The sequence below is a fragment of the Streptomyces sp. NPDC020884 genome (assembly GCF_044333935.1).
Taxonomy (GTDB): Bacteria; Actinomycetota; Actinomycetes; order Streptomycetales; family Streptomycetaceae; genus Streptomyces.
In genome coordinates this window covers 490,219-547,889 of sequence record NZ_JBIRRY010000002.1, presented here as the reverse complement: position 1 = coordinate 547,889, position 57,671 = coordinate 490,219, and the positions used below count along the sequence as shown (strand labels likewise).

The following is a 57,671-nucleotide window of genomic DNA, read 5'->3' as shown; positions in this document are numbered from 1 at the left end:
CTGGCCGCCGCAGGGCCCGCAGCCGCCGCGCAGGAAGCGGACCGGGCTGATCGTCGGGATCACGGTCGGCGCGGTGGTGGCGGCGGGCGCGATCGCCTTCGGCGTCACCCAGCTCGCCGACAAGGGCACCGACCTGGTGTATCCGAAGGCGGAGTACGAGCTCCTCGTGCAGCAGAAGCTCCTGGACGGGGAGTTCAGCCTGGGCCAGGACCTCTCGGACACCGAGGGCAAGGAGATCGAGGACACCCCCGACCCCAGCATCCGGGACGCCGAGGCGGTCGTCGCGCACTACACCTCGGCCAAGGGCGGCGCCCTGGTGCTCTCGGGGATGTACGGGCGGCTGGCCAGCCCCGACTTCATGCGCCGCACGATCATGGAGGGCGCGGCGGACGCCGACGGCGCGAAGCTCGTCGTGCCCGCCAAGAAGTTCAGGCCCGAGGGGTACGGGGTCACGATCGAGTGCCAGGTCGTGCAGTCGAAGGAGGCCGGCGGCGTCGTGAACATCCCCATGTGCGCCTGGGGCGACGACAACACCGCCGCGATGATCGCGCTGATCCGTCCGGAGTCCGTGCTGAAGGACGCCAAGTCCATCGACCTGGCGGGGGCCGCGGCGGAGACGGCCAAGGTCCGCCAGGAAGCCCGCAAGCCCATCGGCTGACCGGCGTCCCCGCCCGTCATCGCCTCCCGGCGGCGGCGGGCGGCGTCCGCGGGGCGGGCAGGGCGTCCTCCATCGCGCGTGCCGCGGCCAGGAGCCGGACGTCCGCGCCGCGCGCCGCCACCACCTGGAGCCCCACCGGGCAGCCGTCCCCGGTCCAGCCGGCGGGCAGGCTCGCCGCCGGATGCCCGCTCAGGTTGAACGCCCAGGTCAACGCCGTGGAGTAGAGGTCACCTGGGCCCTCGTGACCGTGCGGGCGGTTCGGTGTGGCCGGGGTCAGCAGCAGGGCCCCGCCGGCGAGGAGCGCGTCCAGGCGCTCGTCGTTCGTCCGCCGCACCCGCACCGCCTCCGGGGCGTCCGGCGACCCGCCCCGTACCGCGGTCCACGCCGCCACCGGGTCGAGCAGCCCGGCGTCGCGCTCCACCAGGCGTACGGTCCCCGCCGCGACGAGCCGGTCCACCGCCGCCCGCACGACGCCCGCCACCTCCGGGTCCACCTCCGCGTAGCCGAGCCCCTCGCTGTACACGGCCGGCAGCGGCAGGACGGGGGCGGCGGGCGGCTCGTAGGTGTCCAGTACCCGGCGCAGGTACGTCTCCGCGCCCGCGGCCGACCGGCTGAGCACCCCGGCGGACGCCAGACCGGACCGGTCGGGGGAGGGCAGCAGCCCGTTCGTCGTCTTCAGCCCGAACACCCCGCACCAGGCTGCCGGGATCCGGACCGATCCGGCCCCGTCGCTGCCCGTCGCCAGCCCCACCATCCCCGCCGCCACCGCGACCGCCGACCCGGCCGAGGAACCGCCCGGAGTACGGTCGGCCCGCCACGGGTTGACCGTACGGCCGTGCGCGCCCCGGCCCCAGGTCTGCCAGTGGGTGCCGGGGCCGGGCACCGACGTCGCGCCGACCGGGACCCCGCCCGCCGCGATCAGCCGGCGGGCCGCGAAGGACCGGATGCCGGAGGGGCCCTTCACCGCGAACGGCAGCCCGCCCAGCGGGAGTCGCCGTGCCACGGCCTCCCGTTCCCGGGCGAGCGCCACCTCCGGCCAGACCTCGATGAACGCGTGCAGCGCCGGGTCCAGCCGCTCGATCCGCTCCAGGGCCCGTGCCACCGCGGAGGTCGTCCGTGTCATGGACCCAGTCTGCCGGTGCGCCCCTGCCCGCGCCCCGGGCTACTCCTCCAAGGCCGCCTCCATCACCGCCCGCGCGATCGGGGCCGCGCTGCCGCCGCCGCTGATGTCGGCCCGGTCGGCCGATGCGTCCTCCACGACCACGGCGACCGCGACGGCCGGGCGGCCGGAGTCGGGGGCCTGGGCCCAGGAGATGAACCAGGCGTACGGCAGACCGGAGTTGTCGACCCCGTGCTGGGCGGTACCGGTCTTGCCGCCGACCCGCACCCCGTCGATCGCCGCGTTCGACCCGGTGCCGTTCTCCACCACGTCGACCATCATCCGCTGGAGCTGCACGGCCGTCGCCGGGTTCATCGGCCGCTCGTACGCCTCGGACCCCTCCTGCCGGGCCGTGTCCCCGTCGGCGGTGGTCACCCGGTCCACCAGATGCGGACGGCGCAGATCGCCGCCGTTGGCCACCGCCGAGGCGACCATCGCCATCTGGAGCGGGGTCGCCGTCGTGTTGAACTGTCCGATCGAGGACAGCGCCAGCTGGTCGTCGCTCATGTCCGTGTCGAAGTTGCTCGTCGCCACCCCGGACGGGATGCGCAGCCCGGTGTCGTTGAAGCCGAACTTCTCCGCCGCCTCCACCATCCCCTCCAGACCGACCTCCACCCCCAGGTGCGCCATCACCGTGTTACAGGAGACCCGGATCGCGTCCGCCAGGGACGCCTGCTCGCAGCCCCTCGCCTCGTTGGGCAGGGTCGTCCTCGTCCCCGGCAGGACGTACGGGGAGGGCGTGTCCGTGGCCGCGTCGGCGTCCGTCACCACCCGCGCGTCCAGGGCCGCCGCCGCCGTCACGATCTTGAAGGTGGAGCCCGGCGGATAGGTCTGCCGGATGGCCCGGTTGAGCATCGGCAGACTCTTGGAGGCGTTCAGCCGGGACCAGGCGTCGGTCACCGCGGAACCGGTCCCCGACAGCCGCTCGGGATCGTAGGACGGGGTCGAGACCAGGGCCAGGATCGCGCCCGTCGCCGGATCCAGGGCCGCGACCGCCCCCCGCCGCCCGCTCAGCCCGTCGTACGCGGCCTGCTGCACCGACGCCTTGACGGTGGTGACGACATCGCCGCCCGGCTGCCGGCCCCGGGTGAACTCGTTCCAGAAGGGCAGCGGAGCAAGCACAGAGTCCGTGCCGGACAGGACGGAGTCCTCGGCGTTCTCGATGAGCGTGGTGCCGTACGTCTGCGAGGCGTATCCGGTCACCGGGGCGTACAGCGGGCCGTGCAGATAGGTCCGTTCGAAGCTGAGCTGCTCGCCGGTCTCCTTGTTGCCGGTCACGGGCCGGTCGCCGACCAGGATGTTGCCCCGCGGCTGGTCGTAACGGGCGATGCTGTCGCGGCGGTTGGCCGGGTTGTCGTCCAGTTCGTCGGCCTCGAAGAGCTGGACGCGGGCCGCGTTGACGAGCAGCGCCACGAGCAGCAGCAGGCAGAAGGCGGCGGCCCGCCGGATGTAGCGGATCACCGGTCCTCCTCCACGGCCGCCGCGATGACCCCGGTCTCCGGCTGTTCCGGGTGAGGTCTGCGCGAGACGTCGCTGACCCGGATCAGCAGCGCCACGATGATCCAGTTGGTGACGACGGACGAGCCGCCCTGCGCGAGGAACGGCATCGCCATCCCGGTCAGCGGGATCAGCCCCATCACCCCGCCCGCGATCACGAACACCTGGAGCGCCAGGATCGACGCCAGACCGATGGCGAGCAGCCGCCCGAACGGGTCGCGCAGGGCGAGCCCGGCACGGTAGCCGCGCGCCACGAGCAGCGCGTAGAGGAGGAAGATCGCGGTCAGCCCGCTCAGCCCCAGCTCCTCGCCCGCCGTCGCCAGGATGAAGTCGGACTTCGCGGCGAAGCCGATCAGGATCGAGTGGCCCGCTCCGAGGCCGGTGCCGAGCATCCCGCCCGCCGCGAAGGCGAACAGCGACTGGGCGAGCTGGCCCGGCCCCCGCCCCGCGTCGATCGAGGCGAACGGGTCCAGCCAGTCCTGCACCCGGCCGTGGACGTGCGGTTCGAAGGAGCCGACGACGAAGGCCCCGACGGCGGCCAGGAGCAGACCGACCGCGATCCAGCCGGTCCGGCCGGTCGCCACGTACAGCATGATGACGAAGAGCCCGAAGAACAGCAGCGAGGTGCCGAGATCGCGCTCCAGCACCAGCACGCCGACGCTCAGCAGCCAGATCGCCACGATCGGCCCGAGCACCCGGCCGGCGGGCAGTTGCAGCTTCCACACCGTGCGGCCGGTGTAGGCCAGCGCGTTGCGGTTGGCCGCCAGATAGGCGGCGAAGAACACCGCGAGCAGGATCTTGGCGAACTCGCCCGGCTGGAAGGAGAGTCCGCCGATCCGGATCCAGATCTTCGCCCCGTTCACCGCCGGGAAGAAGATCGGCACGATCAGCAGCGCGAGGGCGGAGGCCACCGAGAGATACGCGTACCGCTGGAGCACCCGGTGGTCGCGCAGCAGCACCACCACGGCGGTGAACAGCGCGACGCCGAGCGTGGACCAGACGAGCTGGGTGGGCGCGGCCTGGTCCCTCGGGGTCTCCAGGTCCAGCCGGAAGATCAGCACCAGGCCAAGACCGTTGAGCAGGACGGCGATCGGCAGCAGCAGCGGATCGGCGTACGGGGCCCGGAAGCGGACGGCGACATGGGCGAGCAGCGCGAGCGCACCGAGCCCGGCGCCGTACCCGGCGACGTCCGGAGGCACCGCGCCGTCGTGGGCGAGGCCGACCGCCGCGTAGCCGAAGACGGAGATCAGGACGCCCCCGAGGAGGAGGGCGAGCTCCATCCCGCGCCGCTTGGGCAGGCGGAGCTCGGGCGGGGGAGCGTCCGCCGTCGTTGCGGTCATGCCCCGCAACGTAGCAAGAGGTGCGAGGTATTTCCCTTATGTCACACCTTTGCTCATGTCAGCGCCCACCCGAGCACGCGTCCGCCCGCGGAGCTCACGGCCACGGGCCGGGCTCCACGGGCGGACGGGTGTGTGCGGGTGTGGAGAGGTCAGCACCAGCGCGGCGCGGCGCCGATGTTCTCGATGTAGCGGGCCGAACCCCAGGCCCAGGTGCCGTCGGTCAGCAGGTACCAGCGGTTGTTGCCGTCGACGTTGTCGCCCTTGGTCTTGCAGAAGATGTGCACGACCTTGCCGTGCTTGACCGAGCCGACGATGCGGCTGCTGCGGGTCGGCTTGTCACGGAGCAGCAGGTAGGGCTTGGCGATGACCCGGCCCTTGTAGGTCCGCTTGGGCGCCTGGGGGCGTGCCTGCCCCTGCGCCTGCCCCTGCTCCTGGGCCTGGGCCTCCTGGCGGGCCTCGTGCTCCCGCTGCAGCGCCGAGGCGGAGAGCTCGTCGGACGTCGGGTCCGGAGCGGTGGCCTCCGCGCGCTGTCCGACGGGCTGGGGGTCGGCCGCCAGGGCGGCGGGGGCGGCGGCGGTGAGCGCCGCGAGCGCGCCGGTGGCGACGCAGAGACCGAGCCGGCGGAACCGTGCGGGGCGGGACAGGGGGGACATGCTGCCTCCATGCGAAAGGGAAGGGGACCGTGGGGGACACGAGCTGGGCTCGTGCTGGTCACGCTAAATTCGCCACACACGGCCTGCAACGCGTCACGGTGCGTGAGGGGGGTCCTCGGTTGAGCCGTCCGGGGTGTCCGTCCCCTCCGGGGCCCCGCTCTGGCCCGGATTTCCGCCGGAATCCCCGTCGTCGAGGTGGACGTACTCCGGCAGGGTCATCCGGGCCAGCGCCCCGCCGTCCGGCGGATTGCCGAAGTCCAGCCGGGCGCCGATGACCTGGGCCTGGCCGAGGGCGATGGTCAGCCCCAGCCCGTGGCCCTTGCCCGCGCCGTCCGTGCGGAACCGCTGGGGCCCGCCGTCCAGGAGATACGCCGGGAATCCCGGGCCGTGATCGCGTACGGAGACCACCGCGCCGTCCACGCTCAGCACCACCGGAGGAGCCCCGTGCCGGTGGGCGTTGGCCACCAGATTGCCGATCACCCGCTCCAGGCGCCGCCGGTCGGTCTCCACCCGGGCCGCGCCGCTCACCCGTACCTCGGTGTCCGTGCCCGACGCCCGGACGACCCGCTCCGCCACCGGCGCGAGATCGTGCACGGCGAGGTCCACCTGCTCGGTACGGGCGTCGAGACGGGAGATCTCCAGCAGGTCCTCGGTCAGCGCCCGCATGGCCCGCACCCGGTCGCGCACCAGCTCCGCCGGGCGGCCCGGCGGCAGCAGCTCGGCGGCGGCCGACAGGCCGGTCAGCGGGGTGCGCAGCTCGTGCGCCACATCGGCGGTGAACCGCTGTTCGGTCTGGAGCTTGCGCTGGAGGGTGGAGGCCATGGTGTCGAGCGCGCCCGCCACGATCGCCACCTCGTCCTGGGCGCGGACCGGGCGCGCGGTGCGCGGGTCGTTCACCCGGGCGTCGAGATCGCCCGCGCTGATCCGGCGGGCCACCCGGGCGCTCTGATGGAGCCTGCGGGTCACCCGGCCGACGGCGAACAGTCCGACGAACAGGGTGGCGGCGATGGCCAGCAGCGAGGAGCCGATGATCGCCCGGTCGAGCCCGCCGATGGTGCGGGCGCTGTGGCTGTAGTCCGTCCAGGTGGCCAGCGCCCGCCCGTCCGCCGGGCCCGCCGCCCACATGGCGGGGCCGCCCTGCCCGTCCGGGTCGCCCGGCCGGTGCGGTCCGTCCGCGACGGCGGTGCCCCGCTCGCCGCCCGCGGCCAGGGCGGCGAGCGAGGCGGGCAGGCCCGGCGGGTCGATGCCGGACCCCCGGGGCAGCGGCTCCCCGGCCTCGTACGCGTCGGTGACCACCTCCAGCCGGGCCAGCGCCTTCTCGCGGGCGTGCTCGACCGTCTGCCGGGTGACCGCGGTGTGCACCAGGATGCCGAGGAGGGCGGCCAGGGTGCAGCACATGACGGTCAGGAAGACGGCGGACTTCCAGGTGAGGCTCGCGGTCCAGGAGGGCGAGCGGAATCGGCGTCGACGCCTCATCGCGTCTCCGCCGACGGCCCCGGAGGCGTCCGTCCCGGCTTCGGGGCTCTGCGGTGCTCGGGCGTCCGCAGGATCTCGTCGCGGGTGGGCAGCATGGCGTGCTGCCGGTCGTCCCAGGACCACGCGGTGCGGTATTCGTATCCCGGGATCACCGAGGGGGCCCGCATGATCACGTCCCGGCCCGCCAGCTCCACGCTGATGACGGCGTCGTAGGTCGACATGATCCGGATCAGCCGGCCCCCGTCCGGCATGTAGACGCGCACGGCGAGCTGCCGGTCGGCCATCCGGACGCCGAGCACCAGTTCGTCCCTGCCGTCGCCGGTCAGATCGCGGTAGTAGGGGCTGAGGACGGGACAGTCCTCCGGAGCGGTGCGGCACCGCTCGATCTGCCGGACCGTCCTGTCCGGCAGCTCGTCAAGACCGCTGTCCCGGTCCGTCTTCGCCTTCAGACCGGCCTGCGCCACCGCCACCGGGTCCAGCCGCCGCACATCGCCGCCGGTCACCCGGATCCCCGGGATGCGCGCGGTCTCGCCCTCGCCGTAGTCGTACGGGGCGGAGGAGGCGGGCGGCAGATCCGGCCAGAGGTGCCGGGGCTCGACGGCCGACGGCGCGTCCCCCGCGCTCTTCAGCCCGCCGGCCGCGCCGCAGCCGGACAGCAGCACGAGCGCGGCGACGGCGGACACGGCGGTACGGGCACGGGCCGCCGCCGGGGCGCGGTGCGGGCGCACGGCTCGCCTCCTCTACGACGACAGGGGGGCTCACGCCCCGAACCGGGGCCTCACACCCTAATCGGACAGCCGTGCGCCCTGCCGACTTCGTGCCCCTGCGTGGCGTCACGCGGCCCCAGGAGAGCCCCGGGCCGCCGCCGGGTCAGCGCTGGTAGGGGTTCTGTCCGGGCGGGGTGAAGCCGGGCTGCTGCGGGGCCTGGCCCTGGGCGCTGCCGTCCTGCCCGGCCGCGGCCTGGGCGAGCAGCTGGTCCGCCTGCTCCTTGGGTATCTGCTGCTCCCCGCCGCAGAAGGTGCACTGCGTGGCGAACTTCGTCGAGAACGGGAACAGCGGCACGAAGAACAACGTGAACTTCGTGACCCGCTTGCGCAGGGTGTGCGCCGCCGGATTGCCGCACCAGCCGCACACCATCGTCAGGATGGCCAGCTGGTAGAGGTAGCCCTTGGTGCCGAAAATGATCATGCCGTGGTCCCTTTCCCCGTCCCCCGGAGTGCCCGTCGGCACAGCGCCAGGAGCTTCTCGTCCTCGTGGATGTCATGACTGCCGTACCCGCCGTCCATCGCGTTGTGACGGCGTACGGAGACGAGTTCGCTCCGCAGGATGTGCGCCGCGGCCGACCCTTCGTGGACCGGACCCATCCGTGCCACGCATTCTGCCACCCGGACCCGCACATGACGGCTGCGCTCCCAGCCGGCGAGCAGCACCTCGGTGGTCTCCCGCGACCGGCCCGACACCTCCCACAGGGCGATGGCCGCGTCCACCCGCAGCCACAGCTCCTCGTGGGCCAGCAGCCCGCGCAGCCGGGGCGCGACCACCGCGGCGCGCGGTCCGAGGGCGCCCAGCGCCATCGCCGCCGCCCGCCGGTCGTGCACCTGGTCCGACTGGAGCCCCTCGATCAGCACCGGCAGCACGGCCTCGGTGTCCCCGGAGATCGCCCACAGCGCCTCGGCGGCCTCGGTCGCCGCGGCCGTCCCCGGGCGGCGGATCAGCGCCCGCAGCTCCGGCACGGCCTCCCGCGCCGCGGGCCCGAACGAACCCAGCGCCCGCAGCGCCGCCGTACGCAGCCACTCGCCTCGGTACTCCGGCGCCCCGCGCAGCACGCGCAGCACCTCGGGGGCCGCCTCGCCCGCCCGCAGCCCGGTCAGCCCGGCCAGCAGCGGGCTCGCCCGGTCGTAGGCGCCCTCGTCCAGCTCCACCTCCGCGAGCCTGCGCCGCAGCGCCCCGGCGAGCGGCCGGGCCGCCGCCCCCAGGTGGCCCACCGCGAACCCCACGTCGTGCGCCACCTGCGGCAGCTTCAGCGCCGCCGCCAGCGCGGGCAGCGCACGGGCGTCGCCGAGGCGGGCCAGGGCCTTCACGGTGGAGCCGAGACCGGGCGGACCGCTGGCCCAGGTCTTCACCCAGTCACCGGGATCGGCGGCCAGCCGGGCGGCGAGGGCGTCCGCGGCGGGCGCGGCGAGGGAGAACAGCTCCTCCAGCACATGGGACGCGGCCTCGGCGAGCCGGGGCTCGGGGTCGGACAGCTGATCGCCGACGAGCGCCACCAGCTCCTCGTAGGGGCCGCGCCAGGCCCGTATCAGCCCGCCGCTCATCCGTACGGCGTCGATGCGCTGCCGGGGGTCGGGGCTGCGCAACTGGTCGGCGAGCAGCGCCGTGCGGTCGCCCACCCGGTCGTCGAGCCCGACGTGCAGGGTGCGCAGCAGATCCGCGGCCCAGGGGGTGCCGCGCCCGACGTTCTCCTGGGCGGACAGGGCCCGCAGCTGCCCCACGAGCGTCGGCGTCGCGACCTGCTCGCCCCGGCAGGTCTCGGCCGCGGCGACCGGCTCCGCGTCCACCGGCTCGGCGTCCGGGTCCCGGTCGGGGTCCGGCTCGGTCCCCTCCCGCCCGGCGTCCCCCTCCGGCGCGGCGTGCTCCTCAGGCGCCGAACGCATCTCGCGCAGCAGCCCCGAGACCATCGGCACGACATCGCCGGGCAGCCCGTCGGGCGAACAGCGCGCCAGCTGGGCCAGGGCCGCGAGCCGCAGCCCCGGGGCGTGCGCCCGCCCGGCCAGCCGGCCCAGCCACTCCGCGACCCGCCCCGCCAGCGGCCGGTGCCGCAGCGCGACCCGGCCGGCCGCCTCCACCAGGGCGAGCCGCACCTCCTCGTCGGGCTCCACCGGCAGCCGCTCCCGCAGCAGCGCGAGCACCCGCACGGGGTGCCGGTGCAGGGTGGCGAGCGCCAGCGGGGCCGCGAGCCGCACCCCGGGGTCCTCGTCGGCGATCAGCTCGAAGAACACCCCCGCCCCGGCGGTGACCGCCGCCGCGGCCATCGCGTAGTTCGCGGCGCCCTCGATCTCGTCCTCGTCGATCTCCGCCTCGTCGTCCTCGTCGAGGTCGAAGCCGCCGATGCTGGTGAGCAGTTCGACCACGCTGCCCCGGTCCTGTACCGCCGGATCCACGACCAGCTCGAACAGGAACGGGATGCACGCGAGCGTGCACGCGTACACATCGCCCTGGTGGTGCACCGCGCCGTACATCCCGTCGAGCGCCGCCTCGCGCTCCGCCGGATCCTCCGACGCGAGCCCTCTCAGGAGCTCCGGCACATCGTCGGCAGGCCCGTAGGCATGCTCCATCGAGGCCCAGTCGACCTCGTCGATCCCCGAGAACACGCCATCCCCTCCCCACGATCACGACAGCGCCCGGACCGGCGGGCCCCCGTGCCGCGCCCTGTCCGTCACACCCCTCCCGGCGCGCTCCGTAGAAAGCGCCTGCGCAGAGTGTGCACCACGGCTCGGACAATCCACCCGCCACTTGTGGCCTTTCCTCGCGCCGTAACGAGGTCATGACCCGGTCAAGACGATTCGGCTGTGGGTTCCCTGTGCACCACGGGTGCGGGCCACGGGCCCGGGGGCGTCCCGGCCACCGTCCGGAGGGGGCGCACCGGCCGGCCGAGGGCCTCAGGCCGGCAGCGGACGAGCCTGCTCCGGATCGTTCAGCGGGGCGAGCAGATCGCCGTGCCGGTCCAGCCGGGCGGCCATGTCCCGGGCGAGGAACACCAGGGCGCCGGCCTCCCGGCACCCCTCGATCTCGCCCCAGGTGACCGGCGCGGACACGGTCGGCTCGGGCCTGGCGCGCAGGGTGTAGGGCGTGGCGGTCGTCTTCGAGGCGGCGTTCTGGCTGAAGTCGACGAAGACCTTCCCCGGCCGCAGGGCCCGCTTCATCCGGTGCAGGGCCAGCTCCGGAAGGGCCTCCTCCGCCTCCACGGCGAGCCGCTTCGCGTACGCGGACGCCGCGCCGGAGGGGGTGGGCTCCAGCGGGACCAGCAGATGCAGCCCTTTGGCCCCGGACGTCTTGCCGTACGCGAGCAGCCCGTCGGCCGCGAGCCGCTCCCGCAGCCAGAGCGCCACCGCGCAGCACTCGACGACGGTCGCGGGGGAGCCGGGGTCCAGGTCGAGGACCATCCGGTCGGCGATCTCCGGGGCGCCCGTGCGCCACTGCGGGGTGTGGAACTCCACCATCAGGTTGGCCGCCCACATCAGCGAGGCCAGATCCTGCACGACCACCTGCCGGGCGCCCTGGTCCTCGCTCCGGGGGACGGCGGCGGTGGCCACCCAGGCGGGCGTACCGGGCGGCGGATTCTTGGTGAAGAAGAGCTGGCCGCCCGGCCCGTCCGGGTACCGCAGGAAGGACACGGGGCGGTCGCGCAGATGGGGCAGGATCACGCGGCCCGCGGTGGCCGCGTAGTAGTGCAGCACCTCGCCCTTGGTCGTCCCGGTGGCCGGATACAGGACCTTGTCGAGGTTGCTGAGCGAGACCCGTCGCCCCTCCACCTCGGTGATCGGCGTCATACGATAAGAGTCACACGAAATCAGACCAAAGCGTCTTTAACCGCTAAAGAGTCTTTAACGGTCGACAAGGGGTGAACGGTGAGGTCCATATGGAACGGCGCGATCTCCTTCGGGCTGGTCAGCATCCCGATCAAGCTGGTCAACGCCACCGAGAACCACTCGATCAGCTTCCGGCAGATCCACCTCGCCGACGGTGGCCGGATCCGGTACCGCAAGGTCTGTGAACTGGACGAGGAAGAGGTCGCCGGCGGCGAGATCGGCAAGGCCTACGAGGACGCCGACGGCACGATGATCCCGATCACCGACGAGGATCTCGCCCAGCTTCCGCTGCCCACGGCGAAGACCATCGAGATCGTCGCCTTCGTGCCCGCGGACCAGATCGACCCGCTCCAGATGGACGCGGCGTACTACCTCTCCGCCAACGGCGTCCCGGCCGCCAAGCCGTACACCCTGCTCCGCGAGGCCCTCAAGCGCAGCAACAAGGTCGCCGTCGCCAAGTACGCCCTGCGCGGCCGCGAACGGCTCGGCATGCTCCGCGTCGTCGACGACGTGATCGCCATGCACGGCCTCCTGTGGCCGGACGAGATCCGCGCCCCCGAGGGCGTCGCCCCGGACGGCGACGTCACGGTCCGCGACGCCGAACTCGACCTGGCGGACGCCCTGATGGACACCCTCGGCGAGGTCGACATGGACAGCCTCCACGACGACTACCGGGAAGCGGTGGAGGAACTCATCGCCGCCAAGGCCTCCGGCGAGACCGTGCGCCCGGCCGCGTCCGAGGACTCCGGCGGCGGCAAGGTTATCGACCTGATCGCGGCCCTGGAGAACAGCGTGCAGGCGGCGAAGAAGTCCCGGGGGGAGGAGGGGGCCGAGGCGGCGAGCGAGGGCGAGGGCGATATGGCCGACGTCCACCCCATCAAGAAGACGTCCGGAAAGGCCGCCGCGAAGACGACGGGGAAGTCGTCCGGGGGGACCGCCAGGAAGACCACGCACCGCACCCCGACCGGCAAGACGGTGACCCGTTCCGGGAGCTCCACGGCCACGAAGAAGGCCGCCCCCAAGTCCACCGGCGCGAAGAAGTCCACGTCGACGGCGAAGAAGTCCGCCGGAAGCGGCGGAGGCCGTACGGCCACGAAGAAGACCACGACGAAGAAGCAGACGTCGTCGAGCGGCGGCGGCGCGGCGAAGAAGACGACATCCTCCCGCAAACGCGCGTCGGCCTGACACGACGAGCCCGCCCGCCCGCGCCCCGACCGAGGCGCGGGCGGGCGGGCGGCCGACCGGCACCCGGCCCGCGCCGCACGGCGGCCAACCGCCCGAGTCCGTACGGCCGTTGCGTCGGGCGGACGGTTGCCGCCACCCTCGCTCCCCGCTGTCGCACGCCCCCCGTACGCTACGGCCCATGAGCGAAGAGGCCCCCTCGGGACGGGTGATCGACGGCCGTTTCAGGCTGATGGACCGGCTCGGCAGCGGTGGCATGGGCATGGTCTGGCGGGCCCACGACATGGCGCTGCACCGCGACGTCGCGCTGAAGGAGGTCCGGCCCCCGGACCCGGCGCTCGCGGAGTACGACCCCGAGGGGGCCCGCACGCTGCGGGCCCGGGTGATGCGCGAGGCCCGCGCCCTGGCCCGGGTCGACCACCCCAACGTGGTCACCGTCCACCACATCGTCGACCCCGGCGAGGACGGCTACCCGTGGATCGTGATGGAGCTGGTGGCCGGCTCCTCCCTGCACGAACGGCTCGCCGCCGGGCCCATGGAGCCGGCCGAGGCCGCCGAGCTGGGACGCGGCATCCTCTCCGCCCTCCGCGCCGCCCACGCCTGCGACATCCAGCACCGCGACGTCAAGCCCGCCAACGTGCTCCTGCGCACCGACGGCCGCCCCGTCCTCACCGACTTCGGGATCGCCGCGATCCGGGAGTCGACCAGCCTCACCGCCACCGGCGCCCTCATCGGCTCGCCCGACTACATAGCCCCCGAGCGGATCCGGGGCACCGAGGGCGACCCGTCCTCCGACCTCTGGTCGCTCGGCATGATGCTCTACGTCGCCGTCGAAGGCCGCCACCCGCTGCGCCGGGCCACCACCCTGGCCACCCTGGCCGCCGTGCTCGACGAGGAGATCCCGCCGCCGGTACGGGCCGGGGCCCTCACCCCGGTGCTCGGCGCGCTCCTCACCCGGGACATCCCGGCCCGCCCGGACGCCGAGGCCCTCGACCGGATGCTGGCCGAGGCCGCGCGCACCGGCGGGAGTCCGGCCCCGACGCCCACGGAGCCCGTACGGGAGCGGCCCGCGACCGTGCAGCCCCGGTCCGTGCCCGCGACGCCCACCCGGACGGCCTCCGTGCGCGACCGGGTCCCCACGGGCCACGGCTTCCCACCGGCCGCGCCCGGCAGTCCCCACGGGCAGCAGGCCGCCGCCGACCCTTCCCCCACCGCGCAAGAGCGCCAACGCCGCATGCGGCGCGACGTCCAGATCTTCAGCATCGCCTCGTCCGTCGTCTCGGCCGCGGTCGTCGTCGGCGTCATCCTCTGGATGACCGACCCGTTCTCCTTCCGGGGGTCCGACAGCGACGACCGCCCCCGCGACTCGGCGAGCGCGCCCGCGGGCGACGGCAGGGCGACGCCCCCGGCCTCAGCCCCGGCCCCGGACCCGATCGCCGACGAGGAGGACGTTCCGAAGGCCGAGAAGCTGCTGACCCCGGACGGGGCGCGGGCGGCGATCGCGGCCCTGAAGCCGCTCATGGGCGGAACGAAGGTCACCGACTTCACTCTCTACGACGAGCACGCCTCCGCCGAGGCCCCGCTGAAGTCCAACTCCGCGCTGTACGACCGCTTCAGCTACCGCGACGGCCGGGCGAAGAACGACGAGATGGGCGGCACGCTGATGTCCGGGGACACCACGGTCGACCTGAACTCCGTGGACTGGGACGCGCTGCCCGCCCTGCTGGGCACGGCGGAGAAGACGCTCAACATCCCGGAGCCGGAGAGCCGTTATGTGATCGTGGACCCCTCGTCGCCCTTCCACGGCGACCGCCCGGTGCTGCGCGTCTACGTCTCCGACACCCATGGCGGCGCCTTCCTCACCGCGCACCTGGACGGACGGGTCATCGAGAAGAACCCCCGGCCCAAGGGCTGAGCACGGGCTTGACCGGATCGGGGAGCAGCGGCAGGTCCAGCCCGAGCGGGTTCCGCTCGATGACGTAGGTGCAGCTCGTGTACGTGTAGCCCGGCTGGACCTTCGATCCCGAGGAATAGCTGTCCACACCGGCGGACGCGCCCGTGCCGTGCTTGTAGAGGAAGTGGTACTCCCCGGCGGGAAGCCGCAGCCGGGCCTTCGGGTAGTTCTTCCCGCTCGCCTTGCAGGCCCGCTGCGATCCGGTGGCCGCGCTGTACCGCTCGCAGCCCGCGCAGGCCCTCAGGGTCACGGTGCCGGTGACCGGGCCGGTGTAGAGCACCTCGACCGCGTTCGGCGCGTCATTGCTGATGACCAGCTCCATCCGGGACCCGCCGGGCCGCTTCGCCGGCGGCAGCCGCTTGCCCGCGCGTGGCCGGTCGTCGGCTATCTCCGCGGCGATGGCGATGTTCCGGGCCTGCCGTGCCCGCCCGTCGCTCTTGTAGGTCCGCGCGAAATCGGTCAGCGTCGTGCGCGCGTCGGTGTACTTCCCGTCCTTGAACTGGTCGACCCCGCAGGCGTACACCCCGTTCACGACGCCCTTGTCCGCGTCGGCGCGCAGCGCCTTCACGCTCTCGGCCGGGAGTGCGGACGCGGTGGCGCCGAGACTGCGCAGCACCTTGGTCGCGGCACACGGCTCGGCCCCCTTCGACGCCGCCACCTGCGCCTTGATCCGCTCACTGATCGCGGGCCCCACCTGCTGCGCGGACGGGGAATCGGGGAAGGTGCGCAGCAACTCGGCCAGCTCCGTGCCGCCTCCGCCGACACCGCCCAGGCGCGACACCCCGCATCCGTACAGCGACGCGGCGAGCGGCTCGTCGGGCCAGGCGGCGAGCTTGCCCAGCAGCTTCTCGTCCACCGATTCCGGCAGCGTCCGCAGATAGGTCAGCGGGGCGATGGACTCACAGTGCCGCTTCTTCGCGTACGGGGCGGAGACGGCCTCGTAGTACGCCTTCAGCCGGTCCGGGACCAGCTTCGCGGCCCGCGAGCCGGCATGATCCTCGCCGAGCGCGCGATAGACGTCGAGCGCTCCCTCGTACTCGCCCTTCGCCGCGGCGAACGGCTGTCGCGAGGCCGCCGCGACCCGCTCGTCCCCGGCCACCAGCCGGTCCAGCAGCATCTGCTCCCGCGCCTCGTCCCGTGCGGAGCCGTACACCACCGCCCCGCCCGCCGGCACGGCCAGCAGCACCACCCCGAGACCGACCGCCACAACGGGCCGCCACGCCCCGCCCAGCGCCGAACGCCGAGCGATCCGGGCCCCGTCGGCGGCGGCGAGCACCAGCACCAGCAGATACCCGACGAGGACGCCCCCGGGCACCCCGTCCGGATCGGCCGGCAACGCCACCCACAACAGCACCGCCGTGGCCGCCCAGCACACCGCGGCCCGCACCCAGCGCCCCAACAGGGCGTACCCGAGCCCGAGCCCGGTCAGATTGAGCAGGGCGGCGCCCGCCGAGCGCAGGGGCGCACCGGGTGGCGGCGGCCCGACGGAGGGCGCACGGGAGGGTGGCGGCGGCACGGGTCCACCCCATGCGGCCCCGCCCGCTCCCTGTCCCGCTGCCCCGTACTGATTACCGGACTCCATAACGGTCCCCCCACCGTCGAGCCGTAAAAGTCACCCTGAACCTGCCCGGGAGCGGCACGTCCCACGCGCACCGGGCCGCGCATTCTGCCGCCGTGCGCCGGGTCGTTCGGCGGCCTATGTGGCGAAATGCCATAGCAGTTGCGGGAGTTGGCAGATGAGTTCCATGGAATTGCACCCGAACGAGTGAACTTGTTCGGATCTTCAGGTCGCTGTTCTATGCCATGATCGCTGAGCCGGAAGTTCGGCGTCCCACCCCTCAACCCGCACGGTTCAGAAGGAAGTTGTCACGCGCATGTGGAAAATTCTTCAGTGGATGTGGTGACCCCGCGCGGCCCCGGAGGCCGTGTCACCAGCGGTTGATCCGCACCGCCGACGTACGGTCCGGCGCCCGAGCGAACCTCAGGCGCCGGTTCCTCTCGTCCGCTCCAGCAGCAGCCGCCGCATCTTCTCCGCCTCGGCCTCGCAGCCCAGGCTCCGATACACCTCCTCGGCCCGCCTCGCGTACTCCTGGATCGCTTCGTCGCGCTGCTCGGCCAGTGCCGTACGCGCGAGCCCTTCCAGCGCCCGCGCCGCCGCCGGACGGGAGCCCGTGCGGTCGGACAGCAGTAGCGCCTGCCGGTAGGCCTCCGTGGCCGGTGCCGTCCGGGCCGCCGCCCGGTGCACATCGGCCACCCCGAGCAGGGCCCGAGTGCGCTCGTAGGGGCTGTCGATCCGCCGCGCGACCTCCTCCGCCAGCGTGAAGTGCAGCAGCGCCCCCTCGCCGTCGCCGTTCGCGGCCTGGGCCGCGCCGAGGCTGATCAGGGCGTTCGCCTCGCCCAGCGCGTCCCCCCGGGCGCGGTGACTCTCCAGCGACCGCCGGAACCCCGCCAGCGCCCGCGAAGTGTCCCCCATGGCCTGGTAAACCGTGCCCATGTTCGTCTCTAATATGGCGATTTCTCTTGCTCCGCTGTGCAGGCCGGCCAGCACCTTCGACCGTTCGAGGTGGTCGCGGGCGTGCTCGATGCGCCCCTGGATCTGGTGGATCTCCCCGATGTTGTTGTGCGCGCGGATCTGCCCCAGCAGGTCGCCCGTGCCCTCGTGGATGTGCAGCGTCCGGCGCGCCCGTCCCAGTGCCTCGTCGTACCGGCCCTCGTAGTACAGCGCCGCCCCCTCGACGTTGAGGCAGTCCGCCTCGCCGTGCGGATCGCCCAGGTCCCGGTAGAGCGCCAGGGCCCGCGCCACCATGCGCAGCGCCGGGCCGGTGTGTCCCGCGGCCAGATGCGCTCGGCTCGCCTGGAGCGAGCTGTCGGCGCACCCCGCGGGGTCCTTCAGGTCCTGGAACAGGGTCAGCGCCTCGCCCGCGCAGCTCAACGCCTCCCCGGGCCCTGTCTGCGCCAGCACCTCCGCCGCCTCCACCAGCGTCTGCGCCAGGAGTGCCGGGTCGCTCCGCGAGCGCAGCGCCTCCACCGCCGCGCCGTACAGCTCGTTGGTGATGTCCCAGCTGCCCCAGATCCTGAGCGAGGGGGCCAGCGCGTGCGGGAAGGACGCCGCGTACTCCGGGGCCTCCGCTGCCGCGGTGCGGGCGGCGGCCAGCAGGTTGGCCCGCTCGGCGCCCAGCCAGGCCGCCGCCTCCTGGGCGTCGCCGAACGAGACCGCGTACGCCGACGCCTGCACGGGCTCGATGGCCCTGCGGCGCGGATGGGTGAGGCGGTGGGCCCGGAACGCGGAGACGAGGCCGTACCCGAGGAGCCGGCCGACGGCCTCGCCGCGCGCTTCCTCCGGCTCCTCGGCGATGCCCATGCGCAGCGCGAACGCCCGCGTCAGATCGTGCAGTTGGTAGCGTCCGAGCGCCGGCTCGGTCAGCAGATGGCAGTCCAGCAGCTCCTCGATGCCGCGTTGCACGCCCCCGTCCCCGACGGGCCCGGGGGCGCTCCCCGACAGGGCGGCCGCGGCCGCCGCCGTGATGTCGGCCCCGGGGTGCAGCGCGAGCAGCCGCAGCAGGCGGCGCGTGCCGGGCGACAGCTCGGCGTACGAGAAGCGGAACGCCGAGACGAACACCTCCTCATCGGGTCCGTCCAGGGGACCGCCCGACTGCGCGAGGCGCTCCAGCAGATGGCGCAGGTCCCAGATCTCCCGGTGCCGGAAGCGGCCCGCGAGCAGCGTCGTGGCCAGCGGATGGCGGTCGCAGGCCTCCACCAGCAGCTCCAGCGCCGCCGGGTCGCGGGAGGTCCGGGCGGTCCCCGCGATCCGGGTGAACAGGGTTGCCGCCTCCCGGGCCGACAGCGCGTCCACCCGGACGGAGACGGCCCCGTCCAGCGCGGAGAGCCGGTTGCGGCTCGTCACGATCGCCAGGCAACCGGGCGACCCGGGCAGCAGCGGACCCACCTGGGCGGCGTCCCGGGCGTTGTCGAGCACGACCAGCACCCGGTGGTGCGCGGTCCACTCCCGCCACGCGGCCGCCCGCCCGTCGAGGGTGTCCGGCAGCGCCTCGCCGGTCCCGGCGGCCTGTAACAGGAAGGCCAGCGCCTCCGCCGGGTCGACGGGCCGCCGTCCGCTGAACCCGTGCAGATCGACGTACAGCTGACCGGCCGGGTAGTGCTCGGCCAACCGGTGCGACGCGTGCACGGCCAGAGCGGTCTTGCCGATACCGGGCATGCCGTGCAGCACGGCGAGCGGCAGCGCGTACCCGTCGGAGCCGGCGATCCCCTCGCGCAACAGCGCCAACTCGGCCGCCCGGCCGGTGAAGTCCCGGGTGTCGCGGGGCAGGTTGTTGCGGCCCGGGTGGCCGGAGGGGGGCTGCGCGGCCGGGGCGGCGCTGGGCGTCGGGGGAGTGGGCGCGGCGGGGACGGCGCCGGACGTCGGGGGAGTGGGCGTGGCCGGGGCGGGGGCCGGGGACCGGACGGTGGCGGCCTCCGTGCGGGGCCCCGTCAGACCCCGGTCCTGCTCCAGGATCCGCTGGTGGAGCGCCCGCAGGCCGGGCCCCGGCGCCATGCCCAGATCGTCCCGCAGACGGGCGTGCGTCATGCGGTACAGCTCCAGCGCCTCGCTGTGCCGGCCGCTGCGGTGGAGCGCCAGCATCAGGGAGCCGACCACCCCCTCCGACAGCGGGCTCTCCGCCGCCAGCTCCCGCAGCTCGCCGATGAGATCGGCGTGCCGCCCCAGCTTCAGCTCCAGCCGGATGCGTTCCTCCCGGACATGGCGGTGGTCCTCCACCAGCCGGGCGCGCACCGACGCCGCCCACTCGCCGGAGCTCTCCGTCAGCGGTTCGCCCCGCCACATGCTCTCGGCGGTCCGCAGCAGCCCGATCGCCCAGTCCGTACGCCCCTGTTCCGCCGCGACCGCCGCCTCGGAACGGAAGCGCTGGAAGCGGTTCAGGTCCAGATCGTTCTGATCGCGCATGCGCAGGCGGTACAGCCGGGGCTGCACGAGGTCCACCCGTACGAGCGGGCCCACGGCGTCGTCCAGATGGCGCCGCAGCTTGGAGAGGTAACTCTGGAGCGTGGTCGGCCCCTTGGGCGGGGGCTCGTCGCCCCAGACCCGCTCCATCAACGTGTCCACGGCGACCGGCTCCCCGCGCGCGTGCACCAGAACCGCGAGCACGCAGCGGTGTTTCACCGAACCGAGCGTGTGCTGCTGGTCTCCGTGCCATAGTTCCAGAGGTCCCAGAGCAAGAAGATTCATCGCGTCCCCCGACAGGTGCCCCACTTCCTGCCGCCACCGGCAGCCTCCGCACGTCTGTGCGGAACAGTCCACTGTTCCCTGAGCCATCGGTCAGGACCAGAGCGCACAGGGGGCGTGAGCAGGGCGCACAGCGCGGCGCACGGCCGCCCGCAGCCGGAAGGCAGGATTCCTGCAACCCCCCTGTCCACCTCGGGGGGCAGAAGCGTCCCGGGCCGCCGTCGACAGCGGCCCCCGCGGGCCCTCCGGTCCACGGCGACGGAATCGGGGACTGATTCGGATGAGCCTGACCATGCCGGACGCGCACCGGCTTCTTGTGCCGGTGCGCCTGGACGTCGAACGCTGGACCACCCGCCGCACCCGCAGGAAGGTCCTGGTCGTGGTGCACACCGTCACGGCGGGGCAGCGGCTGCTCGAAGCCGTGCGGCTGCTGGAGGGCGACACCCGGGTGCAGGTGTTCTTCACCCAGGCGCCCGATGTGTTCAGCCACGGGGTGGACCACTTCCTGGAACGGCTGGGCGGACTGGTGCTGCCCTGGCACCAGGCGATCCAGATGCCCTTCGACCTGGCCCTCGCGGCCGCCCACGGCGGACTCCCGGAACTGCACGCCCCGGTGATCGTGCTGCCGCACGGCGCCGGGCACAACAAGCTGGTCCCCGCCGGGCAGCGCGGCCGCCGGGTCGCCGCCCGCGGGACCTACGGACTCGACCGGCAATGGCTGGTCCAGGACGGCCGGTTGGTCCCCGAGTCGATCGTGCTGGCCCACCACGAGGACCTGACCCGCCTCGGCCGCGAATGCCCCGAGGCGCTGCCCGCCGCCGAGGTGGTCGGCGACCCCTGCTTCGACCGGATCATGGCAAGCCTTCCGCAGCGGGCCCTCTACCGCGCCGCCCTGGGCGTCGGGCCGCGGCAGCGACTGGTGACCGCCTGCTCCACCTGGGGACCGGGCTCCTTCCTGAGCCGGCAGTGGGAGCTGCTGGAACGGCTGGTCGACGAACTGCCCAGAGAGGACTTCCGGGTGGCCCTCCTGCTCCACCCGCACGTCTGGAACGCCCACGGCGAATGGCAGGTCCGCAGCTGGCTCGCGCGCCTCGCACGCTCCGGGCTCCAGGTGATCGGCCAGCACGCCGACTGGGTGGGGGCGCTGGTCGCCGCCGACCACATCGCGGGGGACCACGGCTCCGTCTCGCTGTACGGGGCGATGACCGGAGCCCCGGTCTTCCTGGGCGACGTCCCCGAAGGGGAGCTGGACCCCGGCTCACCCGCCGCGGAACTGGCCTCCTTCGCGCCGCGCCTGCACACCGACCGCCCTCTGGTGCGCCAACTCGCCCGTGCCGCCGCGGCCTATCCCGCGCGACGCTACGAACAGGTGGCGGCCCGGATCACCTCGGAGCCGGGGAGGTTCGCCGTCCGGATGCAGGCCCTGATCTACCGCAAGCTGCGGCTGCGCGCCCCCGCCGCGAGGCCGCGCACCGACCACGCGCCACTGCCGGTGACGGCACGTCACGACGAACGGGGAGCCGGCTGATGAACGCGACGACCGTACGGCTCACCGAGGACGTCCCGCAGCGCGGAGTCCGCCGGGCCCGCGCCGCCCTGTCGCACCCGGACCGCCCGCTGCCGGTCGTCGACGAGCACCTGCGCGTCCGGCTCCCGGCGCCGCACCCGATGCCGCTCCTGGCGGACGCCCTGGTGTCGGAGGCCGCGGCTCTCCCGCCGTACGAGGACCCCGCCCGGTACGCCGCCGAACTCGCCGACTGCCACCCCGGGGCCCTGGTGGTGGCCGTGTACCGAGGGCCGCGCTGCTGGCTGCGGCTCGGCTCCCGGCCCCGGCTGCTGGTCCGCGAACCGGGGTGGCCGGTGCAGCCCTGGGCCGTCTGGGCCTCGGTCGCGCACGTCTGGCTGGTGGCGGGTCTGGACCCGGCCGCGTTCGATCCGGCCGCCGTACGGGTCGTCAGGGCAGTGCGCGGCTACGCACCGGACCCGCCGGGGTCCTCCGCGTTCGATCCGGCCTCGGTACGGGTCGTCAGGGCAGTGCGCGGCTACGCACCGGACCCGCCGGGGTCCTCCCCGGACGAGCCCGCCCCTGGGGACGGGGCAGGCGGGGACTCCGCTCCCGACGGCTCCAGCGCGTCGAGCCGGGCCGCCGCCACGACCGCCTCCGCCGCCCCCGACCGGCCCAGCGACGCGTACCGGGACAGCGCCTCCCGGTAGTACTGCCGGGCCTGTCGTGGCTGCCCGCGCCGCTCGGAGAGCTGGGCCAGTCCTCCGAGCACGTGGGCCGCCTCGAACCCGGCCGCCTGGGCCCGCAGCGCGGACAGCGCCGCCGACAGCTCCGCCTCCGCCCGGTCGAGCCTGCCCAGCCCCACACAGGCCCGCCCGGTCAGGCCGGCCGCCCGCGCCGCGTTGTACGTGTCGCCCGCCGCCTCCAGGGCGAGGCGGGCGGCTTCGGCGTCGACGGCGGCGTCCGCGTACCGCCCCCGGGCCAGGGCGACGTCCGCCAGATTGAACCGGGCCAGCGCACCGGCCCGGAGGTCGCCGAGACCGGGCAGCTCGTCGGCCGCGCGGGCGAACAACTCGGCCGCGCTGTCCAGCCGCCCGAGCCGCCGGTGGGCCAGACCCCGGTAGTTCAGCGTCCGCGCGTGCCCGAGGGCGTCACCGCGCTCGGCGAAGGAGACGGCGGCCCGCTCGAACATGGCCAGTCCCTCGGCGGCTTCGCCCGTCTCCAGCCTTCCCAGGGCGCCGGAGGTCAGCATCCTGCGGAGCGCCTCACCGTTCCCCTCCTCCTCGGCGGCCCGCAGGCCCTCCTGGTGTGCCTCGATCCACTCGCGATACAGCCCGCGCCGCGGGAACAGCGGCCACAACGCGTCGGTCAGCTGCCAGGCCAGCTCCGGAGCGCCCATCGCGCGCGCGTGACGGACCACCGCCATCAGGTTGGGCAGCTCCCGCTCCAGCCAGTCCAGCGCCGCGTCGGCCGCCGTCTGCCCGGCGACCGGTTCCACGTCCTCCGCCACGACGGACTCCGGCTCGACCCCCCGGCCGAAGTCCCGCTCCAGGGAGGCGCGTCCGGGCTCGATGAGCTGCTCGGCCCGGCAGGCGCCGGCGAGGTAGTGATAGCCGATGCGCAGCAGCGCGTCGGCCCGCTCCTCGCCGCTGCCGTCCTGTGCGGCCCGCTCGGCGGCGTGCAGCCGCACCAGATCGTGGAACCGGTAGCGCTCGCCGCCCGACGCCTCGGCGACATCGACGAGGAGATTCGCGTCGTGCAGCGCGTCGAGCGCTTCGACCGCGTCCCCGCCCAGCAGCGTCCGCGCCAGCGGGACCCCGAACTCCCGGCCGGGGTGGAGCCCCAGCAGCCGGTAGAGGCGGGCCGCCGCAGGGGGCAGGCCCTGGTAGGAGAGGTCCAGCGCCGCCCGCACGTCGTGGTCCCCCTCTATCGCCAGTGCCTCCAGCCGCTCGCGCTCCTCGGACAGGGCCCGGACCATCGTGGTGATGCCCTGCCGAGGGCGGGCCGCCAGGCGCGCACCGGCGATGCGCACCGCGAGCGGCAGCCCCGCGCAGAGCACGACGAGCGCCCGCGCCTCCTCGGGCTGGGCGGTGACGCGGCCGTCGGCGAGGGTCGCGTCGAGCAGCTCGACCGCCGCGTCGGTGGACAGGGGCTCCAGGTGGATCACATGGCCCCCGTCGAGGCTCAGCCCCGGCATCCGCCGTCGACTGGTCACCGCCGTCACACACAGCCCGGCCGGTAACAGCGGCCGCACCTGGGCCGCGGTCGCCGCGTCGTCCAGCAGCACCACGAGCTGCCGGTCGGAGGTCAACGACCGGTAGAGCGCAACCCGTTCGCCCAACGCCGACGGCACCTGGCCGGCGGGGACGCCCAACGCCCGCAGGAACCGGGCCACCACCTCGCCGGGGTCGGCAGGACCGTCCGGAGCCTGCGCGCCCAGGTCGGCGTACAGCTGACCGCCGGGAAAGTGCGGGCGCAGCGTGTGCAGCCAGGCCAGCGCGACCGCGGTCTTCCCCACCCCGCCCAGCCCGCTCACCATGGCCAGCGTGGGATGCCCGTCCTCCCCGGCCCGGTGCCGGTGCGTCTCCAGGGCGTCGATCTCCTTCGTGCGGTCGGTGATCCGGACCGCGGGCGGTAACTGCCAGGGCGGCGGCATCTCCTCGCGCGCCGCGGGCCCGGAGACATGGATGCCGCCCTGCACGCTCCCCGCCTGCACCACGAAGCCGTGCACCGTTCCGCTCAGGTCGTTGGCGTTGGTGCTGTGCTCGTGCCCCCGCATGCGTCCCCCTCCGGACAGCCGAGTACCGGCTTTCACCAGACATCCTTTCCGTACAGGCGCTCGATACCCGGGCCCACGGCGACGGGCTGCGGACGGACCGGATCCCTTCCGACCGGATCCGTTCCTGGCATATGCCTGAGGTATAGACGCGCCTCTCGAAGCGACGGTACGTGGCCCCTACGCCGCCACGGCCCCTTCGCGCGTTCTTCGCCCGCCCAACCACCCCTTGTGTGGCCGCAGTTCGACCGGCGGTCCGCGTGTTCGGGCGGCCATGCGGGGAGAACTTCACGCGTCGGGCCACCGCTGCCCCCGGCCACCCCCTAAACTGCCGAACGCCGCGACTGGCGCGTGCCCCGGCAGGGGCGCTCCGTGGAACCGACCACGAGGAAGCGGCACACCCCGGGCCCGCCCGGGGCGTCATCTCCGGAGGGCCGTCCGCCTGGGCATCCGGGTCCACGCCGCGTAGCGGCCGACCCGGAAGGACTTCTTCCATGACCACCCGGCCCGTAACCGACACCGCCGCCACCCCCGCCACCACGCCGCGCCATCCGGCCCTCACCGCCTCCGACCCGGAGCTGGCCGCCCTGATCGGCGCGGAGGAACGGCTCCAGGCCGACACCCTGCGCCTGATCCCCAGCGAGAACTACGTCTCCGCCGCCGTGCTCGAGGCCTCCGGCACCGTGCTCCAGAACAAGTACTCCGAGGGCTACCCCGGCAAGCGGTACTACGAGGGCCAGCAGGTCATCGACCAGGTCGAGACGCTCGCCGTCCGCCGCGCCGAGGCCCTCTTCGGAATGGACCACGCCAACGTCCAGCCGTACTCCGGTTCCCCGGCCAACCTCGCCGCCTACCTGGCCTTCCTCCAGCCCGGGGACGCCGTCCTCGGCATGTCCCTCCCGATGGGCGGCCACCTCACGCACGGCTGGGACGTCTCGGCCACCGGCCGCTGGTTCCGCGGAGTCCGGTACGGGGTCCGCCGCGACACCGGCCGGATCGACCTGGACGAGGTCCGCGACCTGGCCCTCGCCGAGCGGCCCAAGCTCATCTTCTGCGGCGGCACGGCCGTGCCGCGCACGATCGACTTCGCCGGCTTCGCGGAGATCGCCGCGGAGACGGGCGCCGTCCTGGTCGCGGACATCGCCCACATCGCCGGCCTGATCGCGGGCGGCGCGCACCCTTCGCCGGCCGGACACGCGGACGTCGTCTCCACCACCACCCACAAGACCCTGCGCGGCCCGCGCGGCGCGATGCTGCTCAGCACGGCCGAGCACGCCCGTGCCATCGACCGCGCGGTCTTCCCCGGCCTCCAGGGCGGCCCGCACAACCAGACCACGGCCGCCATCGCGGTCGCGCTCGGCGAAGCGGCCACCGCCGGGTTCTGCTCGTACGCCCATCAGGTCGTGGCCAACGCCCGCATTCTGGGGGAGGAGTTGGCCGCCCGTGGCTTCGACCTGGTCTCCGGCGGCACCGACAACCACCTCCTGCTGATCGACCTCACGAACAAGGACATCCCCGGCAGGACCGCGGCCAAGGCCCTCGACCGTGCGGGCATCGTCGTCAACCACAACGCCGTCCCCTACGACCCCCGCAAGCCCTTCGACCCCTCCGGCATCCGCATCGGCACCCCCGCCCTCACCTCACGCGGCCTTCCCGCCTCCGCCATGGCCACGGTCGCCGCATGGATCGACGCGGCCGTCGAAGCGGCCCGCACGGGCGATGAACCCGCGCTCAAGAAGGTCCGGGGAGAGGTGAAGGACCTGATGGACGGGTATCCGGCACCGGGGTTGCCGGTGTTCTGACCCGCGGAAGCAGGAAGGGCCCGCCGGCCGTCCCGTCGGCGCCCCTTCGCCCGCGCCCGTCGACCCGTGAAGGGGGCTCCGCGGCCAGGTTCTTCCTCACGTCTCCCCGTACCCGAAGGTTCAGTCGACCCGATTCGTGAGCCTTACGGGTTCGCCGAGAGCCGAGGCCGCCCCGTCCAGATCCGCCATCCGGGCCGAGAGCGTGGCCTCAGCCAACCGAGGAGGGAGAGCCGCGTTGAACTTCAGCCCAAGGAGAGCACGGGGGTCCACTACCGGGAGGCACAGGCGCTCCCCTGCGTCGGACTTCGCCCGATGCCATTCCTGCGGCGTGAGATCTCCGCGGAGCCGTACATACATGTCGGTGGGCCGCTGAAGAGGGTCGGATACCGATGCGAGCGTGGCTGCCAGCGTCGCGTTCGCCTTGTATCCGGCCCAGGTCCACCAGCGAACGTTCGTGTCGCGGCCACCACGCAGCAGCAACGTGCCGGCGGGGTCCACCAGTTCCTCCCCCTTGGCGCGCAGCTGCCGCAGAGCGCCGTCCGCGCGGCGCGTGAACGCAACCCGTGGTGTCGCGCCGAGCATGACCTCTCGTGCCGCTCGGGTCAGCGCGTAGGACGACGTACGGGAGAGGCCCACGCCGCCCCAGCGTGCCTTTCCACCGCCGTCGGTCGGTTCGACGAAGCAGCGGCGGCGCGACCAGTCGATGTAGGTCACCTGCCAACTGCGCCCGGCGAGCAGGAGGCGACGTGGGCCCGCGACCCGCTCCGTCAGCAGGACAGGGTCCGTCGTACCGATCTCCGTGCGTCCGGTCAAGACGGTGAACTCCGGGGCGGCGGTGAAGACAGCGGTCAGGTCCATGAAGTGCCGATATCCGAAGCGCTGTTCCGCTTCGGGCCCGATGAACAACAGACCGGTGTCACGGTTCAGGAAACCGGCCTCCACCAGATGCCGTACAAGGGGCTCGGACGCGGGACCGAACAGGCCGAGCCCGCCCCACCACTCCTGCCACAGGCGGTCTCCCACCCGCTGTTCCTGAAGACAGAGCGCGAGGATCTGCTGGGCGACGATGTGCCGGGGTTCCGGCGGAGGGACAATGGGCTCGACCCAGCCGCGTGTCCACAGCAGCAGAAGGGCGGCCGCGGACAACAGTGCCGCCTCGTCGAGGGTCAGGAAGAGGCAGTTGCGCTGGGATCCGGGCCTGCGACCGGTACGACCGAGGCGTTGCAGGAAGGACGCCACCGTGCTCGGTGAGTCGATCTGGACGACGCGGTCGAGGTCTCCGACGTCGATCCCGAGTTCGAGTGTGCTCGTGGAGACGATCACGCAGTCGCGGGCGTCGCTGAAGGCCTCCTCCGCACGTCTGCGCTCGTCAGCGGAGAGCGAGGCGTGTGACAGAAAGGTGATGACACCCTTGGCGCGCAGACTCTGCCCGAGCTCTTCGACCTGTTTGCGCGACTCGCAGAACACCAGACGCTTCTCGCCCCGGTGCAACGCGGCGATCACCGTGGCCGCGTTGGCCAGGGAACCCACGTAGTCCAGTTGGACATCGCCGGCGGGGGCGGTCTCCGAAGGAGCGGATGAGGGTGTCACCGCGGAGGGTGCCTGGGGAGCGATCACCCGTGCACCCTGATCGTCCAGCTCGTCACGACCGCGTGCTCCTCGCAGCCACGTCAGCAACTGCTCCGGGTTTCCCACGGTCGCCGAAAGCCCCACGCGCTGGACAGGCCGGCCCGCTACGCGTTCCAGCCGTTCCAGCAGGGCGAGCAGGTGCCACCCCCTGTCGTCGCCGGCGAAGGCGTGCACCTCGTCCACCACGATGCCGCGCAGACCGGAGAAGAACGCAGTGTGGTCGACGTTGACACTGACCAGCATCGCCTCAAGTGACTCCGGGGTGGTCAGCAGCACGTCAGGACGTTCGCGAAGGATGCGCTTCCTGCGGGTCTGGGCCACGTCTCCGTGCCAGAGGGCCGCGGTGCGTCCCAGCCAAGAGGTGTAGGTCTCCAGTCGGGGCAGCAGGTTGTTCAAGAGGGCTTTGAGCGGACAGACGTAGAGAAGGGATGTGCCGGTCCACCTCTCCCGTTCCATGCGGGACAGCAGGGGAAAGCACGCCGCTTCGGTCTTGCCTCCGGCGGTGGGTGCGAGCAGCAGGGCGTCCGCGCCGCCGGTCAGCGGCCCGATGGCCTCCTCCTGGAGGGGCCGCAGCCCGGCCCAGCCAAGGGTGTTCACGATGTGATGGACGAGCCCGGGGTGAAGCAGATCGAGAGGATCGGTGGACTCGGCAGGTCCGGACGGCTCGCTCATGGAAGGTCCAGCTCGATCTCGTCGGCGTCGGCGGCCGCCGCGTTGCGCTCGATGTCGCTCATCTCGTTGGAACTCATGGTCAGCGCGTAGTGCTGACGCGGATCGAAGTCGTCGAACTGGTCGACCCGGTCCAGGACGTCACCGACGAGCTTCTTGAGGAACAGCCGGGGCGCGACGCCGACCCGGCCTCCGAGAGCCCCGCCCACCGCGGCGGCCAGCTCCGAGATGTACGCGTCGTCCACGACGGCCTTGACCCGTCCGGAATCGCCGGCGCCGTCCGCGTACAGGTCACGGATCGTGGTGCCGAGGCCCACCAGGGACGCGTGGGTGAAGCCGGGAAGCCGCACCTGCACGGCACGCGGGTTGTCGAAGCGGGGGTCGGTGGTGAAATCGGTGGCGAGCCGTTGCGCCAGCGGTGCCAGACGCTGCACACCCTGCTGGCCTTCGAAGAACGCGGGGGTCCCCGTGATCAGCAGGTACAGGCCGGGAAAGCGCCCTGAGTGCACCTCGTCGATGAGCTGGCGCAGAGCGTTGAGTGCCTTGTCCCGTGCGTCCGAGCGGACCCGCTGGAGTGTCTCCACCTCGTCCAGCACGACAAAGAGGCCCTTGTGCCCGGAGTCGCGCAACACGGTGAGCAGGCCCTGGAGGAAGCCGAAGGCCCCAAAGTGGTCGAGGTCGCCGCGGACTCCGACGGCCCTGCGGGCCGAGGCGGCCACATGCGGCTGGCCTCCCAGCCAGGCCAGCACGGCGGCCGCGGTTCCTTCGTCACCGGAGGTCAGTGCGGTGCGGTAGCCGCGGAGCGCGGTGGCGAAGGAGGGGGCGTGCCGGGACACCTCGCTGAGCCGGGCCGCCAGCAGCCGTTCCACCTCCCCCGCGAGATCCTCCTCGGCGGCGCCCGCGGACAGCGCGTCCTCCTCCAGCGCGTAGAACCAGGCGTCCACGACGGGGCGCAGCGCGCTCGGGGGAAAGCCGGAGGTCGTCAGGCGCTCGGTCAGACGGCGGTAGACGGTCTCCAGTTTATGCAGGGGCGTTTCGGTCTCCGAAACCTGGATCTCGGCCACGGCGAAGTTGCGGCGCTTGGCCCGCTCGCCGAGCCACCGGGTGAAGAAGGTCTTGCCGGACCCGTATTCACCCCGCACCGCCTTGAAGACCGAACCACCCGAGGCCGCTGTGTCCAGTTCGGCGTCGAGTGCCTCCTCGAACCTGCCGAGACCGGTGGCGAGCAGGTCGAGCCCGCTCTCGGGGACGGCGCCCCGGCGGAGGGCGTCGATCACCTCGCGGCGGCGGGCGGCACTGACGGAACCGGTGCGTTCGAGGCGGTCGTTACTCACCCTGCCAGTCTCGCATCCGACCGAGTTCGGCGAAGATGCGGCTGAAAATCGCCTCAGCGGATCATCGGGAGGGCCGAATGATTGACACCGGCGCTATTGCCTTGCTCCTATTATCAGTTGCATAGTTTCGGTCGAAGGTGGGGAATAGGCAGCGTGGCGCTCGACAATCCGGACCTCAAGGACGTACTCAAGGACGTCACATCCGGCGCACTTCAGTTGCCGGACTTCCAGCGGGAGTGGAAGTGGGACGACGAGCGGATCAGGGCGCTCATCGCGACGGTGACCCTGAAGTACCCGCTCGGCGTGGTGATGGCGCTGCACACCGGAGGCGCGCCCCAGTTCAAGGCCCGAGCACTCAAGGGTGCGGAGGACGGTGAGACACAGGTGCCGGATCTGCTGCTGCTGGACGGGCAACAGCGGCTCACCTCACTTTTCCAGGCGCTGCACCAGGACAAGCCGGTGGAAACCGTCGACGCTCGCGGCAAGAACCTCAAGCGGTGGTATTACGTCGACATCGAGAAGGCGGTAGGTCCCGCGGCGGACCGGGACGACGCGATCGTCTCGGTGCCCGAGGACCGCATTCTCAAAAGGGACTTCGCCCGTCGGCCGGGACGGGATCTCAGCTCCGTCGAGCTGGAGTGCGCAGCCGGCTTCTTTCCCCTCCACTACGTCTTCGACACGCAGCGGGTAGGCGCCTGGCAGCAGGAGTTCGTCAAGAATCCGGCCAACTGGCCCGTCTGGATGAAGTTCCAGGAGCAGGTACTGCACAACATGCTGTCGTTCGACGTACCGATGATCAAATTGTCCGCCACCACCACGATGGACGCCGTATGCGCGGTCTTCGAGCGCGTCAACACGGGCGGCGTGCCGCTCAACGTCTTCGAACTGCTCACCGCCACCTACGCGGGCAATCAGGCACATGCCGAGAAGCATGGCGACTACTACCGTCTCCCGGACGAGTGGCACGGGATCAAGAAGAAGCTCACCTCCGCCTATCCGGTCTTCGGCCGACCAGAGGCAGGGCCCGACGACGGCCTGAGCAGCAGCGACTTCCTCCAGGCCGTCGCCCTGGTCCGGACCTGGGAGGCCAAGCGGTCGGGCCGCAGCATCTCGGTGTCCTGCAAGCGCCGGGACCTGCTCGAACTGCCGCTGGAGGACTTCCGCCGGCTCGCACCGAGGGTGGCGGAGGCATTCGCCTGGGTGGGGGGTTTCCTGCGGCGCCAGTGCATCGTCCGCACAGCTGACCTCCCCTACCGCACACAGCTGGTGCCCCTCGCGGCCGTCCGGGCTCTCATCGGCGACGAGACGGACAGCCCGGGAGCGGACGACCGGATCACGCAGTGGTACTGGTGCGGCGTGATGGGGGAGATGTACGGCGGGTCGACCGAGAGCCGCTTCACCCGTGACGTTGAGCAGCTGGTCAGCTGTATCCGCGAGGACGGCAGCGTCCTGGTGCCCGACACCGTCGCCGAGGCCGCCTTCCTCTCCGACCGGCTGGACACGCTGACCACCCGCAACAGCGCTGCGTACAAGGGCATCTACGCCCTTCTCATCAAGCAGGGCGCGGTGGACTGGTACTTCACCGACGGGCCGCTGGTCCCCGACCGGCTGGTGGAGCACGCGGTGGACGTTCGGCCGATCTTCCCCAAGGAGTGGATCACGAAGAACCACCGGGGCCGCGCCGCGCAGGCCAACTCGATCGTCAACAAGACCCCCCTCTCCCTGCGTGCCAGCAAGAGCATGACGGGCCCCCCGCACGCCTACCTCAAGACGCTCACGCTGGAGTCGGGAGTGCGACCGGAGTGGTTCGGCGACGTCCTGGTCACGCATCTCGTCGATCTGACCGCGCTGGAGACCGACGACTTCGAGACGTTCTACGAGCACCGTGCCAAGCGGTTGCTCGCCCTGGTGGACTCGGCCATGGGCAAGCGGACCGTCTTCCGCGACGCACAGGACCGGTGAGCGCCGCCATGCCCCAGCACCCCACCGAGGCTGAACTCCGCGCTCTCAAGGGCCAGCAGATCCCTGTGCTGCGCCTCCTGGCGCTCTTCGGCGCCCGCCTGCGGAACGAGCTCACGGTCCCGCTCATCGAACAGGCACTCAAGGATGCCGGTCTGTCCACCCTCCCGGACTTCGCCACCTGCGGCAGCGGCGCTGACATCCAGATCGTGGCCCGCGCGGCGGTTCCGGATCCCCCCGAGCCATCCGAGGAGGAGCCGGAGGAACTGCCCGGCGGCGGGCTGCCGCAGAACCCCATCAGGATCGGCGACATCCCGGCCGCCGTGAGCGGTCTGTGCTCGGTGACGCCGGACAAGAAGCTCTCCGAGGTCACGTATCTCATGCGGAGCAGGAACTACTCGCAGATCCCCGTCATCGAGGCCGGCTCGATCCTGCACGGCGTCGTCACCTGGCGATCGGTGGTCAAGGCCTACGAGAAGGTGAACCACCCTGGCCTGCCGGAAGCGCTCATCGACCCTCCCGTCGTCGAGGCGCACCACGACTTCTTCTCTCTGCTCCCACGGGTGAGCGAGGAGGGATATCTGCTGGTCCGCGCCAACAACGGATCGTTCAGCGGCATCGTGACCGCGGCGGACATCACCGAGAGGTTCGGTGCGACCGCCTGGCCGTTCTTCGTCATCGGGGAGATCGAGTTCCGGCTGCGCAAGTGTCTCGGCGCGAAGATCGGCCCGGACGCGATCCGAGCCGTCCAGCCCAACCAGGCCCGGATGCAGACGGGCCTGATCACCGACCTGATGTTCAACGGCTACGTGAAGCTGCTGGACGGCGAGCAGCAGAATCCGGTGCTGCGCGCGAAGGCCGACGAGAACTGGAAAGCCCTCGACTGGCGCATGAACCGCATCCAGTTCGTGCGTCAGCTCGACCGCGTCCGGGTCATCCGTAACAGCATCGCGCATTTCGACGCCGAGCCGCTCACAGCGCGTCTGAGTGACGAACTGCGCGGCTTTCTCCGTATCCTGCGCGAACTCACCTGACGGACAGCGAGTGCCGGGCCGTGACGGCCCGGCACCCTGCCCCGGGTTACCGCAGCTCGAACTGCTCCCGCAGAAGCGCCTCGTCCAGTCGTAGCGTCCGGCCGTCCGGCAGCGCCTCCAGCACCTGCGCGCCGTCGAAGTTGAGCAACTGCCGCAACACGGCTCCGAAACCGTCCGCCCCACTGGCGCGCACACCCGCTCGCTGCGCCAGTGCTGTCACCGGCAACGTGCCTCCGGCGTCCAGCAGGGCCCGTATCGCCTTCTCCACCTGGAGCAGGTTGGGCTTGCGGGCCAGCACCGTGACCTGCGTGGCGAAGAGTTCGGACGCGAGCAGGTCGTCGACGAGGGCGTCCTTCGGCACCACCAGCCCGACCGAGAGCAGCGTGCCCCCTTCCGCGGGCGTGCTCGGGGTGAGCGCTACGTCGAACAGCGCGTCCGGGCCCTTGTCGGCCTGCGGCTGCGGCTTCCTGCGCTGGACCGGTTTGAGCGGAGGAGGAGCTACCGCTGACGTGCTCGTGGCCGGTCGCGGGTCGAGCGACCACCACGGCGGCTGCTGGCTGCCCAGCTCCCGCCAGCCGCCGGGCGGCTGGGCCCCGAACGGCAGGAACGCCAGTACCGGAATGGTGACCTCGGCCAGGGATGCGCCGCCGTGGTAGCCCGCCCGCCGGTCGGTGTAGCGGGAGTCGGCGTCCCACAACGCCACGATCGCACCCCCCGGTTCGGGTGCGAGGACCCGCGGTCCGGCCAGCCGGATCTCCGCGTCGCCCACCGGCCCCCCGGCCACTCGGTGCCGGGCCGAGAGCGGACTGTCCGCGTCGGTCCGCACTCCGTGCCGGTCCACGACGTGGCCGTGATCACTGGTGAGGATCACCGCGCGACCCTGCTCGGCGGCCAGCCGCAGCAACTGCCGCAGCTGCGCTATGTCGTTCAGTCGCCAGCTGCCGTCCCCCAGCTTCTGGTCACCGGCCAGCCTGTCGTCGACGGTGTTCAGCACCACCGCGACATGGGTACGTTCCCCGGCCAGCGCGTCACGCAGCCCCGCCCCGAGGGTGCTTCCGCTGCTCTCGCTCCGCAGATCGTCCTTGTGGAACACCGCGACATCCGCGCCGCCCCAGAAACGGTGGCCGGGGAACAGCCGCTTCTCGTCCGCCTGGGTGCCCGACATCAGCCGTGCGGCGAACAGGGAGGTCCGGGAGACCGACGTGACGGTCGGAAGCGCCGCGGCCATGCCCCGGCGCCGGGGCATGCCCTTCGCCCTGGGCAGCGGGTCGTACTCGACCCAGTGTTCGCGCAGTTCCTCACCCAGCTCGGAGGCGATCGCCGCGCTCATACCGTCCAGGACGAGCAGCAGGACACGGCGCTCCCCGGCCTTCACCACCGGCGCGACCACCGTCGGCAGGAACGTCTCGACGGTCAGCATCGTGCCGGGATCGGTGCCGTTGGCCGTCCAGGTGGCGAGGAGGCCGGCGAAGCGACGGTCGATCTCGCGCCGCTGTTCGCGTACCGCGCCACAGAGGGTGTTGTAGGCGGAGGTGAGCGAGGCGGCGGGGTCACCTCCGGCCTCGATGTGGTCCAGGGCGAGGTCGACCCAGCCGGTCTCCGCCATGTGGCGGCCGATCCCGGCTTCGACGTGCGGACTCTCCGGTTCCGGCCCGGTGGCCAGCCAACGGGTCAGCCGCTGGGCCATCACGACCCGCTGGATACGGGTCCGGGCGTCGGGATCAGCTGCCTGCCGGTGCTCCTCCAGCGCGGCCACGGCACCGCTGATGCCCTCGTGGCCACCGTCGGACAACGCCCGCCCCGCCGCGTCGAACAGCGCCTCCAGTCCCTCTGCGAGTACGGGACTCGTGCGGGCGGCCCGTTCCACACCGAACTGGCGAACCAGCGAGGAGGCCCGGTCGAGCGTGGAACCGGCCAGGCGGCGTGCCTGCGCCGCCGGGTCCGGGGCACCAGTGCGCCCGGTCAGCAGGAGCCCGGAGACGAACTCCTCGCAACACCGTCCGAAGGTCGCCGCCATCGAGTCCAGTGCCTCGCCCCGTACGGGCGGCTCCTCGCCGAACCAGCGTTCGGCCCGCCCACGGGCCCGGTAGTCCTCGGCCTCGGCCCCGGGGCTCGCCCACAGCGCGGCGCAGACCAGCCCGAACGCCACGGCGTCAGGCCCGTGTCCGGCGTCGACCAGAGTGATCAGGGCCTTCCCGGCAGACCCGGTCCGGTCATCCTTGCCCAGGAAGTCCGCCAGCCCGTCCCGTTCCGGTCTGCGCAGGGCCAGCAGCCGTTCGGGACCGCCGGGCGTCAGCGACCACCGGAGCAAGGTGTGCACATCGAGGGTGTCTACACCCGCGAGGGTATCCGGCGGACCCTCCGCGGCCGGATCGCCGCTGCCTTCCGGCTCGACCGACGCACCGGCGTCACCGTCGCCCGGGTCGCGGTCGGGGTCGTACCGACCGATGCCCAGCCTGCGCAGAGCGAGCGAGGTCAGAGCGGTGGAACGGGTGAGTATGCCGCCCCCGAGCTGCGGCCAGCCCCCCGGCGGGCTGGCATCCAGCAGCGCTTCGGCCGCCCAGTTGTCCTGTTCGAGACGCGGGTCCCTCCCCCTGGCGGCGAACGCCTCCCGCACGACGTCCCAGGTGTCGACCGCGTTCACCCGCTGCTTGTGCACCTTCGCCAGCAGGTCGGGCCCGAGCTCCGCCTCCTCCTGGTTGGTCAGGACCACCAGGACATCGGGCCCGGCGGCCGCCGGGCGCTGGTGGGCGAGGACCAGTTCGTACGCGGCCAGCGGAGAGGGGGCGCCCACCACCACGGCCCGGCGTTGCTCGCCCCAGGTCAGCGGGGACGGGCCGTCCCACACGGGCTCGGCCCGCAGCAGCACCGCCCGCCGCTTGCCCTGGGTCAGGCCCCCGGACTGCGAGGCCAGGTACTGGGTCACGGTCGCCGTGTTGAGCCGCACCGCGCCGGCCGCGGTGTTCGTCGCACCGGCCATGCCGGTCGTCGGCCGGGTCATTCCACCACCCGCCAGGTGATCTCGACCGTCGCGTCGGGCTCCGCCGCGGTCAGCCCCGCGAGTTCGGCCTGCAGTTCGGCGATGGCGCGGGCTGCCGTGGTCCGTCCTCCTCCCGACCGACGGGGAGCACGCCCCGGCAGCGGGTGGGTCGTCGGGACCGGAGGCCGGTTCGTTCCCGTGTTCAGGTCGATGTCGTTCGGTGTGGCGGGCCGGTCGGCCGCGGGGGCGGTGGTCGGAGGGGGAGCCACCGGTGTGGCCGGCTGGCTCCGGTCGATCACCGCCACGAGTGCGCTCCGAGCCTCGCCGAGCGCACCCTTCAGATCCGTGGTGCGCTGGTCGGCACGGGCTGCTCCACGCAGCGACTCCAGGACCGCCTCGCCCGCCGCACCGTAGTTCGGGGCGAGCCGCAGCATGTCCCAGGCAGCTCCTGCCAGAGCCGAGGCCACCGCCTCGGCCTGCTTGACCGACGCCCCGTACCGTCCCGCCGACACCTCACCGAGGTCGAAGCCGGCGAAGCCGGTGATGATCTGCTTGGCCCCCGCCGAGCCTCCGGCAGACTCCCGCTCCAGCGCCACCAGCGAGTCGAGCAGGTCCCGCGATCGGCGGGCCAGCGCGAGCCGGCCGCCTTCGTCCGCCTCGTCCAGGCCGAGCAGCACGGAGCGCTTCTCGAGCTCCCGTACGAGGTCGGCCGCGTGCGGCTGGTAGGTCCTGGCCTGGTGGCCGATCCGCCGGGCGAACAGGCCGACCATCCGTCCGCGCCGCAGCTTAGGCGGCTGCTCCCCGAAGATCTCCCAGAACCGTTGTCCGGCCTCTTCCCAGACAGCTTCGTCCGGGAGCGGCTGGGAGCGGAGTGCGTAGACCGGCTTGACGGCGGACGGCTCGGGCGCCGGGTCGAGCAGAGAACCGCTCTGCACCCACACCCGGTCGTCCATCTCCGCGTAAGCGGCGATGACCAGGTGCGCCAGCAGCGGATCGAGCCCCATGGGCGCCGGCCGGTCGATCCACTCGGTGAGCTGGACGACGCTCAGGTCACCCGGGCCGCCCTCGGTACGGGCCTGGAGGCCGAAGTGGTCCACCCACCGGTTGGAGAGCCGGAAGTACGCCTCCTTCTGCTGCCCGAGGCCGAGCGGCGTGCCGATCCGCCGCATCGCGGACCGGTCCTTGGCCGGAATCTCCGCCTGCCGGTCGCCGGCCTCCGTCGCCGCCCGGATGTGCCCGAAGACCGTGCGGACGTCGGAGGACCGCACCGCCGTACCGGTGTTCTCCGGGTCCAGGTCGGGGTGGGCGGGGAACTGGTGGGCCAGCAGCTTGTCCACGACATGGCGGATCCCGGCATGCAGCGACATCCCGATGGACACCCGCAGCCCGGAGACGTCCGGCAGCGGCTCGAAGTGCTCGTTGAACGACACGTCGACGTCGCTCGGCTTCTTGTCCGCACATCCGTAGGCCTGCTTGAACGCGGCCTTCACCGCCTTGGTGAGTGAGTCCCGCTGACCTTCGAGCAGCCCCTTGGCACGGGCCCGGTTGTCGGCGTTGAGGTGCCGCGCGTACACGGTGTCGAAGCGCCGCTGGTCCGCCAGCGCGTAGTCGATCACGACGAGCCGCTGGAAGTCCTTGAACCGGGCGGCGGACAGGTGGGTCGGAATCCAGGCGACGGTCCGGGGCCGGGCCCCGGGAAGGGTGCGCAGGGTGCCCATCCGGTTGGCGTCCTCGACGGGACCCGACTCGCCCTCGTGGTAGGGCAGGTCCAGGACGATCCGCCACAGCCCGTCCTGACCGGGCGAGAAATCGTGGTCGGGGAAGTCGTCGGCGTCCGCGATGTTGCCGAAAACCACCTCCGCCGTGCGCTCCGATCCTCGCCAGACGAGCTGCAACTCGTCCGCGACCAGACGTTCCTGGAGCGACAGCCCCAGCTCCTCGGCGAGCAGCCGCTTGGCGAGGGCCCGCCGGTTGGACGAGCTGTTGTTCACGTCGGCGTTGGCGATGACGGAGTCGACGTCCACCCCGGCCAGCTCCAGCCGCACACCGGGATTGGCGTCCGTGCCGGTCGCCTTGATCTCGGCGAACCGCGAGGCCCACTCGTCGACCTTCGTCCTGATCACCCCGACCTCCGCACCAGGGATGGGGGAGAGGACCGAGCCGTGGTTCAGGGCTCCGAGCCGCCGGATGGTCAGGTCCCGCAGGGCGGGCACGCTGGGCGCCAGCGCGGACAGCAGCAGCGTGCACATCAGCCGGTCGTCGCCGATGAAGCCCCTGCACCGGTTGGCCAGCTGCGGATCGGTGATGGTGTCACGACGGTGCCGGTAGCGCTCGATGTCTTCCTCGGTGATCTCGTACGTGGCCAGCAGGTGCGGGCGGAGCTTGGCGCGGTACAGCTTGTCGGCCGCCTGGAACTCCACCTTCAGACTGTCCACGAACGGCTTGTCCCCGCCGTCCGCGATCACGGGATACAGATCGCCGAGCGGGATCAGGTTGTCCAGGGTCGCGGAGTCGCGGTGCGCGGCCAGGAGCTGCCCCATCAGCTTCAGACCCGTACGGGACCGCTGAAGAGCCGAGGAGATGTGCACCAACGTGTCCATGAACGCGGGCGTGAAGGGATACGTCAGCCGGAACGACTCCTCGTCCGCGCCCGTCGTCCCCTCGTCCGACCCCAGCAGCACGTCCCACACCTGGGGCCCGACCCGCTTGATCTTGGCGAACGCCGCGTCCAGCTTCGCGGCTGCCTCCGGGTTCCTCGGCGACAGCAGCCGGGCATGGGCGACCTGGGGCAGGTTGCGGTCCTCCAGCGTGATCGTGTCGAAGCGCCCCGAGGCGAGTCGCAGACTGTCCTGGATCGCGGCCTCGGCAGCGCCGGAGATCTCCTCGCCGACCAGTTCTCGCAGGTCACGCTGGCGGGCGATGAACGACACGATCGGGACCGCGCGCCGGGAGTCCGCGCCCTCCACGAAGTTCGTGATCTTGTCCGCCTCACGGGAGACGAACTTCTGGTCGTGCACCCGGTTGGCGAGCCACAGAATCAGCTCGTCCATGAAGAGGATCAGCCCGTGGTAGCCGAGCGACTTGGCGTGCTCGGCGATCACCGCGAGGCCGGCGTCCAACGAGATGAAGCCGTGCTCGTCCTCGGCGGCGTTCCGGGTGAAACCGGGGAACCACGTGGCGCACGCGTCGTGCACGAGTTTGGCCCGCAGCTCGGCGGGGGTGCTCGGGTTGACCAGGTCGGGAGCGGCCTCGTCCCCGACCAGTTCAACGGCCGCGAGCGCGGTGGACAGCAGCTCGGGCGTCCACGCGAACTCGTCGCCCCAGTCATCCCCGTCGCCGTCTGAGCCCTCGGTCCCGGCTTCCGAGTCCGCCCCGGCGAGACCCCGGATGAAGGCCGCGTCACCCATCCGCTCCCGGTGGGAGTGGATGTCCTGGAAGAGGGCGTCGGTCCGGTACACCTGCGGGGTCGGGGCCTGCGGATGCAGCTTCTTGACGTGGCTGACGTACCCGCCGAGCACCCGCTGCTCCAGGGACTTGGCCCCGAGCATGTGGTAGGGCACGAGCAGGAACTTCTTGCGGTCGCCGCCCAGCCACTCGTGCTTGCCCAGGACCGGGTCGAAGTCCCTCCGCGCCCGTGCGGCCTCGTCCCCGCGCAGGAGCGCGTGCAGAACGGCCATGAAGTGTGACTTACCGGAACCGAACGAACCGTGCAGATACGCGGCCTTCGAGGTGTGCCCGTCCAGCGCGGCCTTGATCAGTCCGAGGGCCTCGTCGAAGTTCTCCAGCAGACGTTCGGTGACGACATAGTTCCCCAGCGCGTCCGCCGCACCGTCCTCGGTGACCGCCTCGGCGAGCTTGAGCACGTAGTCGGAGGTCGAGATGGATGTCTTGATGTGGAAGACATCCCGGAGGAGGGGGGCCGTGGCGGCTGTCGGGGCCATCTCTGTCTCGCTTCTCCTGGATTTCCTGCGTGTGCGGCGATCGGGCGTCCCGCCGCGGGCGGCTGCGCGCACGCCTGCGGGCCCGGCTCCGATCGTATCCGGCTGGGAGGACTGCGCGGCGGGGCGGGAGGGAGGGCTGAGGGGCCGGGGCCCGATGGCCTTCCGCCGCCCTCTCCGCCATGGCCTCGCAGCGAGCTACGGAGCCTTGCTCGCGGGTGGAGGCGTGATGGACGGTTCGATCGTCGACCGGACGTAGATCCGCGTGGTATCAGGTGTGAACTCGTGGGCGAAGAGGTCGACGCAGCGTTGGAGGTACTTGCCCTCCGGGGACGCGAGGTCGTCCGGGCACAGGTTGGCCTTCCGCAGGCCCTGGACGAACGTCTCCGGTTCGGGCAGTCCGAGGTGACCGAAGGCGGCTGCGGGCCGGTAGTCCTTCTCCTCGGGGTGAGAGTTCCCGATCATCTCGGTGCCGCTCCGGATGAGCCGGCCCGTGTACCGCTCCGCGTCCTCGCTCGGCAGGACGAACGAGAGCAGGCCGGTGTCGTAACGCTGCCCGGTCTTGTAGCCCGACCGTCGGTCCGAGGCTCCCTCCGGAATACGGATACCGAGCTGGCCGCTCATCCAGGCGGGCGTGGCTCCGTCCTCCCAGCAGCAGGTCATCTCCTGGTCCGTCAGGTCCGACGACACGTCGTCGGCGACCCAGGACATCACACCGATCGTGGCGGCGACGCAGGCGAGGAGCACCACAACGACGACGACTGCGACCGGCACACGACGGCGGCGCACGGGCTGCGTGTCGGCAGCGGTCTGGGGGGAGGTGTCCATCAATGATCCTCTATCGCGCTTCCTGCTGCTCACGACCCGGATCCGTCCGGTCGCCCTCGCGGCCGGGCTGGTCCGGCTGCGGCAGCGGGCCCTGGTTCGGGGCGGGTCCGCCCAGATCGTAGTGTTTGACGGAGCTGCTGCCCGCCATGTCGAATTCCTGGGCGATGCCCGTGGTGTGGAGGCGGGCCATCTGACCGTCCGGAATGCTCATGCCGCTGCCCCACGGGAGATCGATGGTCACGCCTTTGCTCTCGTCCCAGTTGTAGCGGTCCCAGGCGTTGGCCTGGTAGTCGAGACCGACCTTGGGCTGTCCGTTCTCGTCCGGTACGACCGTGACCACCCCGGTCACGTTCGACCGGGTGGACCCGACTGCGTAGAACCAGTTGTTGTCGACATCCGGTGTGAAGGCGAAGTCCCGGTTTCCGGTCTCCACCGGCATCGAGACGGGTTGTCCGCCATTGCGCCGGAACTCCGCGAGAGCGTCGTCGCGCCAAGCCGCCTGATGTTCCCTGATGCCGTCCTCGATGTGCGCGTTGAAGCCGGGCACGTCCGACATCATCTTGTCGATTGGCAGGTTCATGTCCGTCCCGCTGTTCCCGAGGTAGTGCGCCATGTGCCGCGCGGCGTCGTTGTCGCCCTTCCAGTCGGCAGCCTCGGCGATCAGGTTCATCTTCTCCCGGGTCCTGCGCTCCTCGGCTCCCGGATCTTCGACACCGTGAGGCCCGGAGCCCCGGTCGGGGGCGGCTTTTTTCACGGTCGGGGCGAGCAGTCCCGCCGCGAGAAGGTCGTCCTTGTGCCCGGTCCACAACTCCGCACGAGCCTGGGGGCTCAGCGATGTCCACAGCCGCCGCAGCTCGGCCCGCTGTGCCGTGTTTGCGTCGCCCCCGAGGGAGGCGAGCTTGGTGGCCCGAGGGAGTTGGTCCTCGTCGAGCGAGGTGTACGTCGCGTGCCCCGCGTTGTGCGGGTCACCGCCGTGGCTTCGCTTGAGGGCCCGGGTCACGGCGGCGTCGATCTCGGCCGCGTGCGCAACCAGACCCGTGAGGGTGTCGGCGTACCACTGCATCAGGTCCTTGGTCCGCTGGGACGTGCCTTCCACGCCGCAGAAGGCCTCCATGACCTTCACGGTGCCGTTGGGTCCGTCCGACACCAACAGCCCCGGATCGGGTCCCGCCGACCGGTCGGGATTGCCCTTGCGGGCTTCTGCGGAAAGCTCGCGAGCCCGCTTCTGCACGTGCGTCAGCTCGGCGTGACCGTCCCGGAGGACTGCCGCGATGCTCTGTGCCTCCATCTGGAGATCCGAGACCTCCTTGACCGTCTTGCGGACGAACTCCTTGGTTACGGAGGCGTTCAGCCCTGCCCAGTCGGCCCCGTCGGACAGCTGGAGGAGACCGCTGTAGACCTCGGTCCGCAGCTTCTTCAGGCCGGCCGCCGTCGAGGTCCAGTCATCGGCCGCCGAACTCAGTTTGCCCAGGTCGACTTCGACGAGATCCGTGTACGAGAACGCCCCCATGTTGTCCCGCTCCCCCTGATCACTTCACGTACTTCTGCAGTTCCGACACCGGTACAGCGGAGCCGTCCCGCCCTCTGAGCGTGGCGGCGATCTCCACCTCGTCGTTGGCGTGCGACTTCTTCGAGTAGTCCAGGTGGTTGGAGATGTGCGCGAACATCTGCAGGACCGTCTTCACCTGCGAAGTCCAGACTTCGAGCGTGGTGTACAACTCGCCACCCGCGCTGAGGTTCCGGCCCTGCAACTCCGCTGCGGCCCGAGCGGTGGTCCCCGCGCCGGCCTTGTCGGCACCGGCGCCCGCCACGTCGGCACGCTTCCGCAGCTCGCCGTGGATCCGGAAGGCCTCGTTGCCGACCGCGCCCAGCTCGTCCCGGTGCACTACGAGGTCGCGATTGGCACCGGATGCCGGAACACCGGGCTGGGCCCCAGCCGTGTTGAGGCTCATCTGCACCGACTGCCTGTCTCGCGCGTCGGATTTGAGTGCTGCCCACTCGTCGTCGAACGTCATGGGTCCCCCGCCCCTGATCGATGCCAACGGTTCACTCTAGCAACGGGGTTGCCGTTCGATCATGGGGTTTCGCCCCTCGTGGGACGGCCTGGGGGGCAGACAAGGTCACTGACGAAGGTGCGCCATGCGGCGTGGCCGAAGGCGAGGACGGGGCCGGTGGGGCGCTTGCTGTCCCGGACGGGGACTAGGCAAGGGTGGTTGGGGGCTACCTCGACGCAGTTCCCCTGTCCGCCGCTAAAGCTGCTGGTACGCCAATCCAAGTCCGTGGTGTTGGCCGATATTGGTGCTTCGTGCTTCATGACTCGTGCTCCTTGGCAATGCGACTGATCAGCGCAAGCGACTCCTTCTGCGGCAGCGCAACCGTGCGAGCGTCATCGAACAACGCGCGGTAGTGCGCTACCTCAACATCCCGCTCCAACCAGATGTTGCCGGTTGGCGTCTCCGAAAGCACCAAGTCCAGTGATGCCAGTTGCGGGAAGCTGAGCAGCAGGTAGGGGCCGAACATACCCGAGTGGGCTCCACGCGAGAACGGCAGCACTTGCACGGTGACGTTCGGGTGCTCTGCCATGGTGATCAGCTGTTCCAGTTGGGCGTGCATCGCTGCAGGGCCACCCACCACCTGGCGCAGTGCGCCTTCCGCGAGTACGGCCCAGAACTTCATGGGGGAGTCACCCACAAGGCGTTCTTGCCGTGCGAGCCGTACATCGACGAACTGGTCGACCTCTTCAGGAGTTTCCCAGGCGCGCGAGGCCACTGTTACAGCACGCCCATACTCTGCTGTCTGAAGAAGCCCAGGTACCAGTTGCACCTCGTATGTGCGAATGCTGTCGCAGATGGCCTCCATCTCAATCTGGTCGCGGTACGCGGCACCCAAGACAGAGTCGTACTTGTGCCACCAACCCTCACGTCGACGGCGGTTTGCCTGCCGGGCCAACGCGACGAGGCGGTCACGCGCCTGCGCGTCTTCCACTCCGTACGCACCCATGAGAGCGATGAGGTCTGGTGCACGCACTGGGACATGACCGTTCTCGATGCGGCTGATCTTCCCTTTGGTGCAGTCGAGAACCTCGGCCGCGGTGGCAGTCGACAGCCCCGCATGCTCGCGGAACTTGCGTAGCTCGTCGCCAAGTTGGCGGCCGAGCACAGTGGACGGATTGACGTTAGGCATAACGCACTCCCTATCAGAGTCTCAAGCGAAACACCGGCGACCTCCAGAAAGAGTGAATAAAGCGCCAGATATTCATTCAACGTTGCGTAAGTGGCTGTCGCACAGGCAGGCTACTGCCCCGCAGGGTCCAACGACACTGCAAATCACCGACCTAGTTCGACGCATGCCGAACAGGAGGGGACGTCATGGCAGAGCACCCAAGCATCCGCGATTCCACCTTCCAGCTCGTTCGTTGCCGCAGTAGCGCTTCCCGAGCGCGAGCTGCATTGCGTGCCAAGCTCGGCGAGTGGCGTGCAGATCAAACTGCTGCCGCAGACGCCGAGGTTGTGCTGTCGGAGCTGGTGACCAACGCGCTGAGGGTCAAGGTGCCCGGAGACCGGATGGTCGGCGTATGCATCGAGTGCCGGGAGCGCGGCGGGCTGCTGCGGCTGGAGGTGAGCGACGCGGGGGAGGGGCGGCCGGTGGTACGGCAGCCCAAGGGCCTGGACACGGCCGGGCGTGGGCTCCTGATCGTGCAGGCACTGGCTCATCGCTGGGGCGTGTGCGAGCGGCAGGCCGGCATCGGGAAGACGGTGTGGGCTGAGCTTCTGGCCCCGGGCATCGTTCCCGGAGAGGTGAGGAGGAGGTCGCGGCGGTGACCGTGCGGGTGGGCCAGAGCGTACGAGACGGAGAAGTCTGGCGAAGGGTCCACAGCGTACGGAGCGAGCAGTACGCGTCCGGCGGGCTCTTCTTCGTCGTCGGCCTGGAGGACGGCCCGACGCTGCGGCTGCAAGCCGGAGACGTGGTGACCGTGCGGACGGCCGGAGCGCATGGGGTGGACGATCTCCGAACCGCCGAGGTCCGACCCCGGCTTACGGTGGGCCCGGTGAACGCGCCGTGAGGTGGCTGTGGGAGAGGTTCGGACAGCGTCGGCGTTCCGTGGAGACTGTCGGACCCCGGTTCACCGGCACGCTGGTGCAGGTGATCGGAGGCCGCGCCGTCGTGGTCGGTGGGGCGGGTCGACGCGTGCCAACGTCAACACCGGCACGGTTCCTGATGGTCCGGGACGGGCGTGGTTCGCTGCGGGGACGTATCCGCATCTCGGCAACCTTCGACGACCCTCGTGTCAGCATCGCCGAAGCATTCGGGGTGCGTTGATGAGGCTTCTGCTCGATACCCGTGTCGTGTTGTGGTGGATGGCGGACGCCCCACACCTGCCCGCCCGCATCAAGGACCTGATCGACACCGAACTGGCAGTTCATGTCAGCGCGGTGTCGCCCTGGGAGGTCACCATCAAGCAGTTCCTCGGTGAGGTCGAAGGTCCGGGCGACCTCGCCGAACAGGTTCGGGACCTGCGATTCCCGAGTATCCCCGTCACCGCTGCCCACGGCGTGCGGGCGGGTCGGCTGCCGATACTGCACACCGACCCCTTCGACCGGATACTGGTCGCACAGGCGCAGGCCGAGGAGCTGGCCGTGGTCACCCGGAACATCTATATCCCGCAGTACGACGTATAGACCGTGCAGGCCTGACCACCTGTACGTCGCACCTCGGGAATCGGCTACGTCAGCGGCTGGTCGCACGCCTCCCGCGCGTGGCCGGGGCGGGGCGCCAGGTGCGCAGATCCTCGTCGGTCAGGCCGCGGTCGCCTTGTTGGGTGGCACGGTAACCGGCGAAGAAGGCGGCAGGGCTGCTGCCATACAGCGGGTCGAACTCGTTGTGCCACTGGTCGAGCCAGGGCTGGAGTTCCAGCACACCGGCGAGGAGAGGCGTCATCTCTTCCGTGGACAGGTCGTGCTCGTTGGTGAAGTACGTCGTCAGCGCCTGGGCCTGCTCGCGGTGGTCCCAGCCCATCCAGCCGAACAGCTCGGGGGTGCCGGAGATCGGGCCGGTGGCGTACGAGATGAACCGCTCCTTCGGCACGTCCAGCTTGCCGCGCGCCCGCCAGTAGGACGGCTTGAGGAAGTCGGCCGAGGTGTACTTCGGGGGTACGGGGATCGAGTCCCGGATCTTCCGCTTGGCCGGCTCGTCCGGGGCGGCGTCCTCAAGCCGCTGGAGGTCCCACACGCGTTCCCAGTCGGCGCGCTTCTTCAGGCCGGAGGGCTTGTGGCGCAGCGCGGCGAGGAAGGGCACGTGCTCCTCGGAGAGGAGATCGGCGACGACGGTCGTCAGCTCCTTGCGGGGGGCGTACAACTCGGCGACGGACATGAAGTCCTCGTCGAGGGAGAGCGCAGAGGTGAGCTGGGTGCGGGTGAGGACGGTCGGCTGGCCGTCCTGGAACCACAGGTCACGGTTCTCGATCCGGTCGAGCAGCCAGGACTTGAGGGCCCGCTCCTGGAGAACGTCCCACCCTTCGGTGGCCCAGCGCCGCTTGTACTCGGGCCGCTCGATCATGCCGATGGCCCTGGAGGTCTCGATGACGTCGATGCGCTTCTGGACGACGGCCTTGTAGGCGTCGGACCAGTGGTCGGGCATCTCGGTGATGGGTGTGGAGTTATGCCGCTTGAACCACTCGCCGGACGCCTCGCCCTTCTCGACCCGCCGCGCGAGGACGATCTCGAAGGCGCGCTCACCGAGGGCAAGTTCGGGGACCTCGGCTTCGGGGGCCCGGAGATCTTCGGAATGCAGCTTATAAAGAGAGTAGACCTGCCAGTCGAGTTCCTCTTGTAGGGCGATCATTCTAGCGCGGGCGGAGTGCCATTTGTCGCAATTTTGATTCAAAAGGTGCGAATTGGGGGCAGGTGATGACGGAGAGGTGAGTGCGTGCGGACTGCTTGCTGCACTATCCTGGGCATATCTCTGAAGCGAAACGGCAACCGTTGTTGGAATGTTTGCGGGGAGAGGGAAACGCGCAATGTTGCTGCCGTTGAACTGATAAAAGCGTTCCCACATTTCGGTTTTAATTCCCGATTGGTACCCTTCGCTTCCCTTGCTGTGGCACATCATTTTTAGCCAAAACCCGGCTGTGGAGCTGTTTAGTAGCGAGGATAGGTGGATGTGTGCTTCCTCCTCCGATCTCCTGTCCATCTTAATTACGGGAGCGGTTTGCTTGAAGACTTTTCCGCCTCTTTCCAAGGCGAAATGATTGTGTGTCGAGACTTCCGCGAAGGTGATAGAGAGAGGGGTGCTGTAACGCTCTTTGAAAAACATGGAGTACTCAAACCATGTCAAACCTCTCTCGACCTGGCTCATGCCAAAAGCCACTCGGCTGCGCAATAGCTGGCGATTCGGCCAAAGGGACTGGGCGAGTAGAGGTGGGGCCTCTGGCTGAAGTGTTTCGCTTGAATAGGGCCAGATCGATGCAGTAGGGGTGCTGACGACGTAATCGCGGACGTCGGTGCCCTCGACTAGGGGGCGCTGATGATCTGCGTCGATCCTGTGGCGGCGCATGTAGGCGGCCCCAAGCATATAAGCACTGTCCTCCCGTGTGACAGCTCCCGTACCGACCTCCTGCACCTCCCGTGCGATCACGCTGTGTGAGTTTAGGCTAATCTCTTCAATCATCTCGAGGCCGCCATCGGCAAGAATCCACGGCTGCTTACCGAAGTAGCGTTTCCGGTCAACGTTGCCGACCGACACCCACGGACTGGCCGACCCGGGGGAATCGACTAGCGCTGTGATGGATTCCCAGACTAGCCCCGCTGCTGGATTTGCTGGAGCGGAAGGCTCTCCTTGAATGCTGCGAACAGTCCGCACCGTGTCTGCTCTGCCAGCTCCCCCACGCCGACGGCCTACCAGGATCACAGTGGGTGTGCCGTGTCCTGGAATGTAGGCCCCGGATGTATCGATTACCTCTGTGAGCTCGACTTTATGTGCGAAGTATTCCTCGATGAGCTTTGCGCCGAACTCGCGCTTCATGAACGAGTTTGCTGTGATTTGACCGGTCATGCCGTACCCGTGTCCATCTTCTCTCCCCGTCTTGGCGAGTTGGAAGAATCGCTCTGCGAATGGCACGGACAATGCATATGATCCGGAGCATGATGCGTACAAAGTTCGGTACAAGGCGTTGAGCTTCTTATCTTTGACAGTGATGTATGGAGGATTACCCACCACCACGTCATACCGCCCCCGCTCCAAAATCCCCGGATAGTCATCCAGGTCCTCCGTCGCATAGGAGAAGTCTGCCAACCGCTTACCCGTATCCGGATCGACGAGATCGAACTCCTGCTGCCGGTCCTCGATCAACGAGTCGCCCACCGCCAAGTGCACCGGCCAGTCGTACCGACCCGCCTCCGCCAGCGTCCGCACATTCGCCGCCGCCATCGCCGCCAGCAGCAGCCGAAACCGGGCGATGGCCACCGCGAACGGGTTGATGTCCACCCCGTGCACGGAGTTCAGCGCGTCCCGCACCCGCTCGTGCACATCCCGGCCCGGCTGCCGTTCCGCCCACAGCTTCACCATCCGCCGGAACGCGCCCAACACGAAGTGCCCCGACCCGCACGTCGGGTCGATCATCTTCAGTTCGCCGAACCGGCCGCCCATCTCCCGCACCACCGGGCTCATCGTCCGGTCGAGGATGAACTCCTCCACGAACTCAGGCGTCTGGAGCAGCGCGTACGTCTTCCGAGCCGCCTCCGACAGGTCCTGGTACAGGTCCCCCAGGAAGCGGGTGTCCCAGCCCTTCGTGCCGTCCTCGTTCAGCGGGTCCGTGAAGTCGTGGACCAGCGGTGGAAGGGCCCCCTCCGCACCAGTGGCGTCTGCCGCGCCGGACCCATCCGCGTCACCGGACGCGCGCTCCCGCCAGAACTCCACCAGCGCGCGGGCCCCGTCGTGCGAGATCGGGATCTGGTAGAGCGGGTTGCGCTCCCGGTCGAACAGGAGCCTGCCGGCCTGGCCCTCGCCCAGTTCCGCGAACGCCCTCTCCAGCCACCCCCGGTACGTGGGGTTCTCGATCGCCTCGTCCTCCACGTACTGGGCGAACCGGGCCTCCGCCAGGTCGCGACGCTCCGCGTCCGGACCCGTGATGTAGGGCTCCGGGACGAGCCGGTTGTCCTCGCAGAACCGGACGAAGACCGTGCCCAGCACCCACGCCACCGCCACCTGCGTGACCCGCTCGCCCAGCCACGCGCTCCAGGTCGCAGCCGTGCGCCCCAGCTTCCGGGCCTCCTCGTGCTCCGCCCGCAATCGGCCCGCGACCGCGTCCGCGTTCCGTACGGCCTCCGCGCGCTCGGGGGACAGTTCCGCGACGCGCTCCTCCAGCCAGGTGTTCCACTTCGGGGCCTGGGCGGGGACGGCGAAGGTCGCGCAGGCCTTCCCGTGCTCCGTACGCAGCGGCTTGAGGATTTTGTCGCCCTCCGCCACCTGCTGGTCGAGATCGTTCTCGACCGCCTTCACCTGCTTGATCAGGTCGGTCAGCAGTGCCTTGCCCTCGCGGTCGATCACTTCTGTACGTCTCCCGTCGTCCCGTTCGCGTTCACTGCCGACGTACTCCGTACGCCGCCGCCCTCTTGTTCGTCGCCGCGGTGGACGTTCAGCGCCCAGCCGTCCGGCAGCGGGATCCACTCGCCCAGCCCCGCCTGGTGCGGGACCGCCGTCCGTCCCAGCCGCGGTGGCCGCGCCGGATCGCTCTGCGGGCAGAGCAGCCACAGCCCGGCCCGGCCGTCCCGCGCCTGCTCCGCCAGCCGGTCGAGCACGCCCATCGCGTCGTAGCGCGCGAGCACCCCGGCATCCGTGAGGAGGACAGGGGACAGGGAACCCGCCACGGACAGCAGCTCGCCCACACGCGGCTCGACCGCCGCCCACGCGGTACGCGCGTACTCCGCGAACTTCATCGCGCCCTTCGAACCCGGCGGAGCCACATCCGCCCGCAGGATCGTCTCCCAGGTCGGCTTGGGGCGGGCATCGACCAGGTCGTGCAGGGCATTCAGGAACAGTTCGGTCACCGATATCGGCCGGGCACCGAAGCGGTCGCTCGTCAACTCCCGTACGGCATCCCGTGTGAGTGCTGTACGCACAGTCAACACGCGGAAGCCGTCCCGCCTCGCCGATGCCAGCAGACGTTCCTCGGCCGCCCAGGCGCCGGCGTTCTCCGCGTCGTCGGAGTAGCGCCGCGCGGAGATGGTGGCGGTCGCCTGTCGGCGGCCCTCCGAGGAGAGGAAGCTGGAGGCGATATCGGACCGACGAGGCAGGTAGCGCAGGGTGCCGGTGCTCTGGCGGGTGGACAGCACCAGGTCGAACCCGGCGTCGCGCAGAGCCTTGGTCAGCCGACCGCCGCTCAACAGCGTGCGTTCGCCCCGCTCGTTGAGCAGCTCCGGGAAGCGGGCCCGTACCCGCTCCTGGACCTCGGAGGGAGGCAGGCCCGGCTGGTCGGAGTCCGGCACACCCGGAATCCAGCGGACCAACCCCGCCTGGGTCAGACGCAGCGCCCGCACCAGGGGCAGATCGCGCGGGTAGACCTCCAGCCGGGGCGTCGCGCCCGCGTTCCGGGACGCGGCCGCCGCGACGACGACGAGTCGGCGTTCGTCCCACTCGACCGTCTCGCTCGGAGGGGGGACCGCCGTCAGCTCCGTGAGGACGGTCGTCGCGGTCGGCAGGGTGTCCAGCTTCGCCAGCCGGTCCGCGACCCGCCCCAGCTGCTGCGCGTAGTAGAGGAGTCCGGGTGCGGACGGTGTCTGGGGCGCGTCGTTCTCGCCGACCTCCAGGGCCAGCAGGCCCGCGGCCATGGCCTCGTCTGCCGCGTCCCGGTTCGGTGCGTGCCGGAACTCGCTCTCCTGCGGCAGGAGTTGCTCGGCCTCCACCACGGCGCGGACTGCCGCCAGGGCCAGCGCGCGGCGCTGCTCGCGTTCCAGGAGCGTGGTGCCCCGGCGGACCGCCAGGGCGTCCGCGACCTCCGCCGCCGATGCCAGCCGGCCCGAGGTGTGCAGCAGCTCCAGGATCTCCGCACGCAGCGCCCGTACCGTGGGATGCCTCTTCCACCGGGTGCGCTGCGTCTTCAGCATCTGCGGGATACGGCCCGCCGACAGGCCCAGCGCCTCCGCGACGTCCTTCTGCTTCGGCCAGACGCCGACCTCGGACGGCAGCTCACCGCGCTCGTTCGGCAGCCGCAACAGCAGCCGGACCATCTCGCACTCGTTGCGGTTCGAGCCGTCCTTCTTCAGCTCCGGTACGAAGATCGTGGCCAGGGCGTCCAGGCTGACTCCGCGCAGCGCGCGCTGCGGCAGCGAATCCGGGTCCGTCGCCCCGGCATTGGCCAGCTCGCCCGCCACCGCCTCCTCGGCTGCCGACAGCTCGGCCCTTGCCTCCTTGCGGCCCTGCGGGGTGAGCGGGGCGGCCGGCAGCTCGGCGAGACGCCGACGCCACTCCTTGATCCGGCCCAGCACCTCCCTGCGGGTCTTGGCACCGAGCCCCGGTGCGTTCACCAACTGCCGCTGGCTGTAGTCCAGCAGCTCACCGACCGTGTTCACCTTCAGCCCGTACACGAAGGACACCGCCGCCGGGCCGAGGCCCGACGCCGAGACGGCCGTGGTGCGGTCCGCCTGCGCGGCCTGCCGGTCACGCAACCGCTCCGCACTGTCCTCCTCGGCGTCCGCGATCCCCGCCTCGGGTGTACGCGGACGGGCCGATGTCTGTTCATCGGCCTCCGGGGCCGGCCGGGAGCGGCGGGTGGACGGCTTGGCCTCGTCCATGGCGAGGAAGATCTTCTTCCAGGCGTCCCGCATCGGCTTGAGATCGCGGAAGCGCTGCGAGGCGTCGCGGTGGAGTGCCGTACGAAAGAAGGCGACCAGCCCGTCCTTGACCGCCGGGTCGAACGCGTCCCCCGCGATGGTCGGGTACGGCTCCCGCTTCGGGTCGGTCTGCCGGGCGGACACCTTGCCGTCGCCCCACAGTGGCAGCTCGCGCGATGCCATCTCGTGGAGCGTCACCGCCAGGGCGTACCGCTCGGCGTGCGCGTCGTACACCGAGCGGTCGGTGAGCGTACCGATGAACGGGTCGAGATAGCCGTCGGTACCCGCGCCGGTCTCGTGCACCGGATAGCCGGCGAGCGAGAAGTCGATCAGCACCAGCTCACGCGTGCGGTTCGGGCGGATCCGGATCGCGATGTTGTCCGGCTTGATGTCCCGGTGCCAGACCCCCTCGCCCTCCAGGAAGTCCACCGCCCCGAAGAGATAGTCCCCGTACGCTTCCAGCTGGTCCACCGACAGACGGCCGGAGTCGCGCAGCTGACGGGCCACGGTCTCCTCGCGGCGCCTGGCCCGGGTCGAGCCCGGCGCGGCGGCGGTGTCCGGGTCGGCGGCGCGCTCGTCGCCCACGTACTCCATGACCAGCACCGTGCGGTGGGCGATGCGCTGAGGCTCCGGCTCGACGAGACGGATGATCCGGGAGTCGGCGCGCAGCCGCCCCATGACCTCGGCCTCGCGCACCAGCACCTCGGCGCGGCTGTCGGACAGCGCCACCTTCAGGACGGCCAGCGACTTGGAGAACCGCACCTCCGGCCCGGCGAGCAGGTCCCGCACCAGGAAGGCGCGGCTCGTCGACCCCGTACCCAGCCGGCGCCGGACCTCCCAGCGCCCCGCCAGCACGTCGCCCGCCACCGCGTCCAGCGGATCCTTCTCCGGTACGGGGGCCTGCGGGGCGGTGGTCGGGGGCGGCGGTGCGACCGGATCGGCCGACACGGGCTCGGTGAGGTCCTCCTCGACGACCTCCAGCATCTCCAGGAACTCGTCCACCGACGACAGCCGGGCGTCCACCTCATACGCGGTGGCTGCCTGCACCAGCTCGTCGATGTACCCCGACAGGCCGTCCACGACCGCGCTGGGGCGCAGCCCCTCGCCCGCCTCGAACCGGGCCAGCAGCTCGGCCTGGCTGGCGGCCGGGGCCCTGAGCGTGGCCAGCAGGTAGGTCAGCACCCCGAGCCCGTACACGTCCAGGCCGACCGGATCGGGCTTCAACGCGGTCAGCTCAGGCGCCAGATAGGGGTCCGCGCCCTCGGCGAGGTGCGCGCCCGCGCGGGAGAGCGTCGTGGGCGCGAGACGGTCGCCACCGCCGGGGCCACCCTGCTCGGAGCCGCGCTGGACGGCGATCTGCCAGTCGGAGATCTGAAGGAACGGGCTGAGCCACCCCGCGTCCTCGCCGTCCGAGCCGTTCGGATCCCGGGGGCGCGGCATCAGATGGATCGCACGCGCCGCGAGACTGCGGTGGTAGATCCGTCGGCCGTGCGCCGAACGCACCGTCTCGGCGAGCTGGCGTACCAGTGCCATGCGGCTCAGGATGTCCAGCTTGGCTCCGTGCTGGAGCAGATACTCGTCCAGCCGCAGAGTCCGAGGGTCGTAGTCGAAGATCAGCGCGGGGCCCGCGGAGTGCCCGGACGGGTCGTACTGCTTCAGCTGCACGACTCCCGGGTGCCGGAAACGCCGCAGCACCGCGGCCTCCCGCCGTGCCGCGTGCTCCACCGAGGCCCGCAGACCGGCGTCCGAGCCGCGTTCGCGCAGATACACCCGTACCCGTGCGGCCTCGGGGAGATCAGTGTGCTTGGCCAGGTAGTCGGCCCAGGTGGGGCCCGAATCGAAGGACTTGCGGTTCAGGAGGTAGGGGCCGACCTTGTACTCGGCGTCGCTGGGGGCGATACCGATCTTCTTCAGCGCCGCGGCCACGGCACGCGAACGCACCGCGTCGATCCGGCGCTGGTCGTAGGCCGGTGGCTCCTTCAGCATCGCGACGAGCTGCGGGACGGTGTGGACGCCGTGCCGGTCGTGGGCCGGGAGACGGTTCCTCAGCGCGGAGTCGGTGAAGCACACCGCCTCCGAGACCCACACCCGTACGCCCTGGCTCTCCAGCAGACCTGCCAGCTCCTTGGCCTTCCGGTTCGCCAGGTGCAGGGGGTTGCCGTGCGAGACCGCCCGGCCGCCGGGCCGGGTCTGCAACCAGGAGCCGTTGCGGGACTCGACCGAGCCGTGCCAGTCCTTCAGTTCGATCAGGTGCACACCACCCGGAGCGATGACCAGGAGGTCCACCTCGCGGACGTGCCCGGTGTTGGCGGTGAAGGTGAAGTTCGACCAGGCACGCCAGGGATCGTTGTCCGGCAACTCGGCGCGGATGGCCTCCAGGCCCCGCCGCTCGTGCGGGAACTCGGATTCCGTGACCGTTTCCCAGCGGCCTTCCCGCATACGCCGTCCCCGCTCCGCTTCCGTGATGTCCGGGGATCCGCGGCCTTCCAGCCGCGGAGAAATCCCCCGACCGATCGTATCGGCTGGCCGCGATTGCCCGTGCCTGTCATGGGAGCTTCGGAATCCGTTAGGCGGCGCTTCGCAGGGCATCGTCGAAGTACCGAGTCGGGTATCGCGGCATTGATTCCTGCCGGACGAGGGGCCTGAGGCGGAATCATGACGCCCGAAGCCACTCCCAACGGACTGCTGCACGTATCCCAAACGGACTGCTGCATGCGGTACGATAGTGAGGTAGCTGGCTGAGGGATACGCCTTCACGTCTGCTTTGTGGTCATTCAGTGATGTCTGGATCAACGGGAGGGCAGATGGAAGAGCGGAAGGCCCGGGCGAAGTCCGCCGTGGCGCTGGGGATGATCTGTGCGCTGGCGGCTGCGTTCTGGCAGTTGGCCCGTACTGGCAGCGTGGACCAGGGGCTGGAGGCCGGTGGGATGGTGTTCCTCGCCGTGGTCAGCCTGGCCTTCATCGTCCTGACCTACGTGGGGTCCGACTGAGCACCGACAGGCATGATGGGGCGAACCCGGCACACGTACGTCGGTGGCACGAGAAGGACAGGAGCCGAAGGTGGAGAAAGCGTCGAATGTGTCGCTGTCGCGCGCGCTGGAGGCTGTGCGCGGCGCGTTGCCCCAACCGGACGCCGTTCACTTCGTCATGCTCCTGGCCCTCCTGCGCCACGAGGCGGAGTGCGACGACTTGATGGAGAGGTCGCAGGCGGAGCACGCCTGGAGCGGAGTTCTGGGCCGGGGCCTGTGGACGCGGGACGGCCGGGATGTCGTGTCGGAGGTCGTGCGCGGCCTGTGGGAGTGGCAGGCGCGCCACGTTGAACTGCGGGACCTGCCGCCTGATCTCACGGACGTTCGAGGGGCCGACCTGGAGCCGCTCGTGCGCTGCGTGTCCACGGCTCCGGACCTTGCGGCGTTGTTCGAGGACTGCCTGGAACACGTCCAGAGGTCGGCCAAGGGGGGCGCCTACTACACCCCTACGGACCTGGCCGGACTCGTGGTCGGCCTGATGGAACCTCGTCAGGGTGAGAGTGTCTACGACCCGGCATGCGGCTCCGGCGGCTTCCTGCTCAAGGCCGATGAGTACGCTCGTGCGCGGGACGGGCAGGCCGGCGATCCGGCTCTGTACGGACAGGACTCCAACCGGGCCGCGCTCGAAACGGCTGCGATCAACCTGGCGGTGCACGACGTTCCGGGCTTTCTGCACGGGCCGGCGTCCAGCTTGACCGACGGTGGGTTCCAGGGCCTGACCTTCGACGTGGTCGTCGCCAACCCGCCCTTCAACCAGACCGCGTGGTCTCAGCAGGCCCGGGGAATCCACCCCGACTGGCGTTATGGGTTCCCGCCGGCAGGAAACGCGAACTTCGCCTGGGCGCAGCACGTGGTGGGCAGGATGTCGCCCAAGGGGCCCGGCCGCGGAGCACTGCTTCTGCCCACCGGCGCTGCATCCACCACAAGGTCCGCGGAACTCCAGATCCGTGCGGGCCTCGTCGAGGACGATGCCCTCAGCTGCGTGATCGAGCTTCCTGCGGGTCTGCTCCCGCACGTACGCAACCCGGTGACGTTGTGGCTCTTCAACAGCAGCAAGAAGGGCCGCACCCCCTGGGGGGCGAGTGACCGGTCCGGGCACACCCTGCTGATCGACGCCAGTGGTACCGCGGTCAAGGTCGCGCGCGGACGCCGGGTTCTGCCGGGCGACGCCAGAAACCGCATCACGGCCACCTTCGCATCCTGGCGCGGTGCGCAGGACCAGGAACCCTACGAGGACGTGCCCAGTTGGTGCAGATCGCTGACGATCGAGGAAATCGCAGCTCAGGAATACGACGTACTGCCTTCCCGTCGTGTCGGCGCTCCCGTAGCGGAATCCGGACACGGCGACGACAGGGAGAGGGTGGGCGACTTGACCCAGGAGCTGTACGGCCTCTTCGACAGGTCCCACCGGCTGGAGGCCGAGCTGAGTGATCTTCTGGAGCAGTGGTGAGCCCGGACCCCCTGGAGGAGCGGCTGAGCCGACTGCCCCGAGGCTGGCGAGCAGCCCCCCTGGAGCGGCTGCCATGGGTTCTGGACATCCGCTACGGCATCACACGGCCCGGCGCCCACGAGGACGACGGCGTGGGGATGGTCCGAGCCTCCGACATCCAGGAGGGCCGCCTCCACAGCGAGGATCCGAGGAGGGTCAATCCCCTCATCCACAAGGCGAACGCCCGCAGCGAGGTGAGGGTCGGGGATGTACTCGTCGTGCTCGTGGGGAGAGTCGGTGAGGCAGCTCTGGTCACGGAGGCGCACGAGGGATGGAACGTGGCCCGCACGGTCGCGCTGGTGCGCACGACGGGCCCGGACCAGGCAGCCTGGCTCAGACTGTGGCTGGGGTCGTCATATGTACGGGACTGGTGCGACAGGCACGTCAGAGGCTCCACGCTGCAACGCACTCTCAATCTGAAAGAGCTGCGCGGGCTCCCCGTGCCGCTGCCGCCCGCAGGAGCGGGGGCGGCACTCCTCCGCACGGTGAGGGCAGCAGAGGGAAAGATGTCGGTGAACCGGCGCATCGCGGAATGCGCCATGTTGCTGAGCGACGCGCTGTTCGCCGTCGAGGTGCGTGACAGGGAAGCCTGGCCCGAACGATCCTTCGGCGCGGTGACGCACCTGCGCATGGGGCAGGCGGCGCGCCCCCGAGAAGATGCCTCTCGCTCGACAGAGCTGCTTCTGGAAGGCAGTGTGCCTTTCCTCGCGCCCGCGGACGTACTGCGCAAGGGCCTTCCGTACGTCTCGCGGACCGAGACCTGGCTGGTACCCCCTGGCAGGGACTCCGTCTGCGCTCCCCAGTCACTCCTCCTCGCGACCAGGGAGGACGGCGTGCATGCTGTCCTGAACGACGTGCCGGTAGTGCCGGGGCGAGGCGTGCTGACCCTGCGTGCCGAGACGTTGGCCGACGCGTACTGGCTCCTGCACGAAGTCCGATCCCGAAGCAGGGAACTCACCGCAGCGGCCCAAGGGCCGGGGGGGCGCGAGCTGAGCCGCAACGCGTTGGCTTCTTCTGTGCTCCATTGGCCCACGTCTCCCCAGCGTGAGCGTTTCGCAGAGGTTGTCGGCAGGCTTCACGCGCGCGCGAGAGACACGCAGACGGAGAACGCGGTTCTCAGTAGGTTGCCGAACGTTCTCTTGGACAACTTCCTCGACGGAGCGGCCGTTTGACGAGGGCTGGAGGAGCGCCCGGCGTCACATCCCATGGCTCACGCCGCGACCGTCCGGCGCCTGCGAGCCCAGGTCGGCGTACAGCTGACTGTCGAGGAAGTGCGGGCGCAGGGTGTGCAGCCAGGCCAGCACGACCGCGGTCTTCCCCACCCCGCCCAGCCCGCTCACCATGGCCAGCGTGGGATGCCCGTCCTCCCCGGCCCGGTGCCGGTGCGCCTTCAGGGCGCGGAGCTCGTCCGAGCGGTCGGTGATCCGGACCGAGGGCGGTAACTGCCGAGGCGGCGGCACCTTCTCCCGCGCCCCGGCCCCGGGCACATGGATGCGCAGAGGCCCTTTCCGCGCAGGCGCTTGATGCCCGGGCCCACGGTGCCCAGCCCCCGAACGGCGGTGCGCCTTCTTCACACGTTCTCCGCCCTCCGCCCCGTGCGCTGTGGCACCGTGGATCAACTGATGACTCGGATGTCCGAGCGTCCGCGTAGGGGGACCTTCATGCGATTTCGTACCGGCGCGGTCGCGGCCGCGCTCGTCCTGTGCGCCGCGACGGGCCTGGCGGCCTGTTCGTCCTCGTCCGACACCGCAGACGCCACCCGGCCCGCCGGTGGCCCCGCCGTCCCGACGACGGCCGGCCCCGCGGACGACCTGACGGGCCACATCGAGACGGGCAAGCGGCAGGCGGGCCCACCCGAGATGGACGGGCAGCACGCGACGGGCTCCGCGCAGTGCGCGACGTCCGCCGCCGAGATCCCGGCGGAGTGCGCGCTGGATCTCTCGTTCTCCGGCATCACCGAGGGGGAGCGGGCCGCGGAGCCTCCCGTGCGTTGAACAACGGCATGACAGGAGGGGCGGGGGCCCCCCCCGGGGGGCCCCCCCCCCGGGAGGCGCGGGCGCCGGGGCCCGGGGCCCCCCCGCACCCCCCCCGCCCCCAAACCCCCATAAAAAAAACACGCGGAAGACT

37 protein-coding genes and 1 pseudogene (1 of these 38 running past the window's edge) are annotated in these 57,671 nt (G+C 71.1%); 14 read left to right on the top strand and 24 right to left on the bottom strand.

All coding sequences use genetic code 11. The features are described from left to right. Positions 1 to 658, top strand: the 3' portion of a protein-coding gene (locus ACH4UK_RS09170; RefSeq protein WP_398355392.1) for a hypothetical protein. The gene continues 200 nt to the left of window position 1, outside the view; the window shows 658 of its 858 coding nt (coding positions 201-858); its start codon lies off the left edge, out of view; the stop codon is at positions 656 to 658. Positions 659 to 674: 16 nt separating this feature from the next. Here ACH4UK_RS09170 and ACH4UK_RS09165 read toward each other — a convergent pair whose 3' ends face one another. The 9 genes from ACH4UK_RS09165 to ligD all read right to left on the bottom strand — a co-directional run bounded on the left by ACH4UK_RS09165 (position 675) and on the right by ligD (position 11,333). Continuing rightward, entirely contained in the window at positions 675 to 1,781 is a 1,107-nt protein-coding gene (locus ACH4UK_RS09165) for an amidase family protein (RefSeq protein WP_398355391.1), read from the bottom strand. A 39-nt stretch (positions 1,782 to 1,820) separates the two neighbouring features. Beyond that, positions 1,821 to 3,278: a peptidoglycan D,D-transpeptidase FtsI family protein gene (locus tag ACH4UK_RS09160; protein ID WP_398355390.1), complete on the bottom strand. Its 1,458-nt coding sequence runs from the start codon at positions 3,276 to 3,278 to the stop codon at positions 1,821 to 1,823. Then, a complete protein-coding gene (locus ACH4UK_RS09155; RefSeq protein WP_398355389.1) occupies positions 3,275 to 4,654 on the bottom strand; it encodes an FtsW/RodA/SpoVE family cell cycle protein in 1,380 nt (459 codons plus the stop codon). Before ACH4UK_RS09155 ends, ACH4UK_RS09160 begins: the two co-directional genes overlap by 4 nt. Before the next feature lie 149 nt (positions 4,655 to 4,803). Next, positions 4,804 to 5,307 carry an SH3 domain-containing protein gene (locus tag ACH4UK_RS09150; protein ID WP_398355388.1) on the bottom strand — a complete coding sequence of 168 codons (504 nt, stop codon included), beginning with the start codon at positions 5,305 to 5,307 and terminating at the stop codon, positions 4,804 to 4,806. Between the two features lie 93 nt (positions 5,308 to 5,400). After that, positions 5,401 to 6,783 carry an ATP-binding protein gene (locus tag ACH4UK_RS09145; protein ID WP_398355387.1) on the bottom strand — a complete coding sequence of 461 codons (1,383 nt, stop codon included), beginning with the start codon at positions 6,781 to 6,783 and terminating at the stop codon, positions 5,401 to 5,403. After that, complete coding sequence (locus ACH4UK_RS09140) at positions 6,780 to 7,511, bottom strand: hypothetical protein (protein WP_398355386.1); 732 nt, start codon at positions 7,509 to 7,511, stop codon at positions 6,780 to 6,782. Before ACH4UK_RS09140 ends, ACH4UK_RS09145 begins: the two co-directional genes overlap by 4 nt. Positions 7,512 to 7,653: 142 nt before the next feature. Beyond that, entirely contained in the window at positions 7,654 to 7,971 is a 318-nt protein-coding gene (locus ACH4UK_RS09135; protein WP_398355385.1) for a zinc-ribbon domain-containing protein, read from the bottom strand. Then, complete coding sequence (locus ACH4UK_RS09130) at positions 7,968 to 10,154, bottom strand: HEAT repeat domain-containing protein (protein WP_398355384.1); 2,187 nt, start codon at positions 10,152 to 10,154, stop codon at positions 7,968 to 7,970. Before ACH4UK_RS09130 ends, ACH4UK_RS09135 begins: the two co-directional genes overlap by 4 nt. 288 nt (positions 10,155 to 10,442) lie before the next feature. Further along, positions 10,443 to 11,333 carry a non-homologous end-joining DNA ligase gene (ligD, locus tag ACH4UK_RS09125; protein ID WP_398355383.1) on the bottom strand — a complete coding sequence of 297 codons (891 nt, stop codon included), beginning with the start codon at positions 11,331 to 11,333 and terminating at the stop codon, positions 10,443 to 10,445. 78 nt (positions 11,334 to 11,411) lie between these two features. On the opposite strand from ligD, the gene ACH4UK_RS09120 reads away from it, so the two are divergent. Beyond that, positions 11,412 to 12,557: a Ku protein gene (locus ACH4UK_RS09120; protein ID WP_398355382.1), complete on the top strand. Its 1,146-nt coding sequence runs from the start codon at positions 11,412 to 11,414 to the stop codon at positions 12,555 to 12,557. A gap of 178 nt (positions 12,558 to 12,735) precedes the next feature. Then, positions 12,736 to 14,469 (top strand): protein kinase, encoded by a 1,734-nt coding sequence (locus ACH4UK_RS09115; RefSeq protein ID WP_398355381.1) that lies wholly within the window; start codon positions 12,736 to 12,738, stop codon positions 14,467 to 14,469. On the opposite strand, the gene ACH4UK_RS09110 is transcribed toward ACH4UK_RS09115, so the two are convergent. Further along, positions 14,438 to 16,090, bottom strand: coding sequence for a hypothetical protein (locus ACH4UK_RS09110; RefSeq protein ID WP_398355380.1), 1,653 nt, complete (start codon positions 16,088 to 16,090; stop codon positions 14,438 to 14,440). The genes ACH4UK_RS09115 and ACH4UK_RS09110 overlap by 32 nt on opposite strands. 399 nt (positions 16,091 to 16,489) lie before the next feature. Next, a complete protein-coding gene (locus ACH4UK_RS09105) occupies positions 16,490 to 19,750 on the bottom strand; it encodes a BTAD domain-containing putative transcriptional regulator (RefSeq protein WP_398355379.1) in 3,261 nt (1,086 codons plus the stop codon). A gap of 277 nt (positions 19,751 to 20,027) precedes the next feature. Between ACH4UK_RS09105 and ACH4UK_RS09100 the strand changes: the two genes are divergently transcribed. After that, complete coding sequence (locus ACH4UK_RS09100) at positions 20,028 to 21,275, top strand: hypothetical protein (protein WP_398355378.1); 1,248 nt, start codon at positions 20,028 to 20,030, stop codon at positions 21,273 to 21,275. Positions 21,276 to 21,789: 514 nt separating this feature from the next. On the opposite strand, the gene ACH4UK_RS09095 is transcribed toward ACH4UK_RS09100, so the two are convergent. Then, positions 21,790 to 24,030: an ATP-binding protein gene (locus tag ACH4UK_RS09095; RefSeq protein WP_398355377.1), complete on the bottom strand. Its 2,241-nt coding sequence runs from the start codon at positions 24,028 to 24,030 to the stop codon at positions 21,790 to 21,792. A gap of 491 nt (positions 24,031 to 24,521) precedes the next feature. On the opposite strand from ACH4UK_RS09095, the gene glyA reads away from it, so the two are divergent. Next, complete coding sequence (gene glyA / locus ACH4UK_RS09090; RefSeq protein WP_398355376.1) at positions 24,522 to 25,829, top strand: serine hydroxymethyltransferase; 1,308 nt, start codon at positions 24,522 to 24,524, stop codon at positions 25,827 to 25,829. Between the two features lie 120 nt (positions 25,830 to 25,949). On the opposite strand, the gene ACH4UK_RS09085 is transcribed toward glyA, so the two are convergent. Next, entirely contained in the window at positions 25,950 to 28,130 is a 2,181-nt protein-coding gene (locus tag ACH4UK_RS09085; protein WP_398355375.1) for a DEAD/DEAH box helicase, read from the bottom strand. Further along, positions 28,127 to 29,461 (bottom strand): BREX system ATP-binding protein BrxD, encoded by a 1,335-nt coding sequence (brxD, locus tag ACH4UK_RS09080; RefSeq protein ID WP_398355374.1) that lies wholly within the window; start codon positions 29,459 to 29,461, stop codon positions 28,127 to 28,129. Before brxD ends, ACH4UK_RS09085 begins: the two co-directional genes overlap by 4 nt. 153 nt (positions 29,462 to 29,614) lie before the next feature. Between brxD and ACH4UK_RS09075 the strand changes: the two genes are divergently transcribed. Both ACH4UK_RS09075 and ACH4UK_RS09070 read left to right on the top strand, forming a co-directional pair. Further along, positions 29,615 to 31,423 (top strand): DUF262 domain-containing protein, encoded by a 1,809-nt coding sequence (locus tag ACH4UK_RS09075; protein ID WP_398355373.1) that lies wholly within the window; start codon positions 29,615 to 29,617, stop codon positions 31,421 to 31,423. A gap of 8 nt (positions 31,424 to 31,431) precedes the next feature. Continuing rightward, positions 31,432 to 32,454 (top strand): CBS domain-containing protein, encoded by a 1,023-nt coding sequence (locus tag ACH4UK_RS09070; RefSeq protein ID WP_398355372.1) that lies wholly within the window; start codon positions 31,432 to 31,434, stop codon positions 32,452 to 32,454. 46 nt (positions 32,455 to 32,500) lie between these two features. On the opposite strand, the gene pglZ is transcribed toward ACH4UK_RS09070, so the two are convergent. The 7 genes from pglZ to ACH4UK_RS09035 all read right to left on the bottom strand — a co-directional run bounded on the left by pglZ (position 32,501) and on the right by ACH4UK_RS09035 (position 43,383). Further along, positions 32,501 to 35,455 (bottom strand): BREX-2 system phosphatase PglZ, encoded by a 2,955-nt coding sequence (gene pglZ, locus ACH4UK_RS09065; protein WP_398355371.1) that lies wholly within the window; start codon positions 35,453 to 35,455, stop codon positions 32,501 to 32,503. Beyond that, positions 35,452 to 39,375: a phage resistance protein gene (locus tag ACH4UK_RS09060; protein WP_398355370.1), complete on the bottom strand. Its 3,924-nt coding sequence runs from the start codon at positions 39,373 to 39,375 to the stop codon at positions 35,452 to 35,454. Before ACH4UK_RS09060 ends, pglZ begins: the two co-directional genes overlap by 4 nt. 195 nt (positions 39,376 to 39,570) lie before the next feature. After that, positions 39,571 to 40,200, bottom strand: a complete 630-nt coding sequence (locus tag ACH4UK_RS09055; protein WP_398355369.1) for a hypothetical protein — start codon at positions 40,198 to 40,200, stop codon at positions 39,571 to 39,573. Positions 40,201 to 40,210: 10 nt separating this feature from the next. Next, complete coding sequence (locus ACH4UK_RS09050) at positions 40,211 to 41,710, bottom strand: hypothetical protein (RefSeq protein WP_398355368.1); 1,500 nt, start codon at positions 41,708 to 41,710, stop codon at positions 40,211 to 40,213. A gap of 19 nt (positions 41,711 to 41,729) precedes the next feature. After that, entirely contained in the window at positions 41,730 to 42,215 is a 486-nt protein-coding gene (locus tag ACH4UK_RS09045; protein ID WP_398355367.1) for a hypothetical protein, read from the bottom strand. A gap of 59 nt (positions 42,216 to 42,274) precedes the next feature. Continuing rightward, entirely contained in the window at positions 42,275 to 42,514 is a 240-nt protein-coding gene (locus ACH4UK_RS09040) for a DUF397 domain-containing protein (protein ID WP_398355366.1), read from the bottom strand. Further along, complete coding sequence (locus ACH4UK_RS09035) at positions 42,511 to 43,383, bottom strand: helix-turn-helix domain-containing protein (protein WP_398355365.1); 873 nt, start codon at positions 43,381 to 43,383, stop codon at positions 42,511 to 42,513. Before ACH4UK_RS09035 ends, ACH4UK_RS09040 begins: the two co-directional genes overlap by 4 nt. A gap of 185 nt (positions 43,384 to 43,568) precedes the next feature. Between ACH4UK_RS09035 and ACH4UK_RS09030 the strand changes: the two genes are divergently transcribed. From ACH4UK_RS09030 to ACH4UK_RS09020, 3 genes are all read left to right on the top strand, one after another. Continuing rightward, on the top strand, positions 43,569 to 44,021 hold the full coding sequence (locus ACH4UK_RS09030) for an ATP-binding protein (RefSeq protein ID WP_398355364.1): 453 nt from the start codon (positions 43,569 to 43,571) through the stop codon (positions 44,019 to 44,021). Then, positions 44,018 to 44,263: a hypothetical protein gene (locus ACH4UK_RS09025; protein WP_398355363.1), complete on the top strand. Its 246-nt coding sequence runs from the start codon at positions 44,018 to 44,020 to the stop codon at positions 44,261 to 44,263. The genes ACH4UK_RS09030 and ACH4UK_RS09025 overlap by 4 nt, the downstream gene beginning before the upstream one ends. A 256-nt stretch (positions 44,264 to 44,519) precedes the next feature. Then, complete coding sequence (locus ACH4UK_RS09020) at positions 44,520 to 44,879, top strand: type II toxin-antitoxin system VapC family toxin (protein ID WP_398355362.1); 360 nt, start codon at positions 44,520 to 44,522, stop codon at positions 44,877 to 44,879. Positions 44,880 to 44,928: 49 nt separating this feature from the next. On the opposite strand, the gene pglX is transcribed toward ACH4UK_RS09020, so the two are convergent. Both pglX and pglW read right to left on the bottom strand, forming a co-directional pair. Further along, entirely contained in the window at positions 44,929 to 48,744 is a 3,816-nt protein-coding gene (gene pglX / locus ACH4UK_RS09015) for a BREX-2 system adenine-specific DNA-methyltransferase PglX (protein ID WP_398355361.1), read from the bottom strand. Then, a complete protein-coding gene (pglW, locus tag ACH4UK_RS09010) occupies positions 48,741 to 53,465 on the bottom strand; it encodes a BREX system serine/threonine kinase PglW (protein WP_398355360.1) in 4,725 nt (1,574 codons plus the stop codon). Before pglW ends, pglX begins: the two co-directional genes overlap by 4 nt. A gap of 365 nt (positions 53,466 to 53,830) precedes the next feature. Here pglW and ACH4UK_RS09005 point away from each other — a divergent pair, with 365 nt between their 5' ends. The 3 genes from ACH4UK_RS09005 to ACH4UK_RS08995 all read left to right on the top strand — a co-directional run bounded on the left by ACH4UK_RS09005 (position 53,831) and on the right by ACH4UK_RS08995 (position 56,716). Continuing rightward, complete coding sequence (locus ACH4UK_RS09005; RefSeq protein ID WP_018959013.1) at positions 53,831 to 54,016, top strand: hypothetical protein; 186 nt, start codon at positions 53,831 to 53,833, stop codon at positions 54,014 to 54,016. 70 nt (positions 54,017 to 54,086) lie between these two features. Then, complete coding sequence (locus tag ACH4UK_RS09000) at positions 54,087 to 55,505, top strand: N-6 DNA methylase (RefSeq protein WP_398355359.1); 1,419 nt, start codon at positions 54,087 to 54,089, stop codon at positions 55,503 to 55,505. Next, the gene (locus tag ACH4UK_RS08995) at positions 55,502 to 56,716 is read left to right on the top strand and encodes a hypothetical protein (protein ID WP_398355358.1); all 1,215 of its coding nucleotides are present in this window, start codon (positions 55,502 to 55,504) and stop codon (positions 56,714 to 56,716) included. Before ACH4UK_RS09000 ends, ACH4UK_RS08995 begins: the two co-directional genes overlap by 4 nt. 48 nt (positions 56,717 to 56,764) lie before the next feature. Here ACH4UK_RS08995 and ACH4UK_RS08990 read toward each other — a convergent pair. Then, positions 56,765 to 57,004 (bottom strand): annotated as a pseudogene (locus tag ACH4UK_RS08990) (regulator); the annotation flags it as partial. A 201-nt stretch (positions 57,005 to 57,205) separates the two neighbouring features. On the opposite strand from ACH4UK_RS08990, the gene ACH4UK_RS08985 reads away from it, so the two are divergent. Next, the gene (locus ACH4UK_RS08985; protein ID WP_398355357.1) at positions 57,206 to 57,538 is read left to right on the top strand and encodes a hypothetical protein; all 333 of its coding nucleotides are present in this window, start codon (positions 57,206 to 57,208) and stop codon (positions 57,536 to 57,538) included. The last annotated feature ends 133 nt before the right edge of the window (positions 57,539 to 57,671 follow it).

Excerpts from the sequence above, each read along its gene's own strand:
- ACH4UK_RS09165 (WP_398355391.1), bottom strand. The coding sequence starts at position 1,781 with ATGACACGGACGACCTCCGCGGTGGCACGGGCCCTGGAGCGGATCGAG.
- ACH4UK_RS09155 (WP_398355389.1), bottom strand. The coding sequence starts at position 4,654 with ATGACCGCAACGACGGCGGACGCTCCCCCGCCCGAGCTCCGCCTGCCC.
- ACH4UK_RS09150 (WP_398355388.1), bottom strand. The coding sequence starts at position 5,307 with ATGTCCCCCCTGTCCCGCCCCGCACGGTTCCGCCGGCTCGGTCTCTGC.
- ACH4UK_RS09145 (WP_398355387.1), bottom strand. The coding sequence starts at position 6,783 with ATGAGGCGTCGACGCCGATTCCGCTCGCCCTCCTGGACCGCGAGCCTC.
- ACH4UK_RS09135 (WP_398355385.1), bottom strand. The coding sequence starts at position 7,971 with ATGATCATTTTCGGCACCAAGGGCTACCTCTACCAGCTGGCCATCCTG.
- ligD (WP_398355383.1), bottom strand. The coding sequence starts at position 11,333 with ATGACGCCGATCACCGAGGTGGAGGGGCGACGGGTCTCGCTCAGCAAC.
- ACH4UK_RS09115 (WP_398355381.1), top strand. The coding sequence starts at position 12,736 with ATGAGCGAAGAGGCCCCCTCGGGACGGGTGATCGACGGCCGTTTCAGG.
- ACH4UK_RS09110 (WP_398355380.1), bottom strand. The coding sequence starts at position 16,090 with ATGGAGTCCGGTAATCAGTACGGGGCAGCGGGACAGGGAGCGGGCGGG.
- ACH4UK_RS09105 (WP_398355379.1), bottom strand. The coding sequence starts at position 19,750 with ATGAATCTTCTTGCTCTGGGACCTCTGGAACTATGGCACGGAGACCAG.
- ACH4UK_RS09100 (WP_398355378.1), top strand. The coding sequence starts at position 20,028 with ATGAGCCTGACCATGCCGGACGCGCACCGGCTTCTTGTGCCGGTGCGC.
- ACH4UK_RS09095 (WP_398355377.1), bottom strand. The coding sequence starts at position 24,030 with ATGCGGGGGCACGAGCACAGCACCAACGCCAACGACCTGAGCGGAACG.
- glyA (WP_398355376.1), top strand. The coding sequence starts at position 24,522 with ATGACCACCCGGCCCGTAACCGACACCGCCGCCACCCCCGCCACCACG.
- ACH4UK_RS09085 (WP_398355375.1), bottom strand. The coding sequence starts at position 28,130 with ATGAGCGAGCCGTCCGGACCTGCCGAGTCCACCGATCCTCTCGATCTG.
- ACH4UK_RS09070 (WP_398355372.1), top strand. The coding sequence starts at position 31,432 with ATGCCCCAGCACCCCACCGAGGCTGAACTCCGCGCTCTCAAGGGCCAG.
- pglZ (WP_398355371.1), bottom strand. The coding sequence starts at position 35,455 with ATGACCCGGCCGACGACCGGCATGGCCGGTGCGACGAACACCGCGGCC.
- ACH4UK_RS09060 (WP_398355370.1), bottom strand. The coding sequence starts at position 39,375 with ATGGCCCCGACAGCCGCCACGGCCCCCCTCCTCCGGGATGTCTTCCAC.
- ACH4UK_RS09055 (WP_398355369.1), bottom strand. The coding sequence starts at position 40,200 with ATGGACACCTCCCCCCAGACCGCTGCCGACACGCAGCCCGTGCGCCGC.
- ACH4UK_RS09050 (WP_398355368.1), bottom strand. The coding sequence starts at position 41,710 with ATGGGGGCGTTCTCGTACACGGATCTCGTCGAAGTCGACCTGGGCAAA.
- ACH4UK_RS09045 (WP_398355367.1), bottom strand. The coding sequence starts at position 42,215 with ATGACGTTCGACGACGAGTGGGCAGCACTCAAATCCGACGCGCGAGAC.
- ACH4UK_RS09040 (WP_398355366.1), bottom strand. The coding sequence starts at position 42,514 with ATGAAGCACGAAGCACCAATATCGGCCAACACCACGGACTTGGATTGG.
- ACH4UK_RS09035 (WP_398355365.1), bottom strand. The coding sequence starts at position 43,383 with ATGCCTAACGTCAATCCGTCCACTGTGCTCGGCCGCCAACTTGGCGAC.
- ACH4UK_RS09030 (WP_398355364.1), top strand. The coding sequence starts at position 43,569 with ATGGCAGAGCACCCAAGCATCCGCGATTCCACCTTCCAGCTCGTTCGT.
- ACH4UK_RS09020 (WP_398355362.1), top strand. The coding sequence starts at position 44,520 with ATGAGGCTTCTGCTCGATACCCGTGTCGTGTTGTGGTGGATGGCGGAC.
- pglW (WP_398355360.1), bottom strand. The coding sequence starts at position 53,465 with ATGCGGGAAGGCCGCTGGGAAACGGTCACGGAATCCGAGTTCCCGCAC.
- ACH4UK_RS09005 (WP_018959013.1), top strand. The coding sequence starts at position 53,831 with ATGGAAGAGCGGAAGGCCCGGGCGAAGTCCGCCGTGGCGCTGGGGATG.
- ACH4UK_RS08985 (WP_398355357.1), top strand. The coding sequence starts at position 57,206 with ATGCGATTTCGTACCGGCGCGGTCGCGGCCGCGCTCGTCCTGTGCGCC.